Here is a 57,671-nt window from a genome sequence, read left to right as displayed (position 1 = left end):
CCCTGTGGTTTATTCATCATAAGATATATGTATTTTCTATAAAAAATTTCTTCTCCATTTAATTTTATTACTGACTTTTCAGGATCAACTAAAGTTGCACTGTTTTTTTCTACTACTCCATCAACTTCAATAAGTCCCTTTCTTGCAATTGCCTTTATTTCTTTTCTACTTCCATATCCTAAATTTGAAATAATTTTATCAAGTCTTTCCAAAATTATAAACACCTCTTATACTTTTATTTTTTGCAATGTTTTAATTAAATGTTAATGTTTATCTAAAATAAACATTAACACAAAATATACTACATATTAAATTCACTATTTTAAGTTCACCTTATTTTATTATTAATTTAATTAAAAAGCAATTTATCTATTATAATCTTTATCTATATAATAAAAAAAACTTCCATTAAAGCAAAAAAAAGCTCCTAAAACTTAGGAGCTTTTTTATATTAAACTGTAAATTCAATTTCAAAGTAGTCTTCATAATTTACTCTCTTATAAAAACTTTTTGCAAGTACCATAATTCTATAAGTTCCTTTAGAAAAAGGTATAAATGTATAATATCTCTTTTTACTATAACTTTGAGCCTTTACCCAATTACCTTTTTCCATTAAATAAAATTCATAGCAAACATCTTTTCCGCCAACACTTTCAGCCCAGAAATTAACTTCTTTATTTAATTTAATTTCATTTTTATCCACTACTATTTTAGTACCTGTAACTGGAATTGCTTCATGTACATAAATATTAATTTCTTTTTTAGTATCAAATTCACTTTCACACTTAATATTTTTAGCATAAACTTCAAAGGTATATTTTCCTGCACATTTAGGCTTAACTTCAATTTTTTTATTTTGAACAAAACCTGTTTCTTCTACTTCATGTCCATTTATTTTAGTTACAAAATTAACTAATACGTTTTTTGTATTTTGTACTATTGCTTCCACATCAATTGTATCATCAACTAAAAAAACATCTCTACATGGAAGTAATATATAGTCAATAGTTGCTGGAATATAATCCTTTACTCGTAAAAATAAATTTGATTGAACATCATATTCCTCTAAAGAATATTTATCCTTTACCCTAATTTCAATTTCATATTTTCCCTTTTTCTTTGGAATATAATTCATCCAATTAGTTCTGCTATATTCTATTCTATCAACTTCTTCACCATTTCTATATATAATAAAAGAATATAAAAGAATGCTTCCACCTTCTGCAATAACTCTAATATTTACTGGCTTATTAATTAAAGTTTCTCTTCTATGATTGGCTATAACATCTAAAATTCTAATTGGCTTGTCTGCCTTTTTATCTATATCAAAAAGTATTGTTTTCTTATCTTCGTAGTCTCCATCAAAGGAAGTATCCTTTACATATAAAGTTACCTTATATGAACCTTCCTCTCTAGGGTCCCAATCAAATTCTTTACTTCTTGTATAGCATGAATCTTCTGCAATTGGACCATCTACAATATATCTATAAACTAATTCTCTTCCACCACAGGCATTAGCTTTAAATGTAACATCCGTTCCTGAAACTTGAGGACTTTTAACATCAGAGTTAAAACTAATAATTCTTACTGCATTATAAGGTCTTACTTCATATACCATTACAGCTCTATCATCATATTCTTTATTTGAAAATAAATCTTTCATAAGACAAAGAAGTCTATATTCGCCCTCTTCACTTTCTTGGAAACTAACTATTCTTCTTGATGAAAAATCTTGTATACATGTTGATCTACCATATTGATCCACTTTAACAAACTTAAAAAGTAAAGGTCTTGATTCATCACAGGATGATTTAACTTTAAAAACAAGTTCCTCATTTAATAACAGTTCATCTGTTAAGCATTTAAAATCAGTAATTTCTGCTTTATTTTTCTCTTTGATTTTAAATGATATTGTTTTATGCTCATCAAAGATTTCTTTTGAATCAGTTCTTTTACATTCAACTAAAAGTTCTTCTTCTCCTTCTTCTATGGCTGCATAAGATAATGTATTATCAGGGGAATAGTCTCTTATTGGCTCAAATCCATATTCACCCATTCTCCAAAATCTATACAATAAATCTTCCTCTTCAGATACAACTTCTATATTAATTTTTTCTCCAATGAAATATTCTTCTTTTTCTAATAAAATATCTTTAATCAAATCTTTATCCTCTGCGTTCTTTCCTATTATATATTCTTCTTTTGCCAAATATTCAAAGGGTTTCTTTGATCCTCTCTTTTTCCCTTGTACCATTACCATATAGTGCCCTTCCTCCTTTGGAGTCCATACACATGAATCTTGATTATTGAACTCTTTTATAGTGTTCCAAATACCATCATTTCCAATTAATACTTTAAAATCTATAGTTTCCTCAAAATCAATTCCTATTTCTATATTCTCTTTAGGTTTTTGAGGACTTTTCTTGTCAAATAAAATATTTATTACACCCATATCTTTTCACCCCATATTTTAGCCACTCCTACTATTTCATTATACTATAATACCATTTTTTGTAAATAAAATTCCATAATTCTCTTACTTTATTATACAACATTCTTCTTAATCCACAATGAACTTTTTTTCTAAAAATTAAAGCTGACACAATACCTTTTAAATATTGTATCAGCTTTAATTTTTAATATTAGTTTCTATTATAAATTTTAAATTATTTATTAGTCTTTCTTCATCTTCTGAAGTTCTTTTTTTAGGTCCTTTAAACCTTCCACCAGCTTTTCTTATTTTTTGTGAAATATGTCTTTGCTCTAATAATAAATCAATATTTTTTTCTGTGTAAATTTTTCCTTTAGGACTTATTACACTAGCACCTTTTGGTAAGCACATTGCTGCTACTCCATAATCTTGAGTTATTACAATATCTTTTAATTTGCAATTATTAACAACATACATATCCACACTTTGAAAACCACTATCTACAACTATAACCTTGGAATAATCACTTTGTATATAATGATGTATATCAACAAAAATATTTACTTCTATATTATATTTTTTGGCTAGTATTTCAATTTTAGGGATGCTTGGACAAGCATCCCCATCAATTATAATTTTCATACTATTTTAATTTAGCTTCTAATTCAGCTTTCATATCTTCATATCCTGGTTTTCCAAGTAAAGCAAACATGTTTTTCTTGTATGCTTCAACTCCAGGTTGATTAAATGGGTTTATTCCTAAAAGATATGCGCTAATTCCACATGCCTTTTCAAAGAAGTAAACTAATTGTCCAAAGTAATATGGAGTTAATTCTGGTATATTAACTACCATGTTTGGAACTCCTCCATCATTGTGTGCAAGTAAAGTTCCTTCGAAAGCTTTTTGGTTTACGAAGTTCATATCCTTTCCTGCTAGGAAGTTTAATCCATCTATATTATCTTCTGTAGCTTCAATAATTACTGATTCTTCAGCCTTTTCTACATGAAGAACTGTTTCAAATAAATCTCTTCTTCCTTCTTGGATGTATTGTCCCATTGAGTGAAGGTCAGTTGAGAAATCAACAGCTGCTGGGAATATTCCCTTGTTGTCTTTTCCTTCTGATTCTCCATATAATTGTTTCCACCATTCATTGAAATAGTGAAGTGATGGTTCATAGTTTACTAATATTTCAATGTTCTTTCCTTTATTGTATAAAGCATTTCTTACTGCTGCATATTTGTAGCAATCATTATCTTTAAGTGAAGGAGTCTTGTAAGCTTCTCTTGCATCTTGTGCACCATTCATCATTTCTTCTATATTAATTCCAGCTGCTGCTATTGGAAGTAATCCTACTGCTGTTAAAACTGAGTATCTTCCACCAACATCATCAGGTATTACATAAGTTTCATAACCTTCTGCATCAGCTAATGTTTTAAGTGCTCCCTTTGAAGCATCAGTTGTTGCATATATTCTCTTCTTAGCTTCTTCTTTTCCATATTTCTTTTCAAGAAGATCTTTAAATATTCTAAATGCTATTGCAGGTTCAGTTGTAGTTCCTGATTTTGATATTACATTAACTGAAATATCTTTTCCTTTTATAGCTTGTAATAATTGGTTCATATATGTTGCACTTATATTGTTACCAACATAGAATATTTGTGGAGTTTTTCTATCTTCTTTTGATAATACATTGTAGAAGTTATTTGTAAGCATTTCTATTGCTGCTCTAGCTCCTAAGTATGATCCACCAATTCCTATTACTATAAGAACATCTGATGTTTCTTGAATTCTCTTTGCTGCTTCTTGAATTCTTCTAAATTCAACTTTGTCATAGTTTACAGGTAAATCAATCCAACCTAAAAAGTCATTTCCTGCACCAGTTCCTTCATGTAATGTTTTGTGTGCTGATTCTACTAAATGTCCCATATTATCTATTTCTTCCATATTTAAATATGGAGATACTTTAGATAAATCTAATGATAATCCTTTAGTCATAATCATGTCCTCCTTCTTTTTGTGTATTACTTTTTTAACATAAATTTATGTTATGCCATACACAATATATTTATAACCCAATAATTCATTTTCATTAAAAAAACCTTTGATTTATTTAATGAAAGTGATATCCTTCTATATTTTACTACATATCCAAACCTTATAAAAGTAGCTTATTATTAATTTATTTCATGTAAACATTTAAATACTTTACTAAATTTTATATTTATTTTTTTATACATTTTTAAAGAAAAAAAGAGACTTTAAAAGCCTCCTTTTTATAAAATAATATTTTTATCTATCTTCTATTTTTCATTTCAATCATGTCACCATATACAGGAGTTGGCATACCAAATCCACCTGATACATCAACAATTTGTCCTGTAGTAAATGCAGCATCATCACTTGCAAAATATAAAACTGTTCCTGCAATTTCTTCTGGTTTTCCCATTCTTCTAATTGGAGTATGCTTTAAGAAAAAATCTCTAAATTCATCAGTTAAATTATCATTAACTGCATCTGTTGCTGTCATACCTGGTAAAACTGCATTGCAACGGATATTATCTCTAGCACATTGTACTGCAATTAATTTTGTTAAATAATTAATAGCTGCTTTACTTGTACCATAAGCAATTTGTGAAATATCTGGACGTAATCCTCCAATGGAAGATATATTAATAATACTTCCACCACCATTTAAAGCCATATGTTTAATAACAGCTTGAGAAGTCATAAATACACTAGCAAGGTTCATATCAATAGTTGAAATATATTCTTTGTAGTCTGTATGCTTAATATCTAAATCCTTTTTAGGATTTGATGTTCCAAAGTTATTAACTAGAATATCTATTCTTCCTTCTTCTTTTATAACTTCATCTACCATAGAAATATAAGTTTCTTTTTCAGAGGCGTCATTATACACCACCTTTACATTAAAACCTTTATCATTTAATTCTTTTGCTCTAGAATTTGCACGTTCAAGATTTCTTGCTGCCATGTAGACAGTTGCTCCTTCTTCTGCAAAACGTTTTACACAAGCAAGACCAATTCCTCTTGTTGATGCAGTAATTAATGCTACCTTATTTTTTAATCTCATACTATCCCTTCTTTTTAATATATTTTTTTATAATTAATAACTTCCCTATCTTTATTATAGTAAAGTTACAATAAAAAATCAGTAATATTATTATTTAATATTTTAAATATATATTAATTTATAAAGGGATTATATACATATATCTTTTATATTATTAAATTAATTTTTAGCATTTTTATTTCTATTATAATTAATAAGTGAACCAGCCTTTATAATATTTCTTTCTTCTTCTGTTATATCAGAAATATATAGTTCTATTTCTTCTACTTTATCTCCAATAACATAAGCTTTTATATTACTTAAATCCTTATCAATTATTTTTAAAATATTTGGAATATAAATATAGTCTCCTACATTAAAATTTGGCTTATCACTCATTTGAAAAGGAATCATCCCCCAATTTATAACATTTGAACGATATCTTTTTGTTGCATATTCTACACAAATATTTGCAAGTCCACCTAAAACTCTTTGACAACTTGCTGCCTGTTCACGTGCAGAACCATCACCTGGTTTTATTGCATATATCATACTCCCTATTTCTATATCTTTAGCTTTTACATTTTCACTTCCAGAAATATTATTTATTTTTTTAAATATATCATCTATTTCTTTTAAACTTAGTCCTTTTAATCTTTTTTCTTCTAAAACCTTTACCTTTTTTGCTCTATTTACATATTCAGGATCTCTTCTTGATAAAGTAAACTCTGCAAGTCCTAATGGATTTGAACGATAAGATGATGTTTCTCCTGATGGAATTAATTCATCTGTTGTAGTAACATCATCCATTATTTTAGAGCAAACTTTTAATAAAATATTATTTGAAAGCTCACTCATCTTTGGCCAATCTTTAATATTAGGTCCATATATAAGTTTCTCTTCTTCATTTTCCTTGTCAAAGCCAAAATATACACGATTTTTATAAGATGTTTTATCAAAAGAATATTTTGGTATATTACCCCATCCTGTAAATTCCTCTGCTGAAGTAAGTTTTCCTCCATTTGCACATGTTGCAGCAATAGAACGTGCATCCATAAGTGCTACAGCAGCCATTTGTCCTTTAGTAGGTTTAGACCCTTCACGATTAGGAAAATTTCTTGTAGTATGTCTAATACTAAGTCCATTATTACAAGGAGTATCCCCAGCACCAAAACAAGGACCACAAAAAGCTGTACGGATAATTGCCCCAGCTGACATTAAATCAGAAATAGCACCTTTTTTAACTAAATCCATAAATACTGGTTGTGAAGATGGATATACTGCTAAAGAAAATTCACCATTTCCAATATTTTTTCCTCTTAAAATATTAGATGCTTCTATTACATTTGTATAATTACCTCCTGCACAACCTGCAATTATACCTTGTTGAACCTTAAGCTTTCCATCTATTATTTTATCCATTAAAGTAAATTTAGCTTTTCCATCTGAAATTTTATCTGCATCAATTTCAACTTTTCTTAATATATCTTCTAAATTTCCATTTAACTCATCAATTTCATAAACATTACTTGGATGAAAGGGTAATGCTATCATTGGTTTTATTGTATTAAGATCAACATATATAGCACCATCATAATAAGCCACTTCTTTAGGATTTAATTTTTTAAATCCATCTCCTCTTCCATGGGTTTCTAAAAATTCTTTTGTATCCTCATCAGTTCTCCATATTGATGATAAACAAGCAGTTTCTGTTGTCATAACATCAATTCCATTACGAAAATCTGTTGTCATAGAGGAAACTCCAGGACCTACAAATTCCATTATCTTATTTTTTACATACCCATTTTTAAATACAGCTCCAATAATAGCTAAAGCAATATCTTGAGGTCCAATTCCAGGGTTTGGCTTACCATCTAAATAAATAGCAACAATCTTTGGGTATGAGATATCATATGTATCACATAAAAGTTGTTTTGCAAGCTCTCCTCCCCCTTCACCAATTGCCATAGTTCCCAATGCTCCATAACGTGTATGACTATCAGACCCTAGTATCATTTTTCCACAACTAGCCATCATTTCTCTCATATATTGGTGGATAACTGCAATATGTGGTGGAACATAAATTCCTCCATATTTTTTAGCTGCTGATAATCCAAATACATGATCATCTTCATTAATTGTACCTCCAACTGCACATAAAGAATTATGACAATTAGTTAATACATATGGTATAGGGAATTTTTCCATTCCAGAAGCTTTTGCTGTTTGTATAATTCCTACATATGTAATGTCATGAGATGCTAATGAATCAAATTTAATTTTTAGTTCTTTCATATTATTAGATGTATTATGTTTTTTTAGAATTGAATATGAAATTGTTCCTTTTTTAGCTTCTTCTTTTGAGATGTCTTTTCCTATTAATTTTTTTATTCTACTTTTTTCCTCTTCTTTAACCAATTCAATACCATTTATTAAATAGGCACCCTCTTTGTACAGCTTTACCATATATGAACCTCCTACCAATTTTTTAAATTAGTTTTAGTATATAATAGAAATTTTTGTAATACCAATTGGATACATATAATGATATTTTTGTACTTTTCCTTATATTTTTTTCTCTTTTAATTTTATTTTTTAATATCTTTTTTATAATTTTATTATTTTTTAAAATGCTCAAGTAAATATTTAAGTAAAAAATAAATTAATTGTTTTACTTAAATCATTAACTTATTTTTTAATTTAAAACAAAAACAGGTACAAACTGTATAATAAAATTTATACAATCTATACCTACTTAACTTATATAACTATATTTAATATAATATTTATTAATTATGAAACTTATCTTTTAAATTCTTTTCTATTATAAAAATTGGAACTATTAAAGCTACTATTCCAATAATAATATTTATAAGTGATAAATTTTCTGGTTTCATTGGTACTAATAATTTATCAATTATTACTATCATTAAAACTATTAAACCAAGCTTTATCCAATATAACCCACAAAGTGTATTAGCATATTTCCATGCCTTAATAGATTGCTTAGATCTTCTTGTTCTATATCCATATACATCATTTATATCCTTAGGTGGCTTCTTATATAAAATATATCCCTTTATTATCATAGTTAATGGAATTAATAAATCTGTAAACCAAAAGAAACTCTCCATTATTTCTCTCCTCATAAATTTTATTTATATAAATTTATTATATAATAACTTTCAAATTAATGTAAATTTCTATTCTAACTCTGTTTCATAAACTTTATTATCTTTATCTCTAAAATATAACATTGAACTTATAAATCCTATAAATAAAATTACGGCTGCAACAAAAAATGTAAAACTAAATCCTTTTGAAAAGGCTAATGCTACATTATCTTCACTAATATTTTTAAATAAGAATCTTATAACGCTAACCCTTCTATACAAGTTTTTATTTATCTTTTAATCTATTAAATTTTAGTTTCTATTTCAAACCCTAACTCATGTAAAATAATATTATCAGCAATTACTTCATCATAAATACCATCAACCTTTTGAAAACCATTTTTTATATAAAGGTTTATTGCTGGCTTGTTGATATCCACAACAAAAAGCCTTAAATATTCAGCTCCTTTATCTCCTGCAATAGATTTAGCTTTTTGAATCATTATGCTGGCAATTCCTTTTCTTAAATAATTGATGTTAACACCGAAACGGTCAATATATAATACTTTTTTCTGTTCATTTTTCCATTTCACACTTTCCGCTCCTGAATTTGAATTGCACAAAGCAAAAGCCGATAAAATTTCTTTGTTTTCTACCAAAATATAAAGACAGTTATTTGCAATATCATCACAAAAAACTTCACATGGATAAACCTCATTCCAAATCTTAATATTTTCTTTATTCATATTGCAAATTATATCTCTATATACTGCCTTCAATTTAGGTAAGTCATCTAAATTAGCCCATCTAAACTCCATATTAACACCTCTATTCCAATTCCTATTTATCCATAACTCTTAAATAAGTAATTTACATATAATTATATCTATTTTATACAAATATAACCATATATCTTTCTTAAAATATAAAATAACCTATTTTTAAACTTTTAATTGATAAGAAATTTTATTGTAAACTATATAAAAATAAGCCTATTTTACAGCTTATTAATTAAAATAAACACTGTAAAATAGGCTTTATTATTTCTAATTACTTATATATCTTATTCCCACTCAACAAATTTATACTTATTGAAATCCGCTTGTAATCAAACCTTACAAAAACTTTTCTTATTTTGGTACATTTTATGTTGGGAAACCTTATTTATTATAATGATATTTTTCATAAAATAGAACAATATTATTTAATTAATTTAAACTATATTTAAACGAATGCTGATAATAAAACGCATAAAAATGAATAAGTCAATTTGTCCACTTTACTTAATATTAATGTATAGTATAAAAGAAACTAGATGAATTAATTTAGTATATTTAAATTTTTATTTTTCAAAGTTACTATATATTTTAATAAATATTTTAAGTTCTATTTCCACTAAATATTATCAACAATATATCCCGTCTTGTCCACAGCTCTTTTTGATTTTTTATTTATATTTAACGTTAACAACACCAATGTAGTTTTTTTATAAACTACTCCAATAAATAGACTGTAAATTTTCTTGATAGTTCTTAAAAATACTTCTTTGTCTAGTTTTAAACGTAATATTTCTAAGAAAATCCTTTTTATCTATATCCCATTCAAAGAATTGATTATTACTATTCTTTAAATAATCTACAAACAAATCTCCCATTATCTCTCCAGTTGTTGTCCCATTTCCAGTTTTTAATTCAGAAATAATAAAATCAATTCTATTTTGCTCATATGTTGTTAAAAATGATGCCTTATTAAATATAAGAATCCACCAAAATTCTCTATACGTGTAAACACTATCTTTTTGAACTATTGCTTCTATCCTTTCAATAAGTGTACATCCTATAATATCTCTAATTTCTTTGTAATAACGCTTACTATATTTAGAATACATTAAATATGAGGCCCATAAAATTGGATTATCTTTTTCATGCAAATCTAGAACAATATTTTTTTCTTGTCTATATGGAATTTCAATCTTAGTCTGACAGCAAAATAAAATTAAATTAATTATGTCGCTCAAATTAGCTTTATCAAACAAAAACGCATATCGATTAAATAAATTTTGTAATTTATCTTTTTTTTCAAAAATATCATATTCATCTCGAACATAACTAATAATTGATAATAGCTTTTGAGTATTTCCATAGTTCGGGAAAAAAGAATAAACATAAAAAGCCAAATCCAAAAAATCAAAGATAACACTTTCCGAAATGTCATCTCTAAAAATATTAACATTATCCTTATTTCTGCCAACCTTATTTAATAAAGTTCCCAAGAAATAAGCAACTATTGTCTTATCCTTAACTTCATATTTACATATCAACTCATTAAACTGATTCATTATAGTTCTCTTACTTTTTGATAACACCATACTCTTTAATAAATGTGGCTTAATTATTTTTTCTGACCCTTCTTCATCACTTTCTTTATGATAGTTCTCCACAAAAGCCTTCTGTTCATCATGAGAATAGAATAACAAATTACTTGCCCTATTGGTAAAAAGATTCGTATCATTAAGCCAATCTTCCAAAACAAATGGAACCTTACTTTTATATAATTTCCCTTCATTAAGTCTTAACAAATATTTGCGAGAAGCTTCTCCATATAAATCAACTATTTTACTTGCTAAATTTTCAGATTCTGCAAAAATAAATATATCATCAACATAACGGTAAATATTATAGTTTTCTCCTACCTCAAAATTTTTATTTAAAAGTAAACTGTATACATCTCTATCTATAGTTTGTAATAATATTTCCGCTACCATTCTAGAATACTCAGGACCAACGACTATTCCATTTGATGTTTTTGCATTAATATTCATCAAAATTCTATCTATTGAAGTATATATACTCCCATTTTTAAACTTTTTTGTATCATTCACATCCTTTCCAATAATCCAATTAAATGCATGAGTATATATACTATCAAAACATGCTTTATAATCTGTACGAATAAAATACTTATATTTACTATTTAGCACAAGCCATTCTTCAGACGACGTAAATGCAGCTATTGACTTGTATGGACCAATACTAAAGAACACTCCGGTTTGTTCAATAACTTCTTTTCCAATATATTTATTCAAATCACTAAAATATTTAGTAACAGAACGATTTTTACTTTTATAATATAATTCATTATTTTTTCTATGATATCGTAATGAAAAAACAGCATTTTTATCTATTAGTGTTATTAATTCTTTACTATAAATACATACAAATAAAAACAATTGCATTGCTGCCATTGGTTGTAATAGACTTAACTCTCTTTCACTATGAAGTTGTTTCATAATCGTATATTTCAAAGGCATAGTCGACCAATTACCATTTCCCTCAAACAATTTTACGTTATTTTTATTCTTCATTTCTATCATTTTTTTAATCATATCATCCACCTCCTTATTTTTATTCATAAGGAAGTCATAAAAATAACTATATGTAAATTGTTCTGATAATTCAGTTGGCAGAACATCTGTTAATATATAATCTAACTGGTTTCTCTCTATGTTGTTAAAATCCATTGACTTCATTCCAATCTAATAATATAATTTTATATGAGTGATATATCACTCAAGTAATATCTTATTAACTTACTTAGTTACTAAGTTTTATTACACACGTAAGCAGTACAAAGTTCTTTAACGTTGTATGAAAGTAGCATCATCTCGAAAGAAATGATGCTACTTTACTTTAATCATCTCAAGATAATCAACCACAATCCTGTAATAATCCTTATTGCAACTATTATATGTTGAATCAAGCTTCTTAATCCACTTCAAAAGTGTTTCTTCTGAAACTCCTATACTTTTTTCAAACATTATAGTTCTATTTCTTTTCATAGTTGAATATAAATTGTATATGCTATCCTCTCTCATTGATTGCTTAAAAAAATAAGGAATTGCAATATTATATTTATTTAACAAGTCTATATATAAATTTTTCAAAAATTTTTCCGTATCTGTACTTAATGAATCAGTATGATACCTCAATTCATTATAACTTGCAACAACCCCCTTGGTTAACCAATCAAATGAGCTACTACCTATTGTTCTCGCAATAACTACACGAGAAGAATATATTTTAATCCTTTGTCGTAGTAATTCTAAATCATTATCCTTTTTATACTGAATAATCGCTCTTTCAATTATACCAGTATACTTTCTTTGTTTCTTTTCTGCTATTCCATATACAAATTGCATTTTTTTAATGCCTTTTTGGTTAGTAACCTCTTTAATTTCATATTCATAACCAAGAAAATTAAATTTTTGTTTTGTTGAAAGATTTCTTCTAGATATAAACGAAAACTTTCCTGGTGACATACTCAATTTAACTGGACATTTTCCAAAAACATCACCTATTGTTTCCTTCATAACATCTTCAAAAATCCTTTGAGAAATATATCGATTAGTTATTATTAACATATCATCAACATACCTTTCATAAAAAAACACACCATATTTAGTTAGCTTTGCTTTTATCCTCTCATCAAAATCTCTACATACAATTTCTGACATTCCATTAGATAAACATAATCCAGCAAAGCAATACTTAAATTCTGATATATATTGTTCTAACAATTCCTTATCCGATCTACTCATCACTGATTCACGAATATATTTATTATATACATGTTCTGTTAATACACTATCAAAAAAAGATTTAAAATCTGCTCGTATTATTACAAAATCATTCATATCCTTTATTACAGGTAATATATTAAATAAAATATTTATTATTCGACTTCTGCTAGCATATCTGATTTTAAACGTTTTATCCACTTGCCTCTTTAAATATTGGCAAAGTATATCTTCACACGACAACTTAGGATAACTATATACTATTCTTTTTCTCCCTTGCTGTGTAAATAATTCTCTTTTATATCTATTAAAATTATAACTTTCACGTTCAATATCATTAAATATGCCTTCAGCTTTAACATCTACTTGTGTATCCATCAGCGAGAAATCTCTTTGTCTAACAATTTGCCAAATATGATTTTTGTTCATATCAATTCTCCTTCATATATCATTTCCAATTTTCTCACCATTTCATCTATTTTTCTAAACATCTCCGCATAAAATTGCCATAATATATTTACTAATATTTTTATCACAATAATATAATACCATATTTTTCAATTATTACAAATCCAACCACCACTTAGTGTTAATATTTTATTAATAATAATAAAAGGAAACCCTTGAAAATCAAAGGTTTCCGAACTTTTTAATTATTCCCACTCAATAGTTGCTGGTGGCTTAGAAGTTACGTCATAAACAATTCTGTTTACTCCCTTAACTTCATTTACAATTCTTCTTGATACTAAATCTAATAACTCATATGGTATTCTTGCCCATTCTGAAGTCATTGCATCACTTGAAGTAACAGCTCTAAGTGCTATTGTATGGCAGTAAGTTCTTTCATCTCCCATAACTCCAACGGATCTTATGTTTGGAAGGCAAGCAAAGTATTGCCATATAGTTTCATCAAGATTAGCATTAGCTATTTCTTCTCTGAAAATTGCATCTGCTTCTCTAACTATTTCAAGTTTTTCATCAGTTATTTCTCCAAGAACTCTTATTGCAAGTCCTGGACCTGGGAATGGCTGTCTCCATACTAATTTATGAGGAATTCCAAGTTCTTCTCCAACTGCTCTAACCTCATCTTTGAATAATTCTCTTAAAGGTTCAATTAATTCAAATTCCATATCTTCTGGAAGTCCTCCAACATTGTGGTGAGACTTAATTACAGCTGATGTATCAGTTCCACTTTCAACTACATCTGGATATATTGTTCCTTGAACTAAGTAATCAATATTTCCAACCTTTTTAGCTTCCTCTTCAAATACTCTTATGAATTCTTCTCCAATAATCTTTCTCTTAGTTTCTGGATCTGAAACTCCCTTAAGCTTTCCTAAGAATCTATCTTGAGCATTAACTCTTATAATGTTCATATCAAATTCTTTCTTAAATACTCTCTCAACAGTATCTCCTTCATCTTTTCTAAGTAAACCATGGTCTACGAAGATACAAGTTAAGTTATGTCCTATAGCTTTATGCACAAGCATAGCTGCAACTGATGAATCAACTCCACCTGATAATGCACATAAAACTTTCTTATCTCCAACTAATTCTTTAATTTCTTTTATTTTATCCTCTGCAAATGAAGCCATTGTCCATAGACTTTCTAATCCACAAATTTCATGTAAGAAATTTTTAAGCATTTGTTGTCCAAATGGAGTATGTTCTACTTCTGGATGGAATTGAACTCCATAAAGATTTCTTTCTTCATTTTCCATTGCAGCAATTGGACATACTTCTGTGTGACCAATTATTTTAAATCCTTTTGGTGCTTCACTTATATAATCTGTGTGACTCATCCAGCAGATGTCTTTTTCATTAATTCCTTTAAATAATCTTGATGTATTATCTAAATTTATTTCTGTCTTTCCATATTCTCTAACTGGAGCTGTATCAACTTTTCCTCCTAAAGTATGAGCCATAAGTTGATCTCCATAGCATATTCCAAGTACTGGAATTCCTAAATTAAATATTTCTTCTGAAACTCTTGGAGCTCCTTCACCATACACACTGTTTGGTCCACCTGTAAATATTATTCCCTTAGGATTTTTTTCTTTTATTTTTTCAATTGTATAGCTATAAGGTATTATTTCACAATAAACACCACATTCTCTTACTCTTCTTGCTATAAGTTGATTATACTGTCCACCGAAGTCAACAACTAAAACTAAATCTTTCTTCATTAGCTCCTCCTAGATATAATAATTTAAATTATCACTGATTTACAGTTTATTATTAATTATATCATATTTAGAGAGAAAGACCTCTCTAAATACGAATATTTTTTAATTTAATTAATATTATTTTCGTATTTTAAAATATTTTTTATTTTCTATAAATTTCTTATTTATAGTTTACCTATATGATATAAATTTAATACCTAATTAAAAGTATTACTTCATTACACTATAGTTTGGTGCTTCCTTTGTCATGTTAATGTCATGAGGATGACTTTCTCTAAGTCCTGCTGATGTTTGAACAACAAATGTTGAAGTTTCATATAATGTATCTAAATCCTTTGAACCTAAATATCCCATTCCAGCTCTGATTCCTCCAAGCATTTGGAAAATTGTATCTGAAACTGATCCTTTATAAGCTATTCTTCCTTCAATACCTTCTGGAACTAACTTTTTGTTTCCATCTTGGAAATATCTATCCTTTGAACCACATGCCATAGCTCCTAAAGATCCCATTCCTCTATAAACTTTATAGCTTCTTCCTTGGAATATTTCAACTTCTCCTGGAGCTTCTCCACATCCTGCAAATAAAGATCCCATCATTGCAGCACATGCACCAGCAGCTAATGCCTTAACAACATCTCCTGAGTATTTAATTCCACCATCTGCAATTACAGGAATTCCATATTTCTTTCCAACTTCAACACAATCCATAACTGCTGTAAGTTGTGGTACTCCAACCCCTGCAACAACTCTTGTTGTACATATGGAACCAGGTCCTATTCCAACTTTAACACAATCAGCACCTGCTTTTATTAAATCTTCTGTTGCTTCTGCAGTTGCAATGTTTCCTGCTATTATTTGAAGTTCTGGATATTTTTCTTTAACTTTTTTAACAGCATCTAAAACTCCCTTTGAATGACCATGTGCTGTATCTATTGTTATAATATCAACCTTAGCCTTAACTAAAGCATCAACTCTTTCCATCATATCTTTAGTTACTCCAACAGCTGCTCCACATAATAATCTACCCTTACTATCTTTAGCTGCATTTGGGAATATTCTAGCCTTTTCAATATCTTTAATTGTTATAAGTCCTTTTAACATTCCCTTTTCATCTACTAAAGGAAGTTTTTCTATTTTATGTGTTTTTAAAAGCTCTTTAGCTTCATCCATTGTTGTTCCTTCTGGTGCAGTAATTAAATTTTCACTTGTCATTACTTCTGATATTTTTCTAGATAAATCTTCTTCAAAAGTTATATCTCTATTTGTTAGTATTCCAACTAGTTTTCCGTTAACTGTTATTGGAACACCTGATATTCTATATTGACCCATTAATTCTTCTGCATCAGCTAAAGTATTATCTGGTGATAAAAATATTGGATCTGTAATTACTCCATTTTCTTGTCTCTTTACTTTGTCAACTTCCTTAGCTTGTGCTTCTATGCTCATATTTTTATGAACAATTCCAAGTCCACCTTCTCTAGCCATAGCAATTGCCATTTTAGATTCTGTTACAGTATCCATACTAGCACTTATTAAAGGTATATTTAGTGCTATTTTCTTTGTTACATTTGTTTTTAAAGATACCTGATTTGGTAACACCTCAGATTTATTTGGAACTAATAATACATCGTCAAAAGTATATGCTTGTTTTAAAATTCTAGCCATTTTACATCCTCCTTGTTTTTACATGAATACTTTCACATTTAAAATCTTTTGCAAGTTTCCTTGCATTTTCTGCCTATTTTTTTGTACAAAAAAAGCACATTAACTTCCTAAGTGAAGTTAATATGCCATAATAAACGCTACTATACGAGTAGTACTTAATGGTATATTAAATCCACTCATAGTCGGAAATTTAAGGTTCCCGGTAGATACTCCCTGCCGTATTCAGGGGATATACGAGTTTTAAATGTGCATTTCGCTTTTTAAATTAAACTAATTATAAATTACATATTAATTAAAGTCAATAATTTTTTTGAATGATTTATTGCATTTGTTAATAAAAATACAAATTTCATCTCATGTAATTGTTTACTTAAAATTAATCTCTCAATATCTAATTATTAGGTAGTCTAAAAGTCTATCTAAAATCAATAATTACTTAAAACATAGTAATTTTTTTAATTAGTTTTCTTCTATAAGTGAATTAAATTTATCATCATCATCCAATTTAAAATCTTTATTATCCTCAATTATATCTCTACATTGTGATACTTCCATATCCCCTTTAAGATTCGGTAATGTATTATCTAGTGTTGTTCCTTCTCCTCCTAAATATTCTTTAGTTATATTATTACTTATAACATCACTAACTTTGCTACCTGAAAAAGCTTTGTTTTGTTTCATTTCATATGTATCAACTGCCATTACAACTTTTCTAGCCTGATCCATTACTCTAGTCTTTTTTGCTTCATTCATATAACCAGTTATTTTTGGAACAAATATAGTTGCAAGTATTCCCATAATTGCAACTACTGCAACTAATTCTATAAGAGTAAATCCCTTTTTCTTATTTTTTAATTTTATTATTTGATTCATTTTCTATCCCCTTTATTATAAAGTTTTATTATTTTTTATATTTACTCCTATGATTATTGCCAATATATTTTTATTTATATCACTTCACATAAAAAAAGAAGCCAATAACTTTGGCTTCTTTTATGAAAAATATTATATTTTAGTACATTCCATCCATTCCCATTCCACCTGGTGCTGGCATTGCCTCTTCTTTTTGTGGAATGTCTACAACTGCAGCTTCTGTTGTTAAGAATGTTGAAGCTACTGATGCTGCATTTTGAAGTGCTGATCTTGTAACCTTTGTTGGGTCAACTATACCAGCTTTTATCATATTCTTATAATCTCCTCTTAATGCATCATATCCAATTCCAGCTTCACTATGTCTTACTTTTTCTATTATTACAGAACCTTCAACACCTGCATTTGTAGCTATTTGTCTCATAGGCTCTTCAAGTGCTCTAACTATTATATCAATACCAACCTTTGTATCATATACATCTGATGTTAATTCTGCTACTTGATTTAATACATTAACATAAGCAGTTCCACCACCTGGTACTATACCTTCTTCAACAGCAGCTTTTGTTGCAGCTAAAGCATCTTCTATTCTAAGCTTTCTTTCCTTAAGTTCTGTTTCTGTTGCTGCACCAACTTTAATTACTGCAACTCCTCCAGCTAACTTAGCAAGTCTTTCTTGTAATTTTTCTTTATCAAATTCTGATGTTGTTTCTTCAAGTTGAGTTTTTATTTGATTAACTCTAGCTTTAATTTCATCTGAATTTCCTCTACCATTTACTATTGTAGTATTGTCTTTAGTAATCTTTATGCTTTCAGCTTCTCCTAGGTTGTCTATTGTTACTTCTTTTAAATCTCTTCCAAGTTCTTCTGAAATAACTTCTCCACCTGTAAGGATTGCTATATCTTGTAGCATTTCTTTTCTTCTATCTCCAAATCCAGGAGCCTTAACTGCAACACAAGTAAATGTTCCTCTTAACTTATTTACAACTAATGTTGCCATAGCTTCTCCTTCAATATCATCAGCTATAATTAAAAGTTTTCTACCATTTTTAACTATCTCTTCTAATATAGGAAGTATATCTTGTATGTTCGTAATCTTCTTATCTGTAATTAATATATATGGATTATCAAGGTTAGCTTCCATCTTTTCTGTATCTGTTACCATATAAGCTGAAACATATCCTCTATCAAATTGCATTCCTTCAACTACATTAAGTTCTGTTCCCATTGATTTTGATTCTTCAACAGTTATAACTCCTTCGTTACCTACCTTTTCCATAGCATCTGCAATAAGTTTACCTATTGTTTCATCAGCTGCTGAAATTGCTGCAACTCTTGCTATATCTTCTTTACCATTTACAGGTTTTGATATTCCTTTTATTTCTGAAACAGCTTTTTCAACTGCCATATTTATACCTTGTCTAATTAACATTGGATTAGCTCCAGCTGTTACGTTTTTTAATCCTTCTCTAATAATAGCTTGTGCTAAAAGTGTTGCTGTTGTTGTTCCATCCCCTGCAACATCATTTGTTTTTGTAGCTACTTCTTTTACAAGTTGAGCTCCCATATTTTCATATGGATCTTCAAGCTCTATTTCTCTTGCTATTGAAACACCATCGTTAGTTATAAGAGGTGCTCCAAACTTCTTATCTAAAACTACATTTCTTCCTTTAGGTCCAAGTGTTACCTTTACTGTATCTGCCAATTTATCAACACCAATTTGCATTGATCTTCTTGATTCTTCACCAAATTTAATCATTTTAGCCATAATAAAAAACCCTCCTATTCAACCACTGCAAGAATATCATCTTGCTTTAATATTATATATTCTTCTCCATCTAATTTTACTTCTGTTCCTGCATATTTTGAGTAAAGAACTTTATCTCCAACCTTTACTTCCATCTCTACTCTCTTACCATCTGCAATAGCTCCAGGGCCAACTGCAACAATCTCAGCCTCTTGAGGCTTTTCTTTAGCAGATCCTGTTAAAACTATTCCGCTTTTTGTTTTTTCTTCTGCTTCTAATCTCTTGATGACAACTCTGTCTCCTAATGGTTTAATAGTCATTTAAAGACCCCTCCTTCAAAATTCAATCAATATTTAGCTATTATTTGTTAGCACTCTCAACTAATGAGTGCTAATTATAATATAATAATATCTTTTCTATCCAATAAATTCAAATACTTCTTAAAATATTTTTTCTTAAAATAACCTAATTATATTAAATTATGGCAACATATTTCTATATTACTCTAATTTTCTTTAATTTATACCTACTTTCTTATTTCTTTCTAAATATTAATTGCTTCATTATAAATTCTATATAATTTACAGGTATTTTATTCTTTTGATTTAGAATAAATATCTTGATATAATATTCTTGTAAATTTCTTAAAAGGAGTAATTTATAATATGACACATAAATATACTTGCAAGCTATGCAAAAGAAGAGTTCCTGAAATAACTGAACATCATCTTATACCTAAAGAAAAAGGTGGTAAATATTATCCAACTACTATGCTATGTAGAATGTGCCACAGCCAAATTCATGCCTTATATTCAAATAGAGAACTTGCTGCAAGATTATTTTCAATTGAAAGACTTAAAAATGATAAAAGTATAAAAAGATACTTAAATTTTATAAAAACTATGCCTGGTGATACTGTAATTCCTATAAAAAAATCCAAAAAGAGACGCTAATAAAGGACTATACTTTATTAATATAGTCCTTTTATTTATTAATCTATCTTTATATTATTTTCCCTTGCATAATAGAAAAGATACTGCTGTGCAAATCCAGCTAAATCTTTAAACTGATCTCTAGCAAATATTCTGATTTTATTAAGAGAACCTTCCTCTGCATTATAAAAATGCATCATTGCCCTTTTAACCCAAACATCTACAGGAAATGCTGAATATTTACTCATTGAGAAAAGCATTATACAATCAGAAACTTTAGCTCCAACCCCTTTAAACTCTTGTAGTGCATTATGACATTCATCATCAGTTAATGAAGCTATTCTGTTAAGGTTATAAACCCCTTCTCCATTTTCTAAATCCTCATTTACTCTAGCTACAGTATCAACTATATACTTACTTCTAAATGAAGCTCCTGTTTCCCTTATTTCATCCTCTGTTACATTCTTTAGCATTTCAGGTGTTGGAAAAGTATAAAATTTTTCTCCTTTATAATCTATTTCCCTACCCCATCTTTCACTAATCTTTTTGATTGTCTTCTTTATTGAAGGAATACTATTTCTTGCAGAAATAATAAAGCTTATTAAAAGTTCAAAAGGTTCTTGATTTAAAAGTCTTATTCCATATCCATAATCAACAGATTTTTTTAATATTTCATCCTTTGAAAGTTCCTCTTTAATCTTTCCATAATCTCTTTCTAAATCAAAGTAAGATATCCAAATATTTTTAAAATCCTCTTCATTAGAATTTAGTATAGTAACTCTATCTCCCTCTTGAAGGACTTCTATTACTCTTCCATAGGCAATTATTATGTAGTCTTCATCATTTATTTTTTCCCATCTAAAACATTGTCCACACTCTAATATTTGTTTTATGTTAAAATTTTTAACTTCATTTAATATAACTTTATTTTCTTCATATGTTGCATTTTTAAAATCCATTACTTAACTCACCCTTTTTCTAATATTTTGTATAAATCATATATCCACTTATTTATCCACAATTATTTAATTATTTTATTTTTTTATGTGAATTCTGTGTATAAAAATCATTCTTTACTAATTACTATCCTTTAATTATCTTTATTAATTATAACATAAATAAAATATTTGTAGAATAATAAAAAGAAAGCATCTATAAATATAGATACTTCCCTTTTCTTCATTTATTATTAATTTAAAATATAATTTCTATTTAATATTATATGTTTCGTTTCCTGCTATCCATTTATTAATATTTTTTTCTATCTCTACATTTTGATTAGCTATTACTTTAATATATTCAGGTTTCCACTGATCTGTAATTTTAGTAAACTTTTTCTTTCTAAGCCACATACTTTCAATGTCATTATAATTAATATTTTTCTCTTTCAATCTTAAAGTATATGTATCTTCACTATTTTTAGCAAAATCATCTCCTGGATTATCTAACTGCCATTCTTGAACTTTTCCACTCTTTGTTTTCATTCCAAAATAAATATAATCGTCTGTACCTGCATCTTTTTCATTTTTTGTTTTTATAATAACTACTAATTCATTTAAATTTTTATTTAATGGTTCTTTATTAAAAGATACATCATGAAGGAATCTATATATGTATCCAGCTGTTCCTATTTGACTATTAGCTAAAGTTTTTGTAGCTGCATAATCCCAATCCTTCCAGCTACAGCTCATATTAGCATGACTGTAATATAAAGATTTAGCTGTTTTTGCAAAGCCTGTAAGATAATTTTTAGACCATTCATTAAAATCTTTATTTTTTATTATATTTTGATAGAAACTTTCATTAGTTTTAAAACCTGTTGTACTTATTTTATATTTCTCTTTTCTTTCTTCTGCAAATGTTTCAAACTTTACGTGACCTAAACTATCAACTGCAGTTACATTTGATGGATGATATGGAGTATCTATATCACCAAAATAATGCATAGCCTCTCCTAAATAAAATGCTGCCTTTTTATAATTTCCTCTTTGCCATTCATATCTAGCTAATGCAGAACACTTTCTAAGCTGTGATTCTCCTGTGTCAGGTATTGCATAAGCTAAATACCACTTATTATCCTTTGTAAAGTTATTCCCTGTATCAGGGTCCCAGAAATGGTCTTGATATAAGTCATATTCGTTTGGATCATAATCTGGATATGTAGAACCTACCTTGAAATCATGGATATTATTTTTTAATATCTCTAAATTTTTCTTTATCTCTTGAGGTTCATCCTTTGATAAATCATTTTCTAGTATTTTAATACCTTGTGTTACTATCATAGCATGTGTTCCAGTTCCATCAACCTTTCCATCCCATGCATAAGCTTCAGTAGTACCTAATCCCCATATAAAGCTTACTGATAAAAATAATGTTATCCCCTTAAAAATCTTCCTATTCAATTTTACACCATCCTTTATATTGATTATTTATATGTTAAAAAAAGCAGTTACTTTTATATTATTGTATAATTTAATTACCATTTCAATACAAATTTAAATAAATTTATTTAATGTTATTTAAGTTTATTAAATAATATTAAAATAATAAAAAAGCACTAATTTAATAGTGCTTTTTTAATAATTTAACAGTGTAGTTTTTTTGAGTGTATAAGTATATTTTATAATTAATTATATTAATTACTTGCTATAATCAAAGAATCCTCTTCCAGTCTTTCTTCCAAGCCATCCAGCTCTTACATATTTTCTTAATATATTTGATGCTCTGTACTTGCTATCTCCTGTTTCAGTGTATAAAACATCCATAATAGCTAAGCAAACATCTAATCCTATTAAATCTCCTAATGCTAAAGGTCCCATTGGGTGGTTAGCACCATATTTCATAGCTGTATCTATATCTTCTGGAGAAGCTATTCCTTCTTGAAGTATAAAACTTGCTTCATTTATCATTGGAATTAATATTCTGTTTACTACAAATCCTGGAGCTTCTGCAACTTCTACAGGTTCCTTTCCAATTTCTACTGATAATGCTTTAACAGCATCAAAAGTTTCTTGGCTTGTAGCTATTCCTCTAATGATTTCAACTAATTTCATTACTGGAGCTGGGTTAAAGAAATGCATTCCGATAACCTTATCTGCTCTCTTTGTTGCTGATGCAACTTCAGTAATTGATAATGATGATGTATTTGAAGCTAAGATTGTTTCTGGCTTACAAATTTCATCTAATTCAACGAATATTTCTTTCTTGATTTTCATATTTTCTACAGCAGCTTCTATTACTAAATCACAATCAGCAGCTAAAGCCATATCAGTTGTTCCTGAAAGTCTTCCTAATATTTCTTCTTTAGCTTCTTCTGTCATCTTTCCTTTAGTAACTAATCTTGAAAGACTCTTATTAATTCCTGCTAATCCTCTTTCAACAAACTCATCTTTAATATCTCTAACAATTACTTCGTATCCCTTTTGTGCAAATGTTTGAGCTATTCCAGCTCCCATAGTTCCTGCGCCTAAAACAAATATCTTTTTCATAATTAACACCCTCCTAAATTTTAAGTTGAAAGTTTTATTTACCTTCTTTTACTTCTCTAAATTGTGCTATTAGTTCTGGTAATACTTTGTTTATGTCACCAACTATTGCATAGTCAGCCATCTTCATTATTGGAGCACTATCATCTTTGTTTACAGCAATAATCATATCTGAATCTTGCATACCAGCTACGTGTTGGATTGCTCCTGAAATACCACATGCTATATATATGTTAGGTCTTACTGTCTTTCCTGTTTGACCAACTTGATAATCTCTTTCTATCCATCCCTTATCAACTGCTGCTCTTGAACCTGCAACTGATCCTTCTAAAACTTCTGCTAATTCATAAAGTTTTTGGAAATTTTCTTTACTTCCCATTCCTCTACCACCAGAGATAATGAAGTTTGCTTCACTTATATCTTCAATTTCTCTAGTTTCTTTTACTATTTCAACTACTTTTGTTCTTATGTCTTCACTTGAAAGTTTAACTTCAACTTCTTCTACCTTGAAGTTGTCATTTTTTTCTTCAACCTTTGAGAAAACTCCAGGTCTTACTGTTGCCATTTGTGGTCTATGATCTGGACAAGCTATTGTTGCCATTAAGTTTCCACCAAATGCTGGTCTTGTAGCTAGAAGGTCTCCATTTTCTGCTACAACATCTAATTGAGTACAGTCAGCTGTTAATCCTGTTGATAATCTAGCTGCAACTCTTGGTCCTAAGTCTCTTCCTATGAAAGTAGCTCCTATAAATAATATTCCTGGCTTTCTTTCTGTTGCTAAATCACATATAACTTTTGTATATCCATCAGTTGTATAATGCTCTAATTCTTTGTTATCTGCAACTATAACTTCATCAGCACCATTTTCTCCTAATGTATTTGCTAAACCTTTTATGTTATTACCTAATAATAACGCTGTAAGTTTAACTCCTAATTTATCTGCAATTTTTCTACCTTCGCCTAATAATTCTAATGATACCTTTTGTAATTCGCCTTCTCTTTGTTCAGCAAATACCCATACGCCATTGTAATCTGCTATATTCATTTTAAAATTACCTCCCAATTTTAGATGTAGTGTTTTTCTTTTAATTTTCCGATAACATATTTAGCTGCGTCCTTTGGACCTTCTTTGATAAGTTCTCCAGCCCCTTTAACTTCCTTAGTCATTGACTTCTTAACCTTTGTAGGTGAACCTTTAAGTCCTAATTCTGCTTTATCTACATCTATATCATCTGCTGACCATATAGTTACTTCTTTATCAACTGTATCAAATATTAATCCAACATTCATATATCTTGGATGATTTAATTCTTCTATTGCTGTTAAAAGACATGGTGCCTTAACTTTTATTAATTCATATCCATCTTCTAATGCTCTATTTACTAATAGTCCATCTTCTTCTATCTTAACATCTTGAACATAAGTTACTTGAGGAATTCCTAAATGTTCTGCTATTTCTGGTCCAACTTGTGCTGTATCTCCATCAATTGCTTGTCTTCCTGCAAATATTATGTCATATTCTAATTTATTGATTGCTCCTGCTAATGCCTTTGAAGTTGCAAGTGTATCTGCTCCTGCAAATGCTCTATCAGTTATAAGTACTGCTTCATCAGCTCCCATACATAAAGCTTCTCTTAAAGCATCCTTGGCTTGAGGAGGTCCCATACTAATTACAGTAACCTTTGCTCCTGATTTATCTTTTATTTGAAGGGCAGCTTCTAATGCATGCTTATCCTCTGGATTTATTATTGATGGAACTCCATCTCTTATAAGTGTTCCTGTTTTTGGATCTATCTTTACTGCTGTTGTATCTGGAACTTGTTTTAAACAAACTAATATATTCATTTTTTAAAAGCCTCCCCTATCTTAACTTGCTTCCTGCGATAACCATTTTTTGAACTTCTGAAGTTCCTTCATAAATTTCTGTTATCTTAGCATCTCTCATCATTCTTTCAACTGGATATTCTTTAGTGTATCCATATCCACCAAATATTTGTACTGCCTTAGTTGTAACTTCCATTGCTACTTCTGCTGCAAATAATTTAGCTCTTGCTGCATCAACTGAATATGGAAGTCCAGCTTGTTTTAAACATGCTGCTTTGTATACTAAGTGTCTTGCTGCTTCAACTTTTGTATCCATTTCAGCAATCATCCATTGTAATCCTTGGAATGCTGAAAGAGGTCTACCAAATTGTTTTCTTTCTTTCATATAATTAACAGCTTCTTCTAATGCTCCACCTGCAATTCCTAATGCTTGAGTAGCTATACCAATTCTACCACCATCTAAAGTTTTCATTGCAATTCCAAATCCTCTACCCTCTTGTCCAATTAGGTTTTCCTTTGGAACTATACAATTTTCCATAATTAACTCAGTAGTTGATGATGCTCTAATACCCATCTTCTCTTCAAGTTTACCAATTGAGAATCCTTCAAAATCTTTTTCAACTATGAAAGCTGATATTCCTTTTGTTCCCTTTGATTTATCTGTCATAGCAAATATTATGAAAGTATCAGCAACTCCACCATTTGTTATGAATATTTTTGAACCATTTAATACATAATGATCTCCATCTAAAACTGCAGTTGTTTGTTGTCCAGATGCATCTGTACCAGCTCCTGGTTCAGTTAAACCGAAGGCTCCAATTTTTTCTCCCTTTGCAAGAGGAATTAAATATTTTTCCTTTTGTGCTGGTTTACCAAATTCATTTATTAATGAAGCACAAAGTGATGTATGTGCTGAAAGTATAACTCCTGTTGTTGCACAAACCTTTGATAATTCTTCAACAGCTAATATATATGAAAGTACATCTCCATTAGCCCCACCAAATTCCTTCTTAAAAGGTATTCCCATCATACCAAGCTTAGCCATTTTTTGTACATTTTCCATTGGGAATCTTTCTGTTTCGTCAATTTCAGCTGCAATTGGTTTTACTTCGTTTATAGCGAATTCTCTAACCATTTGTCTTACTAATTCTTGTTCTCTAGTTAATTGGAAATTCATTTAAATTACCCTCCTAATTAATACACCCTTATTATCAGTGAATTTATAATTATTTTTTAAATTATTTATTTTGGAAGTTTTTAGCTCTTCTCTCCATAAAAGCAGTCATTCCTTCTACTTGGTCTTCTGTGCTAAAGCATTTACCAAAGTCTTCTGCTTCTATCATTATTGCTTCATCTATATCAACTTGCATTCCTCTTCCTATTGCATCTTTGCATAACTTAACTGCAATTGGAGCATTAGCCATTATTTTATTTGCCATAGCCTTTGCTTCTTCCATTAAGTTTTCTAGAGGAACTACTTTGTTTACTAATCCTATTCTTAAAGCTTCATCAGCTCTAATAATATCACATGTATAAATAAGTTCTTTTGCTTTTCCTAGTCCAACTATTCTTGCTAGTCTTTGAGTTCCACCAAATCCTGGAGTTATTCCAAGTCCAGCTTCTGGTTGACCAAATTTAGCTTTTTCTGAAGCTATTCTAATGTCACATGCCATTGAAAGCTCACAGCCACCACCTAATGCAAATCCTGAAATCGCTGCAATAACTGGTTTATCTAATTTTTCTAGTCTTCTAAATACTTTATTTCCTAAAATTCCAAACTCTTTTCCTTGTTCTTCATTTAAATCCTTCATTTCTGAAATATCTGCACCTGCAACAAAAGATTTCTCTCCAGCTCCAGTTAAAATAACACAAGTTATATTATTATCTTCTTCTAAGTTTGTTATTACTGTGTCAATATCTTTTAAAGTTTCTGAATTTAAAGCATTTAATGCCTTTGGTCTATTAATTGTTACAATAGCTAAATTTCCTTCTTTTTCAAGAAGCACATTTTTTAATTCCATTAATAAAGCCCTCCTTCGGCAACTACCTATTTATAATATTTTAATTAAGTTAACATTCATTTTTGAGAATACATTCATCTTTAAGTTTTTGAAATAAAATTCAATTTTCTATCTTTGTTAATATTATAACAAATGATAGCAAAAAATAATTGAAGTCTCTCAACTTCAATTATAATTATAATACTTTGTTAAATTTTTTGCAATATAAATCTATTACATTGATTATTTTTTTTATTTTTAACCATTTATTATTGGTTGTTTTCTTTATCATGAAGTAAATATACTAAAGTAAGTAAACTCTCACTAAGGTGTACATTCTCTACTGTTACGTTATCTGGAACCACAAGATCTACTGGTGCAAAATTCCAAATTCCTTTAACTCCACCTTCGACTAAAGTATCACAAACTTTTTGTGCATTTATTCTTGGCACACAAATTACACCAATATCTATTTTATTATTTTTTACGAATGATTTTAAATTATCAATGTCTTGAATTTCAACATCTCTTATTTTCATTCCTAAAAGTTTTGGATTAGCATCAAATATAGCTTTTAAATTAAAGCCCATTGATCCAAATCTAGTGTAATTTGCAATTGCTTGCCCTATATTACCTGCACCAATTATTATAGAATTATGCTCGTTTTCTAAACCGAGTATATTACTTATTTGTGCTGCAAGTTCTCTTACATTATAACCGTATCCTTGTTGCCCAAAATCACCAAAGCAGTTTAAGTCTTGACGTATTTGTGAAGCTGTAAAGCCTATTTTTTCTCCTAATTCTTTAGAAGAGATTCTATCAACATCATTTCTTAATAGCTCATTTAAATATCTGTGGTATTTAGGCAATCTTTTGATAACAGCCATAGAAATATTTTTCTTTTTTTCCATACTGTATTCTCCTTAATAAGTGTTTTTTTATAATATTATCATATATTCTTAATAAATTCATACTTAAAAGCTTTAAAATTAAAACATCTTTTCTCATCACTATTATATTATCATAAAATATATATGATAATCTATTCTTTATATAAAAAAATAAAGTTTATATATAAGATTATTACCTATATATAAACTTTATTTAAGATATAAAGTTTAAACCAAACTTTATAACAGGATTTCTCCTGTATGCTACCTTTTTTGTTCTGCCTGAAATATTTACCGTAGTACATTATACTTACCTTTAAAATCTTTGTCAATGGAATTACTTGTATACTATAAACTACTTAGTATATAATATTTTTTAAACTTATTAATGAAAGGACTGAACAAATGGAAGTAATAAAATTTATACAAAGTTTTTCAAATCCATTTTTAGATTATTTTTTTAGTATTATAACCCATGTAGGTGGACCAACTATTGGAGTAATCTTTTCTGTAATACTATTTTGGTGTATTAACAAAAGATTAGGTTATAAATTTTTATATGCAATTATATTTTCATTCTCATTAAATAATGTATTAAAAGGATTGTTTAATTCACCAAGACCAATTGGACAAAGTGGAATAACAAGTAATGAAGTAAAAACTGCAACAGGTAGTTCCTTTCCTTCTGGTCACTCTCAAGGAAATGCAACCTCCTTTGCTTTTATAATGAACGAATTTAGAAATAAATATGTATGGATTATTGGAATATTTATGCTTATTATGGTTCCTGTATCTAGGCTTTATTTAGGTGTTCATTGGCCAAAGGATGTTGTAGCTGGAACAATTATTGGAATAATCTCTGTTTTTATTTCAAATAAAATATTTGATAAATCCTTTGATAAATCATCATCACTAATTATTTATTCCTTAATAATATTTTTAGTTCTTGGATTATTTTTACCAAGTAATGATTTAAACAAAGCACTTGGAGCCTTTATTGGATTTGTTATATCCTTAAAATTAGAGAAGAAATACATAAAATTTAACCCAAATGGAAAAACATTAACTCAAATAATAAAATGTACAATTGGAACAGCTGGAGCTTTAATAATTTATCTATTATTTTCAAAATATTTAAAGGGAACTTCTTTTACTATTTTAAAATACTTCTCATTAACTATGTGGATTACATCAATAGCTCCATTTATATTTGTAAAACTTAACCTTTGTAAGAAATACTAATTTTTACTTCTAAGGTTAATTTATTAAAAACTTTATATTGTTAATAAATTATTTTATATCCCAGAAATTTATTAAAGCTTAGTATAGATTTCCCTATACTAAGCTTTAACTTTTTTAATTCAATGATATTAATTTATAATTTAAATATTATAATAAACTATCTTTTATATCTAAGGGCTCTCATTGAATTTAAAACTGCTATTAAAGTAACTCCAACATCTGCAAATACTGCTTCCCACATATTTGCATCTCCTAATGTTGCAAGAATTAAAACTAATAACTTTATTCCTAATGAAAATATTATATTTTGCCATAATATTTTATTAGTTCTTCTTGATATCTTTATGGCATCTACTAAAGCATTAATTTCATCCTTCATTAAAACAACATCAGCTGCCTCTATAGCTGCATCTGATCCTATTCCACCCATTGCAACTCCAACATCTGCTCTTGCAAGTACTGGAGCATCATTTATTCCATCACCAACAAAGGCAAGTTTTCCACTTTTCTTTTCTTCTAGAAGTTCTTCAACCTTTTCTACCTTATTATTTGGTAAAAGTTCTGAATATATATTATCTATACCTATTTCTTTTCCAACTGACTCTGCTACCTTTTTACTATCTCCAGTTAGCATAACAATATTTTTAACTCCAATATCTTTTAATTCCTTAATAGCTTCCTTTGAATCTTCTTTTATTTCATCTGATATTATTATGCTTCCTTTATATTCATTATCTACTGCTACATATACTATTGTTCCTATCTCATCTTCACTTGGAACAGTAATATTGTTTGCATCCATTAACTTTTTATTTCCTGCTAATATAACTTTATTATATGCTTTAGCTACAACACCTTTTCCTGATATTTCTTTTTGGCTATCAATAACTAAATCATCTACATTATTAGATTTTTTATATTCTTGCATTATTGACTTTGCTATAGGATGGTTTGAATAACTCTCACATATTGCAGCATATTTTAAAAGATCACTTTTTGAAATACCTACATTATTTATTTTAGAAACTTTAAATACTCCTTTAGTTAGAGTACCTGTTTTATCAAATACAACTGTGTCAACATCTTTTAATGTTTCTAAATAATTACCACCTTTAATTAATATACCTCTTTTAGAAGCTCCACCAATACCTGCAAATAATCCTAATGGTACTGAAACTACTAATGCACATGGACAAGAAACTACTAAAAATATTAATGCTCTATATATCCATTCACTCCAAACTCCATTTTCAATTACTAAAGGAGGAATTATAGCTAATGCTAATGCTGAAAATACAACTATAGGGGTATAATATTTTGCAAATTTAGTTATAAACTTTTCTGTTAAAGCTTTTTTACTACTTGAATTTTGTACAAGTTCTAATATTCTTGCAACTGTGGAATCTTCAAATTCCTTTGTTACTCTAACCTTTATTGTGTTTGTACTATTTATACATCCAGCTAATAGTTCATCACCTTCATTTTTACTTACTGGTATTGATTCTCCTGTAAGGGCTGATGAATCTACTGAAGTATTTCCACTTATTATTATTCCATCTAAAGGAACTCTCTCTCCCGGTTTTATTATAATTATGTCATCTACCTTAACTTCCTCTGGTGAAACTTTAATTATTTTATTATCTTTATCTAAATTAGCATACTCTGCTTTAATATCCATAAGTTCTGATATTGAATTTCTTGATCTATTTACTGCATAGCTTTGGAACATTTCCCCTATTTCATAAAATAGCATAACTGCTACCCCTTCTGGATATTGTTTAATTGCAATTGCTCCAATTGTAGCTATACTCATTAAAAAGTTTTCATCAAATACTTTTCCCTTTAATATATTTCTAACTGAACTTAAAAGAACATCAAATCCTGCAAATAAATAGGCGGCTATTAATATAACTGGATTTTCATTAAATATCATACCTATTATAAATAAAACTATTCCTATTATTAATCTTAAGTTATCTTTTAAAAAGTTTGGTTTTTCTTCTTTTATTATTTTATTACCTTTATTATGATCATGACCATGATGATCTTCCTGATGGCTTGTACAACATCCATCATTACAATGTCCTAAATGTGAATCTTCAACCTTTCTATAATTATTAGAAGATCTTAATACATATTTTTCTACAGTAACATCTGGCTCTAAATCTTTAACTACTTTAGTAACTTTATCAATAATATATTTTTCATCAACGTTACCATCATATTTAATTATAAGTAGTTTAAAAGAAAAATTTAAGGTTGCTTCCTTTACTTCTTGGAACTCACTAACACTTTTTTCAATTTTAGCTGCACAATTTGCACAATCTAATCCATTTAACGAAAGTTTTATTTTCTTATTTTCCATGAAAAGTACCTCCTTTTATTCATTTACGTGATTTAGTCCTTCATTAAATATTCTCATAATGTGTTCATCATCTAAAGAATAATAAACTGACTTTCCTTCTCTTCTAAATTTAACTAATCTTGCTGCTTTTAAAGTTCTTAGCTGATGTGATACTGCTGATTGAGTCATATTTAAAAGTGATGCTATATCACATACACACATTTCGCTTTCATATAAAGCACATATTATTTTTATTCTTGTGGTATCACCAAAAACTTTAAATAATTCTGCTAAATCATATAAAGTTTCTTCCTTTGGTAATCTCTCCTTTGCATAATCAATTCTATCTTGATGTATTATATTCCCACTGCATTTATCTATTGAATCTTTTTCCATAAAAACTCCTCCAAACATATGAATGATTGCTCATATGTTCATTATATCCTTATGTATTTAAAAGGTCAATATTTTACAACAAAAAAGAGTATAAAATATTTTTATTTTATACTCTTAATAAATTACTTTTTATATTCTTTTTTATAGAATTAACTACATTGCAATTCTTTTTTCATCTTCTTCATTAATATTAATTGAAGATATTTTTTCTTCATTAAGTTTTCTCTCATTCTCAACTACAGACTCAATAATCATATTAAATACATTACTACAAACATAATATGCAAAATTTAAATCATTTATATAACTTTCCTCTGTTGCATATAATTTTAATGTCTCGTCTATAAAATATCTCACATTGTTTATTTTTACCCTATTATTTTTAATTACATCAATATTATAATTTTTGGCAACCTTTGAAAGTTCTCTCTCATACATAATATGAGGTTTCATTGCACTTTTAAACTCCCATCTTTGAAAATGAGGTAGACAATAATAGTCTGTTAAGAAGTGGCATACAACCCCTAAGGCTCCACTAAACTTTCCTATGCTGCTTTCATTATTTATTTCAGTTATTGATAGTGAAGATAATTTTTCTATCATACCAACTATCATATCTATACTTTCATCGTAATAATGTTTTTTAAATTTATATCTTGAGGCACAATCAGGTTTTATGTTCCCCCAAATAAATCTTTTTCTATTTATTAAATGTAATCTATCATCTCTAAAATTATTTAGTATATAATCTGCAATCATCATGTGAGTGTTCATCATCATTTAAACATCACTTCCTTATTAATTTTAAACCTTGAATTCATCTTACTACAAAACTGCTGTAAAATACATACCAGTTTTATTGGACAACTTGTAAAATATTTCAGAACTTTTTTCAAAAACATATTTATTAGCATCTTTTTTAACATATTATTATCTAATATTTTTCATACATATTATTTTATCACTTATTTTAACTTTTATTACAAAAAATTAAAATAAGATATCTAAATTTTTTTAGATATCTTATTTATATACTTTTTAATATATTAATTTTTGTATTAATTAAATTCCTTCATTATAATATTCAATGGCATTTGTAGTTCTTAACTTTCTATCTACTGCTTCATTAAACATGTCTTTAATAACCTCTGTATATACTAAATCCATTAAAAATATTTGTTGTATTTTAGATGATAATGAACCTGTTTCTAAAATTGTTTCTGAAGATACATAGGTTAACTCAGCATCAGCTAAATTTCTTAAAGGATTATTAGTATCTTCTGTTAATGATATAACTTTAACTTTATTTTCTTTTGCAAGTTCTACTGTTTTTAATATTTCTTTTGTTGTTCCTGAGTGAGATATTGCAACAACTACATCTCCTCTATTCATTATAGATGACATAATAACCATAGTGTGGCTATCTGTTATAGATACAGTATTTAAACCTATTCTCATAAATTTATAATTACTATCAATAGCTACAACTCCTGAATATCCTATTCCTATAAAATAAACTTTTTTAGCTGTAAGTATTAATTCTCTACATTGATTTATTATGTTTTTATCTATTTTGCATACGGTTCCATCTAAGACATCAATTGTAGCTTTTAATAATTTATTAGCAGTTTCCATTACCCCTTCATCTTTGTGCACATGAGAGCTTATAACACTTGTTTTTTTCTCAATAGATAATTCCTTTGCCAAGGTAACCTTAAAATCTTGAAACCCATTAAATCCAGCTTTTTTTGTAAATCTTGTTATAGTTGCCTCTCCTATATTAGATTCTCTTGCAATTTCTGAAATTGACTTATATATAACCTCATCTAAATTTGCTTCTATATATTTAATTAAAGCTTTATCTGATTTTGTAGCTTTAAAATCAGGTTCCTTAAGTTGTTCTAATATTCCCATGATACACCTCTTCTAAATTTCTTATATTTTCATTTATCTTTGTAATTAGTATAGCATTATTAATGTATAATTACATTAACTCCCTATTTTTAAAATTATACACAGCACCCATCATTCCAGCTGTATTTTTAAGTTCTGCAAAAGCTATATTAGTATTATTATAAACTGATTCTATTAAATATTTCTTTAATGATTTATCAATTAAAGGTCTTAGAATATCTTCTCTAGCCATAATTCCTCCACCTAATACAACAACTTCAGGATTAAATAAATAAACTATATTTGTTATTCCAAGGGCTAAAGTATCTGCTAATTTTTCAATTTCATCTATACATATAGAATCTCCCTCTTCATAACCTTTAAATATTTCTTTACCATTTATATCATTTTCATCTATACCTTTTCTATTTGCTACACTTCTTACTAAAGCAGTAGTTGATGCAATGTTTTGTATTTGCTCTCCATTAACTAGCATATAACCAATCTCCCCTGCTGAATTACTAAAGCCAGGTATTATTTTACCATCAGCTATTATAGCTCCTCCTATTCCTGTTCCAATTGTCATACATGCCATTGATTCTTTTCCTTTTCCAGCTCCAAGCCATAATTCACCTAAGGCAGCACAGTTGACATCATTTTCTACTTCACATTTTATATTAAATTCTTTTTCTAAAATCTTTTTTATTTCAACTCCTGTATAATTTGGGATAGTAGGTCCTGCATATACTATTTTTCCTTCCTTTGGACAAACCATACCAGCTGTAGATACACATATTCCTTCTATTTTATATTCCTTATTCATTTCTCTAATTATTTCTTTAACCTTATCTATTATGCTCATTCCACCCTTATGAGCCTCAGTTGATCTTTCAGAAGACTTAATTATATTCCCCTCTTCCTCTATAACTCCATATTTAATATTAGTTCCACCAATATCTATACCTGCAAATAATCTCATATTAAATCACCTCTATATATTATTGTATAATTTAATTAATTCTCTTATATACATTTTATTACCTTCTAAGTTAATTATATCTTTTAACTTAGGAATTTCACCATTACTATAATAATTATATATATTATTAGCTAGATTTTCTCCTAATTCATTTAAAGCCTTTTGTGAATAATGAACTTCATCAATTAAAAGTCCTCTTTCTCTAAAAGTTAATGCAAGATTAGATCCAACAAATAAGTTTTCACATTCTTCTGCTGTAATAATTTGAGTGGCTACAATATTATGCATTCTCTTATCACAAACACCATCCCAATAAGCAGTAAGACTTAAAAATACATCTTCAATTCCTATATTTCTCAAATCATTTACTAATAATTTGAGTCTTTCTCTATAATAAAGAGGATCCGTTCCATACTTTCCATCACTTTCTCCTTGAATCCATATTGCACACTGTTTATTTATTGAATATATTCTACTTATAGTTTCTATACCCCTTTTATATTTATCTAAAGTGTTTAGTAAATAATTATATCTATCATGTCCCCAATTTTTTATCATAGATCCATCTACTGCACTATGTATAAAACAAATAGCTCTTCCTGTTAGTTCATTCCATTTTAAAGAAAAACTTGGAGCTACAGTTCCATTACCTCTTGATACATCTAAAAATTTTCTCATTGGAATTATTTCATCAAGTTCAACATATTCAAAACATTTTCCATTAGGGATAGGTGCAAAATTTACATCTCCCATTCCTAAAGCATTACTTTGACCTATTAATAAAAATACATCAATTTCAGGTTTATTCATAAAAAACTCTCCTTTAATAAATTTAGACAATAATACCCTACAACATAATTATTATGTTATAGGGTATTTTAATTAACAATAAGATTTTTTTATAATATTACTTTGTAAATAGCCTTTTTAACATCATCTGAATTTTCATCTGCCTTTAAACAAGTCATATGAATATCAGCTGGATAACATATTAGAAAATCTCCCTTTTCAAGAACTACTGAAGAATTTTCATCTCCTTCAAATGAAAGGAAATCATCCTTTTCAACATATTCTTTAAATTTTAAATTTTCTTTAAAGTTAAGATTTATTCTTTCTTTTCCATCAAATACTACATGAACATCTATATATTTTTTATGACCTTCCCAGAAACGATCTTTCTTGTCCTTTGTAGTATAATTAACTCTATTTAAGAAAAGCTTATCTCCATCAATTTCATGACTTCCTGCTTCATATTCTATTACATTATTTTCTAAAGCATGTTTTAAAGCCTTCTTTACTAATTCAGGTAAATAATCATAGCTTTCTAAATCATTTAAATTTCCAAATATCATTTCATTACCTCCCATAAAGTCGCTTTATTTAAGATTAATATTATGATAAAGCAGCTTCTCTCTTTTCATTATCATCTTTATCTTTTTCTTTATTGTAATAAATAGTAGCTTCATTTTGTGTCTTTTCATCAACAACTTGTGATTGAGTCATTAATGAAACTATCATTCCAACTACTACTGAAACTCCAATTGATATTATTGAGTATGACCATATGCTTACATCAAATCCACCATATTTACATACTATTACAGCTATTGCTGATGCTATAAATCCTGCATATGCTCCAGTTCTTGTTGCTTTCTTAAAGAATATTCCAAGTATGAATATTCCAGCTAAAACTCCAAGTACAAGTCCCATAAATCCATTGAACCACTCATAAGCTGATTTAACTCCACCGTTAGCTAATATAACTGCCATTCCAATTGATGCAATACCAACACCTAAAGAAATATATTGAGCAAATCTTGTTTGTTTTGCCATTGACATATCTTTTGATATGTATTTTTGAATATCTAAAGTCCAGCTTGTTGCAACTGAGTTTAATCCAGTTGAAAGTGTTGATTGAGCTGCTGCATAAATAGCTGCTAAAACTATTCCAGTTATACCAACAGGTAATTGATAAGCTATGTATGAAGCAAATATTTGGTCTTGTTGTGCTGTTTGTAATAATGCTGGGTTTTGTTTGTAGAATACAAATAGTGCTGTTCCAATTAAGTAGAATATAGTAGCAACAAATAATGATAATACTAAGTTTCCATATGTCATTTTCTTTAATTGTTTTATGTCAGTAGTTGTTGTAAATCTTTGAACTATATCTTGGCTTGATATATATGATGAAAAAGTATTTAAACCACCACCTACAATTAATAAGAATACACTTGATTTAAATATATTTGCATCAAATACTGGTTCTGTTGATGCTAAGAATTTTCCACCTTCAGTTAATTGACTCATTATTGAACCAAATCCACCGTTAATTGTTGAAACTAAGAATATTAATGAAAATATAATACCTGCTATAAGTACACAACCTTGAATAAAGTCTGTCCATAGTACTGACTTTAATCCTCCTGTGTATGAGTAAATTATTGCTATAACTCCCATTGCAATAATAAGTAAATAAACATTTATGCCTGTAAGATTTGCAAGTACCATTGATGGTAAATACATGATTATTGCCATACGTCCAATTTGGTAAACTATAAACATTATAGCTCCAAGAATTCTAAGACCTTTATCTTTATATCTGATTTCTAAGTATTCATAAGCAGTATCGATATCTAATCTACTGTAAACTGGTAAGAAATATCTTATAGTAAGAGGTACTGCTATAAACATACCTAATTGTGCAAACCAAAGAATCCAAGTACCTTTATATGAATTTCCCGCTAATGATAAGAAAGAAATTGGACTTAAAAGTGTTGCAAAAATTGAAACTGAAGTAACCCACCAAGGAATTGTTCCATCACCTCTGAAGAACTCCTTACCCTTCATTTCTTTCTTAGAGAATTTTAATCCAGCGAATAATACAAGTGCTAAATAAACAACTAAAACAACTAAATCAAATTTCGTAAATCCTTGCATATTTACTCTCCCCTTTTATATTTTTTTGTTCTATTAGATTAATGGAAAATTCCATTAATCTAATAGAGTTTATTTTTTTAATTAATTATTAAAAGTATTTTTTGTTAATTTCTTTTGCCTTTGCAACCATTTCTTCTGTTGCTTCTTTCATTGGTTGTCTGCAATATCCTGCATCAACACCTTGTTCTTCAAGAATTAACTTAATTGTTTGATAAAGACCATTATTTAAAATATCAGTTATTAAGTCATTAGTTACATGTTGAACTTCTAAAGCAGTCTTTATATCTCCCTTTTGTGCTGCTTCAAATATTTCTCTTGCACGAACTCCATTTACATTAAATGTTGAACCTATTGCACCATCAACTCCAAGTACTGTTGCTGGTAACATCATTTCATCAAATCCTGCAAATATTAATTTATCAGGGAAACGCTTTCTCATACGTTCTAACATATAGAAATCTGCTGCTGTAAATTTAACTCCGATAATTTTTTCATTTTCAAAAAGCTCTGCAAATTGATCTAATGACATGTTTACTCCAGTTAAGAATGGAATTGAATATATAATAAGTTTGTTATCTACTGAATTTATTATTGTTTCATAGTAATTTTTGATTTCGCTAAAATCGAATTTATAATAAAATGGTGTTACTGCTGATATTGCATCATATCCTAAATCAGTTGTGAACTTTGCAAGTTCTACAGCTTCCTTTAAATTAACTGATCCAACTTGAGCTATTAACTTAACTTGTCCTTTTACTTCGTCCATAGCAATTTCAAAAATTCTTTTCTTTTCCTCTGTTGAAAGCATAAAGTTTTCTCCAGTACTTCCTCCAACATAAAGACCATCTATTTTACATACATCAATGTTATGTCTAATGATTTCTCTTAATCCTTTTTCGTTTATATTTCCTTCCTTATCAAATGAAACTAATAAAGCTGAATAAATACCTTTCATAATGTTAACCTCCCAAAATTTTTATAATTATTTATTTTAAAATCTTTGTAAATCTTCTAGTTATCTGTTGTGGTCTTGTTATAGCTCCTCCAACTACTGCTGAATAAGCTCCAAGTTCAAAGGCTTTTTTCAAATCCTCTGGTGTATTTATTTTTCCTTCACAGATTACTGGAATATTTACTGTTTTTACTAACTTCTCTAGTAGATCAAAGTCTACCCCTTCACCTTGTGTAGAATATGGTGTATATCCAGAAAGTGTTGTTGACATACAATCAAAACCTAGCTTCTCAGCTTGTACACCTTCTTCAAAAGTTGATATATCTGCCATAGCTAATCTATTGCCCTTATGAATACAATGGATTAAATCTTTTATATCTTCACCGTTAGGTCTTCTTCTATTTGTTGCATCTAATGCTATCATTTCGCATTCTGTTCCAAGAAGTTCTTCTATTTCTTTAATAGTTGGTGTTATATAAATTTCTGAATCTTCATAATTTCTTTTTATTATTCCTATTACAGGTAATCCTGTAACTTTTTTTATTTCATTAATATCACTAACGCCTTGGGCTCTTATTCCAATAGCTCCACCTTCTTTAGCAGCTTTAGCCATTCTGCCCATAATAAAGGAACTATGTAACGGCTCATCTTCTAATGCTTGGCAAGATACTATTAGTTTTCCCTTTATCTTTTCTAACATTTTTACCACCCTTTTGAAAATTATTTTCTTTTTATGAGCTAATTGTAATCCTTTTCTAACTAAATTTCAATAGTTTTTTAAAATTTATTTTAATATTTTTTATTTTTTAGAAAATTATTTTCATTTTAATGTTTTTAAAATAAAATAACCCTCGTAAGTAAAATATTTAATTTACTTACGAGGGTTATTTTTGAATTAACAGTTATTTATTTTGTCATTATCTATTTAAAAATTTCTTCATAGCTTCTATTATTTCCAATTGAATCTTTAAGCTTTCAATAGGATTCTTTTCAATATTTAAAGGATGATCTGCATCTTTTATGCTAATTAATTGTACACCCTTTATATCTTTTATCTTTTCAACATTTTCCTTTGATAAAAGTGGATCTTTAGTTCCTGTTATTACTAATGAATCTTCTAATATTCCAAGTCCTGCTGTTTTATCTATTGGGCTTATATAAATATTAGTTACATTATAATCTTTTACACTCTTATTTAATTCTGTTTGTACTGCAGTTCCTATACTCTTACCTATTATAACTATATTTTCATAGTTTCCATCTTCTAGTACACTCTTTAATTGTTCTAATGATTCTTTTACTATAATGTCAAATTCTTCTGGTACATTAAATGGCTTTCTTGTAACTTGGAAACCATACTCAATCCTTACTAAGTCATAGCCTAAGTTTAATGCTAATTCTCCTGAATATTCTAATGTTACTCTATCTAAAGTATATCCAATTCCAGGTAATACTACAGCTAAAGTTTTGCTTCCTTGTTTTGTTACATATGGTTTTAGTTCAACGCCCCAATATGAATTTATAGTTTTACTCATAATATCATCTTCCTTTGTTTAAATTTTTATATAAACTTAACTCTATTTTTTTAATATTTTTTGATTTGATGATGCCAATTTCACATCATATTGTATATTATTATCTGTTGCTAAATTTTCTAAATATCTTCCAAACTTAAAATATATACCTTTATTTAAATTATATATATCAGGAAATTTCAAAGCAAATTCTTCTTCTGTAAGCCCTGAGTAAATAATAACCTTTAAATTATTATTAAGTGAAGTCTTTACTAATTCTCTAAGTTCATCAGGCTGCAAAGACCACTCTAACCCTGCAAGTATTATTCCTTCATTAAATGGATTTTTAAGTACTTCTTTTATTATATCCTCTGAATCCATTTCTATTGTAGGTAATTCCTTTATAGATTGATTAAAGCATCCCTTACAATTAAACTTACAATCTATTGCAGAAATAAGAGCACCCATAAATGGGGCATCCTCTACTCTTTCATGAACAATTCCTTTAAGTCTTATAATCATAGCTTTAATTGATTCCTATCCTTAAACTCTGATTTTTTACCATCATTAAAGAATTCTACTTTTCTTAAATATCCTGTTATTCTTTGATATAAATCTAACTTTTTACCACATATAGGACAATTATCCACCTTTTCTTTAATATATCCATGGTCTTCACAGTATCTATTTAAAGGTGAAAGACTTATATATGGAGTTCTGTATTTTTCACAAATTGTTTTTACTATATGCTTTGCGGCATCTCCACTAATTGCACCATCACAATATATATGAACAACAGTTCCTCCTGTAAACAATATTTGAAGATCATCTTGATGATCAAATAATTGCTTTAATCCCTTTACTTCATTTGGTGGTATATGACATGAATTAGTATAATATGGAGCTTCCTTTGGTCCCCTTGTTATTATGTCATCATAAACTGCAACATCTTTCTTAGCTAGACGATAACAAGTAGATTCAGCGGGAGTAGCTTCAAAATTATAAAGATTTCCTGTTTCTTCTTGGAATTCAATTAAACATTCTCTTATAAAATTACATACTTTAATTGAAAAATCTTTACCTTCCTCTGTTAATATATTTTTACCATTAAAGTTTTCACACATCTCATTTAATCCAACTATTCCAATTGTACTAAAATGATTATTTAATGTTCCTACATAAGTATCAAAGGCTGGTAACATATTTTTATTTATCATATTTTCATTAAGCCATTCTCTCTTTATTTCTAAACTATCTTTTGCAATAGTTAATACTTCATGTAATCTACTGAAAAATGCCTCTTCATTATTTTTATTTTGATAAGCTAATCTAGGTAAGTTTATAGTTACTACACCTATACTTCCTGTACTATCTCCACTACCAAAAAGTCCACCATTTCTCTTTCTTAATTCTCTAAGGTCTAAGTTAAGTCTACAACACATAGACCTTACATCACTTTGATCCATATCTGAATTTACAAAGTTTGCAAAATAAGGATATCCAAATTTTCCTGTCATCTCAAATAACATTTTGTTATGAGGGTTATCCCAATCAAAATCCTTATTTATATTATAAGTTGGTATTGGATATGCAAATGGTCTTCCTCTAAAGTCTCCTTCATTCATAAGTTCATAGAAAGCCTTATTTAATAAATCCATTTCTTCTTGGCAATCTTTATATTTAAAATCTCCTATATCATCTCCAATTAATACAAAGTCATCCTTTAAATCATTTGGAGGAATTAAATCAAAAGTTATATTTGTAAAGGCAGGTTCCGCTCCTGCTCTACTATTACTATTTATACTAAAAATAAAGTTTTGAATATTTTGCTTTATTTCTTTATAACTTAATTTATCCTTCTTTATATAAGGTGCTAATAAGGTATCAAATGAATTAAATGCAACAGCTCCCATAATTTCATTTTGATATATTGTAACTAAATTAGCTATTTGATTTAAGACTGCATCAAAATGTCTAGCAGGGCCACTTGTTGGGATATTAGGAATTCCTTGAACTCCCATCATTATTATATTTCTAAGGGAATATCCACAGCAGTATAATGTTAACCCTCCTAAATCATGAATATGTAAATCTCCACTAACATAAGCGTTAATTATTCTTTTGTCTTTATAAACTTCATTTAACCAATAGTCCTTTGAAACCTCTGCTATTATATGCTTATTAAGACTTCCAAAACTATATGGTGAATTTGAATTTTCATTAACTCTCCAGTCAGATTTATCTAAATAGTCATTTATAATTTTTTTACTTTCTATCATAAATAACACTTCCTTCGTTTTTTATAACCTAATTACGATTATACATTATTATAAAAAAATATAATAATATAAATCTATTATAGCTAATATAACTAATATATTATTTAAAATCGTTTTTGATAATCCATTAGTTATATAAACTTTTTTTAATTTATTTTACTTAATTTTAAAATAAAAAAACAATATAATTACTTACTTATCACTTATATTGTCATAAAATTCTCTCCATCTTTTTCTTGCTATATTCTTTTCTTTTTCTGGTGTCTTTTGAGTATTTTTAATAAAGTGGCTTATCATTACAAATGTATTTCCTTCTCTTAAAAAGAAAAATCGTGAATCTAAAACACGAATCTTATAAATATTCTTTTCTAAATTTCTTATAATGGGTGCTCCAATGGTTGTCCCCTTTTCTCTTAAAAGCTGAAAACTTTTATTAATTTTATCTAATTTAACCCTTGCTCTTTTATCATTAGAACTCTTCTCTTCTAGCTTATTTATGTATTCTAAAACAGGAGATTTCCCATTCTTATCTTTAAAAAATGATATATCATACATAATAAATTTATATCCTCCTTCCTTATATCTATTATAATATATCTAATCTATTATGTTATCAAAAAAAATTTATCAGTTAGGTTAATTTTATTTTTCAATCTTTTTATTTTCTTCTTAATATATTTACTTTAATAAAATTTTTAAATATTTTATTTTTTGAAAAGGTTTTATTTGCTCAGTATTATATTGAGTTTAATTTTGTTTCTAAAATGTGTACTCTTCTTCAAAAGCACAATATATGTATTTTATGTATTTTTCTGTATTGTTTTTTCAAAATTATTAGTTATAAAATAGTATAGATATTTAAATATATTAAATAAAGTATATTAATGAAACCTTAGTATTTACTATGTTTTCATTATACAAGGAGGATTTATGAAGTGGTTTAAATCTTTTTCAAAATTTCATAAAATATATTTTGTATTTTTCTTACTTGTTAATATATTTTTCTTTTTTAGTCCACTATATACTGGAGGATCAATTTCTGATGTAATAAATATATTAACAATAGCAGGACTGTTCTCAGCTATAACAGGACTTTTTGCTGCTATATACACAGCACGTGCTGAAACAGCAGCCTATGCTTGGGGTGTTATAAACACTTGCTTTTATATATTTGTTTCTTTATCCCGTCATATGTATGCTGAAGTTATATTATATACAATATACATGCTACCTATGAACATTTATGGTTTCTTTGCTTGGAGAAAAAGTACACTAGAAAATAAACAATCTGACTCATCTTCTCAAACTATAGAAGTAAGAACCTTAAAAAAGAAACAATGGATTGGAATTGTTATATTTGTTGTAGTAGTTTGGTTTCTTTATTCTAGATTCGTATACTACTTACCAAATATAATACAAAATACCTTTAATAATATTATAGCACCAGATAAGAATTATTTAATAGATTCCTTTACAGCAACAGTAACTATTTGTGCTGTTATAGTTTCTACACAAAGATTTAAAGAGACTTGGTATTTTTGGTTATTATCTGATTCAGTAGGAATAGTATTATACTTACATTCCTTATTTGGAAATCCAGTATTCTCCCTTGCTGCCTTATCAGGTGCAATGATGTGGATACAATATACAGTTAATAGCTTATATGGATTAGTTATCTGGAAAAAGATTGATAAAAATCAACATACAGCCTAATATTTATTAATAAAAAATGCAAAGATAGTTAAATTATAAATTTAATTACCTTTGCATTTTTTATATTTAATATGATAAATTTTTCTTTATATTTAACAATTCTTTTTTAATCTTTTTCTTATTTTTTAAGTATCTTTACTAAATCATCTACAATAGATTTTCCTCCAAGAGGTTTAAGATAATAATATTTAGATTCATCATTATCTTTTTTAATTCCTTTAGGTATAATCTTTTTATTTTTTAAATAATTAACCATTTCATTAGTCATATATTTTGGATTACTCACTCCAAAACAACATATTACATTTTGACTTTCATTCATAATTAATTCTTTATCTTTTCTGTAATTATTAAATATTGATGTAATTGATTTTTTATCCTCTTCATTAATTGAATTTCTAATATTTTTTACTTCTTCTTTAAATTTTTGAGAATTAGGATTTCTTACATCATTTAAATTTATTATATATACATTATCCCAATTCATTGAATCCATAATTTTCATAGTTTCCATTTGAACATTATCTGGAATAGTTTCAATAAGAGAAATCCCAGGTCCACCATTATTAATAAATTCATCTAAAGTATATATCCTTAAATCTTCTTCTAATGGATTAATTGGTTTTCCACTACCTGGATTCATCATTATAAATATAGAACTAATTTTTTCATTATTATTTTTCTTCCTAGATATCTTTAATACATTTCTACATTTTACTTTGCCTAAATTAGGTATAATTACTGAATAAAAGGACCCATACACATTAAAGGTTTCTTTATAATTTTTTAATGTATAATTACTAATCATAAAATCTTCCCTCTCTCTAATAAATTGATTTTAGGTGAAAGTCAGTTTTAAAACATATCCAATTTATTTATATTATAGTCTATATCTTTAATTATTATAGTTTATAAATAAAACTTCAACCTCATATTAACTCTCTTTATATAAGAAAAAGGTAAAGACTTTTAATAGCCTTTACCCTTTATTTATAACTTTATTTTTATTTTCATATAAAAATATCTTTAGTGCATAATAGTTGTTGCTGAACATATAGCCATTACTTTATCAAATAATGACATTTTAGTATTTTCTTCTTCTCCAAATATTAATTTAACTTTGTAAAATACCATTAAAGCTTTCATTGATATAACCTCCTATAAATTCTAAAATTCACTTAGAATTATTACTTGTATTATATAAAATTAATCTATTACTTTATATTAATTTTATTTCCTATTTTAAGGAAGTTATACCATTTTTTATATTTTATTCTTTAATAACTTTTACTAATTCTTTAACTAAATTACAATCTACTACATCATATCCATATTCATCATCACTATAAGCATAACTTACATTATTTTTAGTTGTAGTTTTATCTTTAAGCCATGTTTTACAAGAACTATGTACTTGTGTAATACCTGTACTTTCCATAAACTCTCTTGCATTTTCTGAGTTCATTCCACTACCTGCTAATATTTCAATTCTATCTCCATATTTTTTCTGTAAATCCTTTAATAGTTTTATCCCATAAATAGCTTTCTCTTCTAATCCACTTGTAAGAACTCTATCTACACCTAAATCAATTAATATTTCCATTGAATCATATGGATTATTAACACAATCAAAGGCTCTATGGAATACTACTTCCTTGTCTTTACCATAGGATTTAACTATTTCTATAACTTCTTTTGTTTTAGAAATATCAATATTACCTTCACTATCTAAACAGCCAAAAGCAATTCCATCTGCACCATTTTCCATCATAGATTTTACATCTAAAAGAATTGTTTCATAATCTTCTTTGTCATAGCAAAATCCTGCACCTCTAGGTCTTACCATGCAAATAACTTTTAAATTAGTATTTTTCTTTGTTAAAATAAGGCTTGCAACAGTAGGAGTTAATCCTCCCATATATAAGGCACTGTTTAACTCAACTCTATCTGCATTTCCTTTATACGCTTGTAGACAATCATAATAACTTCCACAACATACTTCTACTATTTTATTCATGCTCTCCTCCTAATTTTAGAAAACTCAATGCATATATTTTAGCATTTAAAATAATATCTTCAATATCCATCCACTCATTTGGATTATGTCCAATCCCCTTTTGTCCTGGAAAGCTTGGTCCAAAAGGAACAATATTTGGCATTGCCTTTGCATAAGTCCCTCCTGTAGTTGTTACAGGTGTTCCATCAAGTCCTGTTACTTCTTCATAAGCTTCTTGAAGTTTTTTAACTAAAAAACAATCTTTTTCAAATTTAACTGGATTATAATTATGAAGTAATTTTAAAGTTAGATTTTTAGATATCTTTTTATTTATTTGTGTTGTTATTTCTAAAATATTTGTACTAGCTGGATAACTTAAGGTAAAATTAAATACACAATTTTCATTTTCTACATCTAAAGAATATCCTCGAATTTGCATCTTACCAAATTCTTCATCTGAATAATCTATTCCAAGCCTATCTCCATTATCTTTGCTCTGAAGAAAGTATCTGTTTACAAAATCAAAAAACTCTTTTAAGTTTTCTTTATTAGTAGTTATTTCAAATTTTGCTCTACCTCTTTCTCCATAAACAACAGGATATTTACAATCTGGAGTCCATCCCATTACAGGTGGTTTCTCTTTACTTAAATAATATTCTAAATCCTTCATTCCTGTTTCTTCATTAGTTCCAAATATAATTCTAATTGGTTTATTAAAAGAAACATTACACTCTTTACAAGCATATAATGCATACAAACATGACATTATTGGTCCTTTATTATCTAATACTCCCCTTGAATATATTCTTCCATCCTTTATAAAGCCACTAAAGGGAGGCTCTATCCATCCATCTCCAACAGGCACAACATCTAAGTGTCCCATAACTCCAATATAATCTTCTCCATCACCAAGTTCTGCATAACCTGCATAGCCATCTAAATTTTTTGTTTTAAACCCAAGATTTTCCGAAATTTCTAAGGCCTTAAGTAAACAATCATTAACACCTTTTCCAAAAGGCATTTTAGGCTCTGCCTTTCCTTCTACACTATCAATTTTAACTACTTCAATAATATTTTTAATAAGATCTTCCCTTAAGTCATCTATCTTTTTTAAAATTATATCTTTCATATTTACACTTACTTTCTAACTAGTGGTGCTGTTCTAGTTTTCATATAATTATCAAGCCACTCTTGACTTGCTACTTCGTGAATGCATTTACCATCTACATTTTTAGTTATGTAAACAGTTGGCTCTTCATTTTCAGTAGTTACTGCAAATGAAAATCCATCAATATTAGTTGCAACTCCCCACTGACCTTTATTGTTCATAGCTACTAATGATATATCTCCTGCATTTCCTCTTCTTTCTTTAAGTTCTTTATCTAACTTATTTACAGCAATTTCACAAGCCTCTTGTGGATGATGCCCTTCCTTCATTAAATAAACAATTTCATAGGAAATACATCCCTTCATTAAATCTTCTCCTAATCCTGTTGCACTAGCTCCCCCAACTTTAGAGTCTACATAAAATCCTGATCCTGAAATAGGTGAATCACCAACTCTTCCCTTTTTCTTCATAAATAATCCGCTTGTTGATGTAGCTGCTGTCATATCACCATTTTTATCAAGACATACCATACCTACAGTATCATGTCCACTATAAGGTTTAATTTCCTTTTCCTTTACCTCTTTAACCCTGTTATGATAATGAATTTTTGCACGATCTGTTAACATATTCTTACGTTCAAATCCTTCTTTGTGAGCAAATTTTTCTGCACCTTCTCCTACTAATAAATTATTTACCCTTTCTTTGCTTAAACGTCTTGCAATACTAATTGGATTTGCAAAATCTTTAATTGCTGCAACGGCTCCAATATCAAAGGTAGTTCCATCCATATATGCAGCATCTAATTCTACTTCCATTTCTTCATTAGGTAATCCCCCATAACCTACAGATTTATAAAATGGAAAGTCTTCTACCTCTCTAATTGCAGTTTCAATTGCATCTCCTGCAGAACCTCCACTACTTAAAATTTCCCTTCCTTTTGTAATTCCTTCTACAGCCATACGCCAAGTTGCAATCATTCCATACATATTAACATCCTCCTTTTTATAAAATACTTAATTTTTTTAGTTTTTATAATATTTCAAAAAGGACTTATTCAAAATATGAATAAGTCCTTTAAATTTAATATATTAAAATCATTAGATTTATTTATATTTTACTTTTTAAGCTTAAATCCAAATTTACTCCAAGATTCAATATAATCTATTAAAAATTCTTCTTCTTTAACAACATGCCCTACAACATTTACTTTACCATTATTTTTCATATCTTTTCTTGCAAGTTGCATTTCCCCAGCATATTTTGTATACAAATCTGAATCTATTAATATATCCCCTCTTTTTATATCTTTAACATTAAAAGGTTCAAATTTTTCGCCTTTATATTTAACTCTTGATGCACTTGATCTTATAACATATTCAGAACAATCTCCTCTATTTAAATGAAACTCTTCTAATACTATCTTCTTTTGAAGTTCTGGAATTCCTTCTTCTAAGTTAACAGAAAGTTCTACCATTTCCTTATTAACTTCACTTAATAATTTAAGTTCCTCCTCTGAAGCAAAAGCATTCCCAATTATAACATCATCAATTAAACCTGTTGCAAATAAATGTTTAGCTTGTACATCTATTGGCATATCTCTATGCATTTCTAAAGTACAAAGGCCTTCATTTAATGGCCATGGCCCTATTGTTGCATTTTTAGAATTAACAAAAGCTGCTGTTTTGATTCCATATTCTTTAAATTGCTTATTGCATTTCATAAAGTGATCATAAGATAATCCTGTATACATATGTGGATAAAAATTATGACATCCATATATATTATCTAAATTAGGTTTGTAAGACATTATATTGTCTACATATTTGCTACCATTACTCATATTAAGTTCAATTTTTAGATTATCTTTATTAAAAGACATTATAGATTCTTCATTTCCAGCAAAACCTAAATCTAATCTTATTCCACTTAATCCAATTTTTTTAAATATTGAAAGGTCTGTTATACTAGCTCCTAACTCTTTAAATATATTAGGCTCTACATCTGCTATAACTTCCATATTATTTTTATTAGCAGCATCTACCATAGTCTTAAATTCTTTTACAATATAATCTACTGATTTTCCTTCAACAGATAATAAACATGTAAATATCCTTTTAAAATCATATTTTGCAGCAAGATCAATATAATCTAATATTTCATTCATATTGCTATGCCCTGGATAAACTGAAATCCCAAGTCTTCTCATCTTAATCCCTCCACTATTATGGATATAAGTTTTTAATTTTTATTTAAAACAAATCTCCTTTGTTAAAGATGTTACATCTTCCTTATTAACTAAAGCTTTAGCTAATTTACACATATTATTTAGTGCATCATTTAAGCCTGTACCGCCTTTTTTAGGAGTAATTACAATATTTAATTTGTCTTTAAATTCCTTTATTGTTTCTTCATTTTCTACAGACATAGCTGCAAAGGCTGGTACATCTGTTGTTTGATTTATGTCATAAGCAACTCTAGCTGCCATACTTGCATAATCAGTAAAATTAAAAGCTGGACCACACATTACTACATCTGGATTAACTTTCTTTACCATTGCACAAAGTTTTCTTGAAACCTCATCTGGATTAGCTAAATAAGTGCCATTACCACAATAAAGACATGCTATTACTTTTCCATCAACCTTCTTTAAGAAAGGTTCCATCATAATAGCTGGTCCTAATGGTTCTTTTTTTGCACTTAATGGTACCATTTTATCATCCTTAGTACCTGCACCAGCTTGTATTTGATCATAAATCATTATAATTTTCATTGACACTTTGTCATCATCTCCTATAAATCGTCGAAATTTAAATCATCTAGAGATATATCTTCATCATCCTTAGACTCTATTGCCTTCGCTTCTTCTTCCATGTATTGTTTATCCATTATTTTAATAAATGGTGTATAAATGAATACTCCTAAAACTAGTAATCCAGCTTGAAGTAATGCACCTACCCAGTTTGTTGCAAGCCAACCAGAAATGATAATTGGTGTTGTCCATGGAATATTAACTCCATTACAAATAGGAACCAGTCCTATATTCATTGCGAAATAAGAAATAACTATATTGATTGTTGGAACCAGCATAAATGGAACTAACATTGTTGGATTTAATACTATTGGTAATCCAAATACTATTGGTTCGTTTATTCCAAATATTCCTGGAACTAAAGCTAATTTTCCAAGTTCTGTTATACGTTTAGATTTACAGAATAATAACATTGCGATTAATAATGATAATGTGGAACCGCATCCACCAAATGTTGCAAATAAATCTTGGAATTGTTGACAGATAATATGACTTTGTCCAACTCCATTCTTAAAGAACTCTAAATTATCAGCTGTTAATGTTTGAAGTATAGGATTAAATACAGCACCTACAACAGATCCTCCATTTACTCCAAAGAACCAGAATAAATGTAAGAAGATGTATGCAATAACCATAGCTCCTAATGTATCACCTAAATTCATAAGTGGTAATTGTAGGAATTTAAATATAATTGAGAATACATCAGTTCCAAAGAAACCAAAAATTAGATTTATAAAGAAGAATACAATCATAACAATTCCAGCTGGAATTAAAGCTGCGAAAGATTGTACTACTGTTGGTGGAACACCAGCAGGCATCTTTATTACCCATCCTTTACGTTCTACAAAAGCATAAATATGAACTGATAAAAATGCACATATGATACCAACAAATATACCTTTAGCTCCTACCCAACCAAGTGGAAGTCCTCCAGCTAAAAATACTTCAACTTTACTTGCAAGCCCTTGAACAGTTGCCTCTCCTTTTACACCATAAGGCATAAGTAAAAACCAAGACATTACTGATACAGCAGCTCCAAATATAGGATTTGTTTTCATTTGTTTAGCAAATGAATATCCTATACCAATTACAGCAAACACTGCCATAATTGTAAAAGTTGCATCAGCAGGCTTACCCATATAAGCTGCTAATGTGCTTCCATTAATAGATACAGAGCCTAACCACTCTGTCCATGCTGGAATTGGGAAATTTGCAATTAATAAGAATAATGACCCTACAATTAATAATGGTGTTGATACTAAGAAACCATCACGGATAGCAATTAAATATTTGTTTTTACCAATTGCTTCAGCTAGTGGCATCAACACTTTTTCTAACCATTTTAGCATATAATGTTCCCCCTCTTTTTTTATCTATATATAAGTAATCGTTATCACAAAAGTCATAAAAAGATTACTTACTATACAATATTATTTCTTTGAAGATTTAATTAATTTAATAGCAGTTTTTAAAACCTTTTCTCCATTCATCATGCCATAATCACCAGCATCAATAACTGCTATAGGAATACCAGTTTTTCCAAAGTCTTGAACAGTCTTATCATATAGATACTTTACTTGTGGTCCAAGTAAAATACAATCAGGATTAAGTGATTCAACAATTTCTCCTAACTTATCATGAGGATAAGCCTTTACTTCAATTGGTAATGAATGATCATTTGCAACTTTTTGCATTGCACTTGCTAACATACTTGTAGACATTCCTGCGCTACAAAATAAATAAATTTTTTTCATTTTACATTCTCCCCCCATTAATTAATGTTTTATCATTGTATTTATATTAGAAAAATAATAATTATTTATTCTCTAAAGTAATAATACGTTCATAAGTATCAATTAACTCATTAGCAAAGATTTTACAAGTTTCAGCTGACATTAATTGATCCTCTGCATGTAATAATAATAAATTTGGATTTACACCCTCGCCACTTGTTTCTTTTTGAATTAATTCAGCATGAGCATTGTGCCCTTGTGAAAAAAATGTTTCTCCTTCTTTTATACATTCCTTTGCTTTTTCAAAATTACCTTTCTTAGCTTCTCTAATAGCTTCAACATAACTGCTTCTTGCCATTCCCGCCGCTGAAATAATTTGAAAACATACTAATTCTAATCCTTCCATAACATATCCTCCTAGTTGTTATTTATATTATATTATTTTTAATGGACTATTATCTTTAATGTTTCTTCCTATCTATTAGGAAGGATTTGCAATACTTATAACTTTAGTCTTTGCAATAAGATCATGAATAGCTTTATGATCCTTTCTAAATAGTACTAATAAGGCTGATATAACACTAATAGCTATTCCTAAATACATTAATGGTGTTATAAAATTTTTATTACTAAGTAATGACATAATTTGATGTAATATATTACTTGCAGAAATTAAAGAGCCTTCTATTATAAAGATTCCAATAATTTGTCTTAAAAATAAATCTTTAGAAGTTACATCTTCACCATTTCCTTTAGTTATTTTAAAATGGCACCATCTTTTTCCTAATGTTTGTCCCTTCCAAATTTTTAATGGAACAATAAAATAATAAAAGAATGCAAATACTAGTCCTACCCCTCCAGCTATTAATGCATACTTTTCTGGATATTGAAGTAAATTTACATTTAACTCATCAGTATTTGTTGTCTTCATATATATCATAACCATTGGTAATGATATAAACATACTTCCTAAATACCAATCAACCATATATGCAACAAAACGCTTCCAAGATGGAACATCACAAGAAATTATATTTTTATTTTCTTTATCCTTTTTTATTTTCTTTCTCATATTCTTCTCCTTTATACCAAAACTTGGTTTATAAATTCTTTATAACTTTTTACCTCTAGTAAACTAGCAAATCTACTAGAATTAGATACTACGTTACTTAACCAATCAAAAAATACCCTTAAAATTTTTCTATCATCCTCACTAATAGCAAATAAGATTACAAGTCTTACATCAAATTCTCCCCATTTAAGCGGTTCATCTAATATTGCAATACTTAAAGATGATTGATTTGAAGTTATACCATTAAAACTATGTGGAATAGCAAAGCCATAGGCAAAAGAAGTTGCAGATATCTTTTCTCTTTGTAATACACTATCTTTAAATTCATCATTAACATATCCATTTTCATATAAATTGTCACACATATTTGTTATTAAATCTTCTGGATTAGTTGCTTTTACATGTGTATAAAAAAACTCTTTCTTTATAAGTTTTAAAACTAAGCTTTCAAAATCATCTTGGCATCTAATCTTATCTAAATCATTTAACCCTTGGAAAATCCTACTTTCATCCTCATAATTAACAAATAAGGAAATCTGTATTGTTAAAATATCAAGATTATGTTTAAGTGGTAAGGTTGTTAAAATTAAGTCTGGTTTTAACTCAATAATTTCTGATTCTTCAAAAAAACTCATAGATTCAATAATGTCTATACGTTCTCCAAAACGATTAACAACCTTTTGAAGACATAAATTAGATAAAGTTTGATTATAAGGATAAATCATAACTACTCTATATTTACAATTAAGATTTGCCCTCTCATAAGCAGCTCCTAAATGTAATGCAATAAAAGCAATTTCATTTTCTTTAATTTTTATATGAATCTTTTCTTCTAATAGTTTACTAACCCTTACTCCCATTTCAAATACTAATGGATATCTACGCTTTATTTCTTGCAAGTACATATTATCAACTTCAATATTCTTAATTTGTCTCTCTAATAGTGACATAATATGCATCTCTAACCCAATTTTAAGTTCACTATCAGAGCTAAAATCAATGTCAAATAACTCTTTAATATCAACAATAATCTCTTCTACTAAATCTGAAACTGCATAATCAGTTTGATCCTTTACTATATCGTTTGCATAATTAGTACTCTTTTTTCCTAATAATCTTAGTGCTAATAATACTATCTCATCTTCAACAATTTCAATTCTTATTTCTCTTGCTACTTTTTCAAAAAATTCCTTAGCAATTTTATATTCAATGCTAACTCTTAACTCTTCAGTGCTTCTATCTGTTTTAATAAAATTGTGTCTTATTATACGCTCTATAGCAATTCCTATATGCATCATAAGCATTGGGAAAGCTAGTTCACGAACATGATAGTTATATTTTTTAAATGTATTTTCTAATATATCCTTTACTTGAATTAAATCAAAATCTTTATAAAGAGAAGATATTTTATTTAAATTTAGGAAATTCCCCTTTGTCTCACTTGCTAATAAATCTTTATATAATTTACGCTTGTCCTCTTCATTTCCTGTTAATTTAATATAATTTTTACTTCTTACAATTTTTAAACTATCATATGATTCAAGCATTTTCCTTATTTTTTTAATATCATTATCAATGGAATAACCTGAAACAAATATTTTATCTTGTAAAAAAGTTAAATTAATTTCATTTCTCTCAAATAATAATTCTTGAATTATATAAATACATCTTTCCTCTGGTGTTTGAGGAATTACCTCATTTAATTCAATATTTAAACTTTGTAATTTATCTTTATTAATTTTATAACCCTGTCTTAAATTTGATTCAATTAGATTATCCTCATAAAATTTATTGATATTTAAAATATCACTTCTAACAGTACGATCAGATACACCAACTAACTTAGCCAATTCTCGGCCTATAATCCAACCTTTATTTTCTTTCATAAGCATAATAATTTTTTCTTGCCTTTTATTTAGCACTTTATCACCTCTTCCTTAAATCCCATATAAATACCCTTTTATTAAACTTATTTATTATTAGGAAGTTTGTGTATTATGTAAATTAAATCCAGCTATTAGTACACATCTTATTTATTGTTTGTTAAAAATATTTACTTTTTTTCTTTATTATACCTCAACTTTTTAAACTTTACCGCCAATAGATTTCCTAGTATTAGGAAATCCATTAAAAACAAAATATTTCCTAAATAAAAAGTCAAAAAAAAATAATCTAATATTAAATATTATTAATAAAAAGACTGAATAATTTTATAAAATCATTCAGTCTTTTATATAAATTTAATATATATTTAAATTAAATATTTTAATAATCAACTTTAATATAAACATTCTTCACTAGCTTCACCAACTTCAACTTTACTTACTGGTGCTTCTTTTTCAAAATCCCATGGATCCTTTTTAATTAATTTATTTGCAAATGGTATAAAGGTTGATACTATTGTTGCAACTAACAATAGTTGACAGAACCAAACCAAAGGCATAATTTCCATAGGAGAAACTTTTCCCTTTGCAAAGCTAGTTAATATTAACATCTGTGCACCATAAGGAATAAATCCTTGAAAAATAGAAGAAACTGTACTTAAAATGGCTGCACTTCTTCTTGGGTCAACCTTATATCTATAGCAAAGTTTTTTAGCTACAGGTCCATTTATTATAATAGCAACTGTATTATTTGCTACAGCTATATCTGTAAGTGCTACTAAAACACCAATTCCTATTTCAGCAGATTTTTTACCTTTAATGAATTTTTGTATACTTTGTAGTAATGCTTCTATACCTCCAGCCTTCGTTACTAACTCGGCCAGACCACCAGTTAACATTGATAGCAAAAATATATCAGTCATATTAGTAAATCCAGTATATATACTCTTAACAAATGAAAGAATTGTTAAATCTCCATAGTACAAGCCAATTGCACCAGCTAAAAAGATTCCTCCAGTTAATACTAAAAATACATTCATTCCAGCAACTGCTAATACTAATACAAATAAATAAGGTAATACTTTAATTAAGTTGAAATCGTATACACGAGCTTGAGGTATAACCTCAGGTTTTCCAAATATAAATAGCAACACAATTGTAATAATTGCTGGAACTAAACTTAAGTATGCATTAATTTTAAATTTATCTTTCATTTCGCATCCCTGAGTTCTTGTGGATGCTATTGTAGTATCTGAAATAATAGAAAGATTATCTCCAAGCATTGCTCCACCTAATACACAAGCCATTATAAGAGGTAATGATGCCCCTGACTTTTCAGATATTGCAACTGCAATTGGTCCAACTGCTGCAATTGATCCAACTGATGTTCCTGTTGCAGTAGAGATAAAACTAGAAATTAAAAATATTCCAATTACTATAAATTGTGGTGGTATATATGTTAAGCCAAGATTTACTGTAGAATCTACTCCACCCATTTGTTTACAAACATTTGCAAAGGCTCCAGCAAGTAAATATATAATACACATTATTATAATATTTGAATTTCCACAACCTTTTACAAAAGTATCAAACTTTTCATCAATTGACCCTTTAATTATAAAAAATGCTGATATAACACCACAGCTAACTGCAACTGGAGCTGGGAACTGGTAAAATGCCATTTCTACACCTTGTATTTGAAGAATTATTCCACTACCTAAATAAATAACTATAAAAATTAAAAATGGTAATAACGCTTTAAAATTCGGTTTTACTGTTTCTTCTGTTTTTTTCATATGTCCCTCTCCTTTAAATCAAAAATAATTAAATTTAATTAGCTTAAAAAACAAAACCTAGTTCAGTTATATAAGCTAAACTAGGTTGTGTCTGTTTTAAATGTTTATTTTTAGGAATATTTACTTTTTTAGCTTTTTATAAAAATTTTATTCTTCTATTAAATCTAAAGCTTGTTTTAAGTCAGCAATTATATCTTCAGCAGTTTCAAGACCAACTGATAATCTAATTAATCCA

The 57,671-nt window shown here is 28.1% G+C and carries 54 protein-coding genes and 1 riboswitch (1 of these 55 running past the window's edge); of the genes, 3 read left to right on the top strand and 51 right to left on the bottom strand.

What is annotated here, in order from left to right; translation table 11 throughout:
- The 16 genes from J2S18_RS12790 to groES form a co-directional block, all read right to left on the bottom strand.
- Window positions 1-212, bottom strand: partial view of a pseudouridine synthase gene (locus J2S18_RS12790; RefSeq protein ID WP_307487374.1) — the start only. Its footprint begins 505 nt before the window's first position; only the first 212 of its 717 coding nucleotides appear in the window; it begins with the start codon at window positions 210-212; its stop codon lies off the left edge, out of view.
- Between the two features lie 239 nt (window positions 213-451).
- On the bottom strand, window positions 452-2,452 hold the full coding sequence (locus J2S18_RS12785; protein ID WP_307487373.1) for a triple tyrosine motif-containing protein: 2,001 nt from the start codon (window positions 2,450-2,452) through the stop codon (window positions 452-454).
- A 177-nt stretch (window positions 2,453-2,629) separates the two neighbouring features.
- Complete coding sequence (locus J2S18_RS12780) at window positions 2,630-3,073, bottom strand: YaiI/YqxD family protein (RefSeq protein WP_307487372.1); 444 nt, start codon at window positions 3,071-3,073, stop codon at window positions 2,630-2,632.
- A 1-nt stretch (window position 3,074) separates the two neighbouring features.
- Complete coding sequence (locus J2S18_RS12775) at window positions 3,075-4,427, bottom strand: glucose-6-phosphate isomerase (protein ID WP_307487371.1); 1,353 nt, start codon at window positions 4,425-4,427, stop codon at window positions 3,075-3,077.
- Window positions 4,428-4,725: 298 nt separating this feature from the next.
- The gene (gene hdhA / locus J2S18_RS12770; protein ID WP_307487370.1) at window positions 4,726-5,523 is read right to left on the bottom strand and encodes a 7alpha-hydroxysteroid dehydrogenase; all 798 of its coding nucleotides are present in this window, start codon (window positions 5,521-5,523) and stop codon (window positions 4,726-4,728) included.
- A 159-nt stretch (window positions 5,524-5,682) separates the two neighbouring features.
- Complete coding sequence (locus tag J2S18_RS12765) at window positions 5,683-7,968, bottom strand: hydratase (protein ID WP_307487369.1); 2,286 nt, start codon at window positions 7,966-7,968, stop codon at window positions 5,683-5,685.
- Window positions 7,969-8,291: 323 nt separating this feature from the next.
- Complete coding sequence (locus J2S18_RS12760; protein ID WP_307487368.1) at window positions 8,292-8,636, bottom strand: SdpI family protein; 345 nt, start codon at window positions 8,634-8,636, stop codon at window positions 8,292-8,294.
- A gap of 69 nt (window positions 8,637-8,705) precedes the next feature.
- Window positions 8,706-8,897, bottom strand: coding sequence for a hypothetical protein (locus J2S18_RS12755; protein ID WP_307487367.1), 192 nt, complete (start codon window positions 8,895-8,897; stop codon window positions 8,706-8,708).
- A 23-nt stretch (window positions 8,898-8,920) separates the two neighbouring features.
- The gene (locus tag J2S18_RS12750; RefSeq protein WP_307487366.1) at window positions 8,921-9,433 is read right to left on the bottom strand and encodes a GNAT family N-acetyltransferase; all 513 of its coding nucleotides are present in this window, start codon (window positions 9,431-9,433) and stop codon (window positions 8,921-8,923) included.
- 668 nt (window positions 9,434-10,101) lie between these two features.
- Window positions 10,102-12,135 (bottom strand): RNA-directed DNA polymerase, encoded by a 2,034-nt coding sequence (locus tag J2S18_RS12745; protein ID WP_307487365.1) that lies wholly within the window; start codon window positions 12,133-12,135, stop codon window positions 10,102-10,104.
- Window positions 12,136-12,294: 159 nt separating this feature from the next.
- Window positions 12,295-13,620: an RNA-dependent RNA polymerase family protein gene (locus J2S18_RS12740; protein WP_307487364.1), complete on the bottom strand. Its 1,326-nt coding sequence runs from the start codon at window positions 13,618-13,620 to the stop codon at window positions 12,295-12,297.
- Between the two features lie 224 nt (window positions 13,621-13,844).
- On the bottom strand, window positions 13,845-15,377 hold the full coding sequence (gene guaA / locus J2S18_RS12735) for a glutamine-hydrolyzing GMP synthase (protein ID WP_307487363.1): 1,533 nt from the start codon (window positions 15,375-15,377) through the stop codon (window positions 13,845-13,847).
- 210 nt (window positions 15,378-15,587) lie between these two features.
- Window positions 15,588-17,042: an IMP dehydrogenase gene (gene guaB / locus J2S18_RS12730; RefSeq protein WP_307487362.1), complete on the bottom strand. Its 1,455-nt coding sequence runs from the start codon at window positions 17,040-17,042 to the stop codon at window positions 15,588-15,590.
- Window positions 17,043-17,201: 159 nt separating this feature from the next.
- A riboswitch (purine riboswitch) is annotated at window positions 17,202-17,299 on the bottom strand.
- A 202-nt stretch (window positions 17,300-17,501) separates the two neighbouring features.
- Window positions 17,502-17,915 carry a type II secretion system protein gene (locus tag J2S18_RS12725; protein WP_307487361.1) on the bottom strand — a complete coding sequence of 138 codons (414 nt, stop codon included), beginning with the start codon at window positions 17,913-17,915 and terminating at the stop codon, window positions 17,502-17,504.
- A 139-nt stretch (window positions 17,916-18,054) separates the two neighbouring features.
- Complete coding sequence (gene groL, locus J2S18_RS12720; RefSeq protein WP_307487360.1) at window positions 18,055-19,680, bottom strand: chaperonin GroEL; 1,626 nt, start codon at window positions 19,678-19,680, stop codon at window positions 18,055-18,057.
- A gap of 14 nt (window positions 19,681-19,694) precedes the next feature.
- Window positions 19,695-19,979 carry a co-chaperone GroES gene (groES, locus tag J2S18_RS12715; protein WP_307487359.1) on the bottom strand — a complete coding sequence of 95 codons (285 nt, stop codon included), beginning with the start codon at window positions 19,977-19,979 and terminating at the stop codon, window positions 19,695-19,697.
- 345 nt (window positions 19,980-20,324) lie between these two features.
- Between groES and J2S18_RS12710 the strand changes: the two genes are divergently transcribed.
- Complete coding sequence (locus J2S18_RS12710) at window positions 20,325-20,612, top strand: HNH endonuclease (RefSeq protein ID WP_307487358.1); 288 nt, start codon at window positions 20,325-20,327, stop codon at window positions 20,610-20,612.
- A 38-nt stretch (window positions 20,613-20,650) separates the two neighbouring features.
- On the opposite strand, the gene J2S18_RS12705 is transcribed toward J2S18_RS12710, so the two are convergent.
- The 8 genes from J2S18_RS12705 to J2S18_RS12670 form a co-directional block, all read right to left on the bottom strand.
- A complete protein-coding gene (locus tag J2S18_RS12705; RefSeq protein WP_307487357.1) occupies window positions 20,651-21,550 on the bottom strand; it encodes a DNA-3-methyladenine glycosylase family protein in 900 nt (299 codons plus the stop codon).
- A 249-nt stretch (window positions 21,551-21,799) separates the two neighbouring features.
- Entirely contained in the window at window positions 21,800-22,993 is a 1,194-nt protein-coding gene (locus tag J2S18_RS12700) for a phospholipase C (protein WP_370873852.1), read from the bottom strand.
- 237 nt (window positions 22,994-23,230) lie between these two features.
- Window positions 23,231-24,079, bottom strand: a complete 849-nt coding sequence (locus tag J2S18_RS12695; protein ID WP_307487356.1) for a 3-hydroxybutyryl-CoA dehydrogenase — start codon at window positions 24,077-24,079, stop codon at window positions 23,231-23,233.
- Window positions 24,080-24,113: 34 nt separating this feature from the next.
- Window positions 24,114-25,121, bottom strand: a complete 1,008-nt coding sequence (locus J2S18_RS12690) for an electron transfer flavoprotein subunit alpha/FixB family protein (RefSeq protein ID WP_307487355.1) — start codon at window positions 25,119-25,121, stop codon at window positions 24,114-24,116.
- A 20-nt stretch (window positions 25,122-25,141) separates the two neighbouring features.
- Window positions 25,142-25,921, bottom strand: coding sequence for an electron transfer flavoprotein subunit beta/FixA family protein (locus tag J2S18_RS12685; protein WP_307487354.1), 780 nt, complete (start codon window positions 25,919-25,921; stop codon window positions 25,142-25,144).
- 16 nt (window positions 25,922-25,937) lie between these two features.
- The gene (locus J2S18_RS12680) at window positions 25,938-27,077 is read right to left on the bottom strand and encodes an acyl-CoA dehydrogenase (RefSeq protein ID WP_307487353.1); all 1,140 of its coding nucleotides are present in this window, start codon (window positions 27,075-27,077) and stop codon (window positions 25,938-25,940) included.
- A 61-nt stretch (window positions 27,078-27,138) separates the two neighbouring features.
- On the bottom strand, window positions 27,139-27,921 hold the full coding sequence (locus J2S18_RS12675) for a short-chain-enoyl-CoA hydratase (protein WP_307487352.1): 783 nt from the start codon (window positions 27,919-27,921) through the stop codon (window positions 27,139-27,141).
- A gap of 248 nt (window positions 27,922-28,169) precedes the next feature.
- Window positions 28,170-28,811 carry a redox-sensing transcriptional repressor Rex gene (locus J2S18_RS12670; protein WP_307487351.1) on the bottom strand — a complete coding sequence of 214 codons (642 nt, stop codon included), beginning with the start codon at window positions 28,809-28,811 and terminating at the stop codon, window positions 28,170-28,172.
- A 384-nt stretch (window positions 28,812-29,195) separates the two neighbouring features.
- On the opposite strand from J2S18_RS12670, the gene J2S18_RS12665 reads away from it, so the two are divergent.
- Window positions 29,196-30,032, top strand: a complete 837-nt coding sequence (locus J2S18_RS12665; protein ID WP_307487350.1) for a phosphatase PAP2 family protein — start codon at window positions 29,196-29,198, stop codon at window positions 30,030-30,032.
- 157 nt (window positions 30,033-30,189) lie between these two features.
- Here the strand turns inward: J2S18_RS12665 and J2S18_RS12660 are convergent, their stop codons facing one another.
- The 14 genes from J2S18_RS12660 to J2S18_RS12595 form a co-directional block, all read right to left on the bottom strand.
- The gene (locus J2S18_RS12660) at window positions 30,190-32,397 is read right to left on the bottom strand and encodes a heavy metal translocating P-type ATPase (RefSeq protein ID WP_307487349.1); all 2,208 of its coding nucleotides are present in this window, start codon (window positions 32,395-32,397) and stop codon (window positions 30,190-30,192) included.
- 15 nt (window positions 32,398-32,412) lie between these two features.
- Window positions 32,413-32,772 (bottom strand): ArsR/SmtB family transcription factor, encoded by a 360-nt coding sequence (locus J2S18_RS12655; protein ID WP_307487348.1) that lies wholly within the window; start codon window positions 32,770-32,772, stop codon window positions 32,413-32,415.
- A gap of 153 nt (window positions 32,773-32,925) precedes the next feature.
- Entirely contained in the window at window positions 32,926-33,552 is a 627-nt protein-coding gene (locus J2S18_RS12650) for a zinc dependent phospholipase C family protein (RefSeq protein WP_307487347.1), read from the bottom strand.
- A gap of 282 nt (window positions 33,553-33,834) precedes the next feature.
- A complete protein-coding gene (locus tag J2S18_RS12645) occupies window positions 33,835-34,686 on the bottom strand; it encodes a MurR/RpiR family transcriptional regulator (RefSeq protein ID WP_307487346.1) in 852 nt (283 codons plus the stop codon).
- A 70-nt stretch (window positions 34,687-34,756) separates the two neighbouring features.
- Window positions 34,757-35,644 carry an ROK family protein gene (locus tag J2S18_RS12640; protein WP_307487345.1) on the bottom strand — a complete coding sequence of 296 codons (888 nt, stop codon included), beginning with the start codon at window positions 35,642-35,644 and terminating at the stop codon, window positions 34,757-34,759.
- Between the two features lie 12 nt (window positions 35,645-35,656).
- Window positions 35,657-36,454 (bottom strand): sialate O-acetylesterase, encoded by a 798-nt coding sequence (locus tag J2S18_RS12635; RefSeq protein ID WP_307487344.1) that lies wholly within the window; start codon window positions 36,452-36,454, stop codon window positions 35,657-35,659.
- 89 nt (window positions 36,455-36,543) lie between these two features.
- Complete coding sequence (locus J2S18_RS12630) at window positions 36,544-36,996, bottom strand: NanQ anomerase/TabA/YiaL family protein (protein ID WP_307487343.1); 453 nt, start codon at window positions 36,994-36,996, stop codon at window positions 36,544-36,546.
- Between the two features lie 40 nt (window positions 36,997-37,036).
- Window positions 37,037-38,581, bottom strand: coding sequence for a sodium:solute symporter family protein (locus tag J2S18_RS12625; RefSeq protein ID WP_307487342.1), 1,545 nt, complete (start codon window positions 38,579-38,581; stop codon window positions 37,037-37,039).
- 88 nt (window positions 38,582-38,669) lie between these two features.
- Window positions 38,670-39,536: an N-acetylneuraminate lyase gene (locus J2S18_RS12620; RefSeq protein ID WP_307487341.1), complete on the bottom strand. Its 867-nt coding sequence runs from the start codon at window positions 39,534-39,536 to the stop codon at window positions 38,670-38,672.
- Window positions 39,537-39,567: 31 nt separating this feature from the next.
- On the bottom strand, window positions 39,568-40,233 hold the full coding sequence (locus tag J2S18_RS12615) for an N-acetylmannosamine-6-phosphate 2-epimerase (protein WP_307487340.1): 666 nt from the start codon (window positions 40,231-40,233) through the stop codon (window positions 39,568-39,570).
- A 217-nt stretch (window positions 40,234-40,450) separates the two neighbouring features.
- Window positions 40,451-41,068: an alpha/beta fold hydrolase gene (locus tag J2S18_RS12610; RefSeq protein ID WP_307487339.1), complete on the bottom strand. Its 618-nt coding sequence runs from the start codon at window positions 41,066-41,068 to the stop codon at window positions 40,451-40,453.
- A gap of 42 nt (window positions 41,069-41,110) precedes the next feature.
- On the bottom strand, window positions 41,111-41,569 hold the full coding sequence (locus tag J2S18_RS12605; RefSeq protein WP_307487338.1) for a 4Fe-4S cluster-binding domain-containing protein: 459 nt from the start codon (window positions 41,567-41,569) through the stop codon (window positions 41,111-41,113).
- Entirely contained in the window at window positions 41,566-43,326 is a 1,761-nt protein-coding gene (locus J2S18_RS12600) for a ribonucleoside triphosphate reductase (protein WP_307487337.1), read from the bottom strand. The genes J2S18_RS12605 and J2S18_RS12600 overlap by 4 nt, the downstream gene beginning before the upstream one ends.
- A gap of 192 nt (window positions 43,327-43,518) precedes the next feature.
- Window positions 43,519-43,881 carry a type II toxin-antitoxin system RelE/ParE family toxin gene (locus tag J2S18_RS12595; RefSeq protein ID WP_307487336.1) on the bottom strand — a complete coding sequence of 121 codons (363 nt, stop codon included), beginning with the start codon at window positions 43,879-43,881 and terminating at the stop codon, window positions 43,519-43,521.
- Between the two features lie 375 nt (window positions 43,882-44,256).
- Here J2S18_RS12595 and pnuC point away from each other — a divergent pair, with 375 nt between their 5' ends.
- The gene (gene pnuC, locus J2S18_RS12590; RefSeq protein ID WP_307487335.1) at window positions 44,257-45,039 is read left to right on the top strand and encodes a nicotinamide riboside transporter PnuC; all 783 of its coding nucleotides are present in this window, start codon (window positions 44,257-44,259) and stop codon (window positions 45,037-45,039) included.
- A gap of 118 nt (window positions 45,040-45,157) precedes the next feature.
- On the opposite strand, the gene J2S18_RS12585 is transcribed toward pnuC, so the two are convergent.
- The 13 genes from J2S18_RS12585 to J2S18_RS12525 form a co-directional block, all read right to left on the bottom strand.
- Complete coding sequence (locus J2S18_RS12585; RefSeq protein WP_307487334.1) at window positions 45,158-45,847, bottom strand: hypothetical protein; 690 nt, start codon at window positions 45,845-45,847, stop codon at window positions 45,158-45,160.
- 462 nt (window positions 45,848-46,309) lie between these two features.
- Window positions 46,310-47,056, bottom strand: coding sequence for a copper homeostasis protein CutC (locus tag J2S18_RS12580; protein ID WP_370873851.1), 747 nt, complete (start codon window positions 47,054-47,056; stop codon window positions 46,310-46,312).
- Window positions 47,049-48,164, bottom strand: coding sequence for a Sapep family Mn(2+)-dependent dipeptidase (locus J2S18_RS12575; RefSeq protein WP_307487333.1), 1,116 nt, complete (start codon window positions 48,162-48,164; stop codon window positions 47,049-47,051). The genes J2S18_RS12580 and J2S18_RS12575 overlap by 8 nt, the downstream gene beginning before the upstream one ends.
- 8 nt (window positions 48,165-48,172) lie before the next feature.
- A complete protein-coding gene (locus J2S18_RS12570) occupies window positions 48,173-49,129 on the bottom strand; it encodes a glycosylasparaginase (RefSeq protein ID WP_307487332.1) in 957 nt (318 codons plus the stop codon).
- A 128-nt stretch (window positions 49,130-49,257) separates the two neighbouring features.
- Window positions 49,258-50,349: a DUF871 domain-containing protein gene (locus J2S18_RS12565; protein ID WP_307487331.1), complete on the bottom strand. Its 1,092-nt coding sequence runs from the start codon at window positions 50,347-50,349 to the stop codon at window positions 49,258-49,260.
- Between the two features lie 39 nt (window positions 50,350-50,388).
- The gene (locus tag J2S18_RS12560; RefSeq protein ID WP_307487418.1) at window positions 50,389-50,913 is read right to left on the bottom strand and encodes a GrdB-related putative oxidoreductase; all 525 of its coding nucleotides are present in this window, start codon (window positions 50,911-50,913) and stop codon (window positions 50,389-50,391) included.
- A 20-nt stretch (window positions 50,914-50,933) separates the two neighbouring features.
- A complete protein-coding gene (locus J2S18_RS12555; protein WP_307487330.1) occupies window positions 50,934-52,301 on the bottom strand; it encodes a PTS sugar transporter subunit IIC in 1,368 nt (455 codons plus the stop codon).
- A gap of 81 nt (window positions 52,302-52,382) precedes the next feature.
- Window positions 52,383-52,706 (bottom strand): PTS sugar transporter subunit IIB, encoded by a 324-nt coding sequence (locus J2S18_RS12550; protein WP_307487329.1) that lies wholly within the window; start codon window positions 52,704-52,706, stop codon window positions 52,383-52,385.
- 61 nt (window positions 52,707-52,767) lie between these two features.
- Window positions 52,768-53,091 (bottom strand): PTS sugar transporter subunit IIA, encoded by a 324-nt coding sequence (locus tag J2S18_RS12545; protein ID WP_307487328.1) that lies wholly within the window; start codon window positions 53,089-53,091, stop codon window positions 52,768-52,770.
- 75 nt (window positions 53,092-53,166) lie between these two features.
- Window positions 53,167-53,757 (bottom strand): RDD family protein, encoded by a 591-nt coding sequence (locus tag J2S18_RS12540; RefSeq protein WP_307487327.1) that lies wholly within the window; start codon window positions 53,755-53,757, stop codon window positions 53,167-53,169.
- A gap of 11 nt (window positions 53,758-53,768) precedes the next feature.
- Window positions 53,769-55,679: a BglG family transcription antiterminator gene (locus J2S18_RS12535; RefSeq protein WP_307487326.1), complete on the bottom strand. Its 1,911-nt coding sequence runs from the start codon at window positions 55,677-55,679 to the stop codon at window positions 53,769-53,771.
- A gap of 356 nt (window positions 55,680-56,035) precedes the next feature.
- Window positions 56,036-57,436, bottom strand: coding sequence for a Na+/H+ antiporter NhaC family protein (locus J2S18_RS12530; protein ID WP_307487325.1), 1,401 nt, complete (start codon window positions 57,434-57,436; stop codon window positions 56,036-56,038).
- A gap of 147 nt (window positions 57,437-57,583) precedes the next feature.
- Window positions 57,584-57,671: PLP-dependent transferase (locus J2S18_RS12525; RefSeq protein ID WP_307487417.1), on the bottom strand; the 88-nt coding region annotated here is incomplete at its 5' end.

This window comes from Eubacterium multiforme (genome assembly GCF_030813415.1).
Taxonomy (GTDB): Bacteria; Bacillota; Clostridia; order Clostridiales; family Clostridiaceae; genus Clostridium; species Clostridium multiforme.
This window is presented reverse-complemented; position numbering and strand designations above follow the sequence as displayed.

What these genes read in the sequence shown, in the direction of transcription:
- J2S18_RS12785 (WP_307487373.1), bottom strand. Translation starts at nt 2,452, where the DNA reads ATGGGTGTAATAAATATTTTATTTGACAAGAAAAGTCCTCAAAAACCT.
- J2S18_RS12780 (WP_307487372.1), bottom strand. Translation starts at nt 3,073, where the DNA reads ATGAAAATTATAATTGATGGGGATGCTTGTCCAAGCATCCCTAAAATT.
- J2S18_RS12775 (WP_307487371.1), bottom strand. Translation starts at nt 4,427, where the DNA reads ATGACTAAAGGATTATCATTAGATTTATCTAAAGTATCTCCATATTTA.
- hdhA (WP_307487370.1), bottom strand. Translation starts at nt 5,523, where the DNA reads ATGAGATTAAAAAATAAGGTAGCATTAATTACTGCATCAACAAGAGGA.
- J2S18_RS12765 (WP_307487369.1), bottom strand. Translation starts at nt 7,968, where the DNA reads ATGGTAAAGCTGTACAAAGAGGGTGCCTATTTAATAAATGGTATTGAA.
- J2S18_RS12760 (WP_307487368.1), bottom strand. Translation starts at nt 8,636, where the DNA reads ATGGAGAGTTTCTTTTGGTTTACAGATTTATTAATTCCATTAACTATG.
- J2S18_RS12750 (WP_307487366.1), bottom strand. Translation starts at nt 9,433, where the DNA reads ATGGAGTTTAGATGGGCTAATTTAGATGACTTACCTAAATTGAAGGCA.
- J2S18_RS12745 (WP_307487365.1), bottom strand. Translation starts at nt 12,135, where the DNA reads ATGGATTTTAACAACATAGAGAGAAACCAGTTAGATTATATATTAACA.
- J2S18_RS12740 (WP_307487364.1), bottom strand. Translation starts at nt 13,620, where the DNA reads ATGAACAAAAATCATATTTGGCAAATTGTTAGACAAAGAGATTTCTCG.
- guaA (WP_307487363.1), bottom strand. Translation starts at nt 15,377, where the DNA reads ATGAAGAAAGATTTAGTTTTAGTTGTTGACTTCGGTGGACAGTATAAT.
- guaB (WP_307487362.1), bottom strand. Translation starts at nt 17,042, where the DNA reads ATGGCTAGAATTTTAAAACAAGCATATACTTTTGACGATGTATTATTA.
- J2S18_RS12725 (WP_307487361.1), bottom strand. Translation starts at nt 17,915, where the DNA reads ATGAATCAAATAATAAAATTAAAAAATAAGAAAAAGGGATTTACTCTT.
- groL (WP_307487360.1), bottom strand. Translation starts at nt 19,680, where the DNA reads ATGGCTAAAATGATTAAATTTGGTGAAGAATCAAGAAGATCAATGCAA.
- groES (WP_307487359.1), bottom strand. Translation starts at nt 19,979, where the DNA reads ATGACTATTAAACCATTAGGAGACAGAGTTGTCATCAAGAGATTAGAA.
- J2S18_RS12710 (WP_307487358.1), top strand. Translation starts at nt 20,325, where the DNA reads ATGACACATAAATATACTTGCAAGCTATGCAAAAGAAGAGTTCCTGAA.
- J2S18_RS12705 (WP_307487357.1), bottom strand. Translation starts at nt 21,550, where the DNA reads ATGGATTTTAAAAATGCAACATATGAAGAAAATAAAGTTATATTAAAT.
- J2S18_RS12695 (WP_307487356.1), bottom strand. Translation starts at nt 24,079, where the DNA reads ATGAAAAAGATATTTGTTTTAGGCGCAGGAACTATGGGAGCTGGAATA.
- J2S18_RS12690 (WP_307487355.1), bottom strand. Translation starts at nt 25,121, where the DNA reads ATGAATATAGCAGATTACAATGGCGTATGGGTATTTGCTGAACAAAGA.
- J2S18_RS12685 (WP_307487354.1), bottom strand. Translation starts at nt 25,921, where the DNA reads ATGAATATATTAGTTTGTTTAAAACAAGTTCCAGATACAACAGCAGTA.
- J2S18_RS12680 (WP_307487353.1), bottom strand. Translation starts at nt 27,077, where the DNA reads ATGAATTTCCAATTAACTAGAGAACAAGAATTAGTAAGACAAATGGTT.
- J2S18_RS12675 (WP_307487352.1), bottom strand. Translation starts at nt 27,921, where the DNA reads ATGGAATTAAAAAATGTGCTTCTTGAAAAAGAAGGAAATTTAGCTATT.
- J2S18_RS12670 (WP_307487351.1), bottom strand. Translation starts at nt 28,811, where the DNA reads ATGGAAAAAAAGAAAAATATTTCTATGGCTGTTATCAAAAGATTGCCT.
- J2S18_RS12665 (WP_307487350.1), top strand. Translation starts at nt 29,196, where the DNA reads ATGGAAGTAATAAAATTTATACAAAGTTTTTCAAATCCATTTTTAGAT.
- J2S18_RS12660 (WP_307487349.1), bottom strand. Translation starts at nt 32,397, where the DNA reads ATGGAAAATAAGAAAATAAAACTTTCGTTAAATGGATTAGATTGTGCA.
- J2S18_RS12655 (WP_307487348.1), bottom strand. Translation starts at nt 32,772, where the DNA reads ATGGAAAAAGATTCAATAGATAAATGCAGTGGGAATATAATACATCAA.
- J2S18_RS12650 (WP_307487347.1), bottom strand. Translation starts at nt 33,552, where the DNA reads ATGATGATGAACACTCACATGATGATTGCAGATTATATACTAAATAAT.
- J2S18_RS12645 (WP_307487346.1), bottom strand. Translation starts at nt 34,686, where the DNA reads ATGGGAATATTAGAACAACTTAAGGAACCTGATTTTAAAGCTACAAAA.
- J2S18_RS12640 (WP_307487345.1), bottom strand. Translation starts at nt 35,644, where the DNA reads ATGAGATTATTTGCAGGTATAGATATTGGTGGAACTAATATTAAATAT.
- J2S18_RS12635 (WP_307487344.1), bottom strand. Translation starts at nt 36,454, where the DNA reads ATGAATAAACCTGAAATTGATGTATTTTTATTAATAGGTCAAAGTAAT.
- J2S18_RS12630 (WP_307487343.1), bottom strand. Translation starts at nt 36,996, where the DNA reads ATGATATTTGGAAATTTAAATGATTTAGAAAGCTATGATTATTTACCT.
- J2S18_RS12625 (WP_307487342.1), bottom strand. Translation starts at nt 38,581, where the DNA reads ATGCAAGGATTTACGAAATTTGATTTAGTTGTTTTAGTTGTTTATTTA.
- J2S18_RS12620 (WP_307487341.1), bottom strand. Translation starts at nt 39,536, where the DNA reads ATGAAAGGTATTTATTCAGCTTTATTAGTTTCATTTGATAAGGAAGGA.
- J2S18_RS12615 (WP_307487340.1), bottom strand. Translation starts at nt 40,233, where the DNA reads ATGTTAGAAAAGATAAAGGGAAAACTAATAGTATCTTGCCAAGCATTA.
- J2S18_RS12610 (WP_307487339.1), bottom strand. Translation starts at nt 41,068, where the DNA reads ATGAGTAAAACTATAAATTCATATTGGGGCGTTGAACTAAAACCATAT.
- J2S18_RS12605 (WP_307487338.1), bottom strand. Translation starts at nt 41,569, where the DNA reads ATGATTATAAGACTTAAAGGAATTGTTCATGAAAGAGTAGAGGATGCC.
- J2S18_RS12600 (WP_307487337.1), bottom strand. Translation starts at nt 43,326, where the DNA reads ATGATAGAAAGTAAAAAAATTATAAATGACTATTTAGATAAATCTGAC.
- J2S18_RS12595 (WP_307487336.1), bottom strand. Translation starts at nt 43,881, where the DNA reads ATGTATGATATATCATTTTTTAAAGATAAGAATGGGAAATCTCCTGTT.
- pnuC (WP_307487335.1), top strand. Translation starts at nt 44,257, where the DNA reads ATGAAGTGGTTTAAATCTTTTTCAAAATTTCATAAAATATATTTTGTA.
- J2S18_RS12585 (WP_307487334.1), bottom strand. Translation starts at nt 45,847, where the DNA reads ATGATTAGTAATTATACATTAAAAAATTATAAAGAAACCTTTAATGTG.
- J2S18_RS12580 (WP_370873851.1), bottom strand. Translation starts at nt 47,056, where the DNA reads ATGAATAAAATAGTAGAAGTATGTTGTGGAAGTTATTATGATTGTCTA.
- J2S18_RS12575 (WP_307487333.1), bottom strand. Translation starts at nt 48,164, where the DNA reads ATGAAAGATATAATTTTAAAAAAGATAGATGACTTAAGGGAAGATCTT.
- J2S18_RS12570 (WP_307487332.1), bottom strand. Translation starts at nt 49,129, where the DNA reads ATGTATGGAATGATTGCAACTTGGCGTATGGCTGTAGAAGGAATTACA.
- J2S18_RS12565 (WP_307487331.1), bottom strand. Translation starts at nt 50,349, where the DNA reads ATGAGAAGACTTGGGATTTCAGTTTATCCAGGGCATAGCAATATGAAT.
- J2S18_RS12560 (WP_307487418.1), bottom strand. Translation starts at nt 50,913, where the DNA reads ATGAAAATTATAATGATTTATGATCAAATACAAGCTGGTGCAGGTACT.
- J2S18_RS12555 (WP_307487330.1), bottom strand. Translation starts at nt 52,301, where the DNA reads ATGCTAAAATGGTTAGAAAAAGTGTTGATGCCACTAGCTGAAGCAATT.
- J2S18_RS12550 (WP_307487329.1), bottom strand. Translation starts at nt 52,706, where the DNA reads ATGAAAAAAATTTATTTATTTTGTAGCGCAGGAATGTCTACAAGTATG.
- J2S18_RS12545 (WP_307487328.1), bottom strand. Translation starts at nt 53,091, where the DNA reads ATGGAAGGATTAGAATTAGTATGTTTTCAAATTATTTCAGCGGCGGGA.
- J2S18_RS12540 (WP_307487327.1), bottom strand. Translation starts at nt 53,757, where the DNA reads ATGAGAAAGAAAATAAAAAAGGATAAAGAAAATAAAAATATAATTTCT.
- J2S18_RS12530 (WP_307487325.1), bottom strand. Translation starts at nt 57,436, where the DNA reads ATGAAAAAAACAGAAGAAACAGTAAAACCGAATTTTAAAGCGTTATTA.